The following is a 57,671-nucleotide window of genomic DNA, read 5'->3' on the forward strand; positions in this document are numbered from 1 at the left end:
AAGGAAGGGTTCGCTTTTTGACCCTTCCTTTATGCAGAGGCCTCCAAGCGAAGTGAAACGGAGCGCGGAAGTAAAAAGATACGTCAAAACTTGGCTAATTTTTGTCCATTATATTGACAGAAGTCCACTACTAAACAAAATAATAATTATCTTCCATTCTCATCTGCAAAGATAGCCATCGCATCGCACATAAATTGTGCTAATCCTTCTCCAAATTGATCAATATTTTTCGTAAATCGTTCATCATCAACATACATTTGCCCCAATCCTTTGAACGCTTCAAAAGAATAACTACCCATCGAATTTAAAAACTGAAACCATTCTTCTATTCCTTCTTGTGCTTCTTTCGAATCAGGCGCTGTATGACGTATCTCGGCAAGTTTACGATAAATTTCATTAAATCTTTCCTCAAAATCCTTCTTCTCGCCTTTTGACATATTGCCTACTTTTTGATTGGCTTTATCAACAGCTCCATCTCCCCAACGTTCACGTGCTTCTTGTTCATAAGGGTTATGGCTAAAATCAAAGCCTTCGAACTTTTCATTATTTGACATTTGAATTTCTCCTTTCATATGCTTCATCGTTTTCTCAACCGTCTCAATCATTCGATTCAGCCTACTTCGTTTCTCGAGCAACATCTTTCTGTGCATCGAGAGTGCCTCTTCCCGATTAAAAGTCGGACTACCAATAATCTCTTTAATTTTCTTTAAAGGGAAGCCAAGCTCTTTAAAAAACAGAATTTGCTGCAATGTTTCTAGGTTTTCATCAGAATATATCCGATACCCCGCATCTGTTGTTTCTTCCGGGATTAACAACCCAATTTCATTATAATGATGCAGTGCGCGTACACTAATCCCAACTAAGTCAGCCACTTCTTTTACTTTCAATTTTTGTGCCTCCCTTCATTTCTAACTATAAAGTATCACGTTACGTTGGAGTCAATGCATTTTCAAATGATTTTTTCACATCAAAAAAGCAACGCTGCATCTTGTTGGATGCGGCGTTGCTTTGGGTTATGCTATTGATTTAGGATCTACTACACTATGTTGAGTTGGTAATTGTGGCAATGGTTGCCCTGCTAATTTTAGTCCTATGCTATGTTGCGTCGGTAATTGCGGCAATGGTTGCCCTGCCAATATTAGTCCTATGCTATGTTGCGTCGGTAATTGTGGCAATGGCTGCCCTGCTAATATGGGTGTTACGCTATGTTGAGTTGGTAATTGTGGCAATGGTTGCCCTGCTAATATTGGTGTTACGCTATGTTGAGTTGGTAATTGTGGCAATGGTTGCCCTGCCAATTTTGGTGTTACACTATGTTGCGTTGGTAATTGTGGTAAAGGTTCACCAGCTAGCAGGGTCCCTACTGAACTACCTCCCCCGATTAAACCAATGACAAGAACGGAAGTAAGTATTAATTTCTTCATTATGTGATTCTCCTTGTAAAATTATTTAATTATTGAAATTATATCATTAATTTGTTAATTTTTCCAACTCGGTTTCCACGAAATTACTATATCTACTATTCTCCTGAATATTAAAAAATATGAAGTGCTTTTGTAAGATATTTTATTCCTTCCTTTTTATTATCAAAAGCTAAATAATTAGATGCTGTTTGGTAAAGAAACTCACCCAATAAGTATATAACTTCATCATTTATACATTGACGTATTCCTTTTTCACTATATATTAAAGACTCATTAAAATTATTTATACTTGCTAGTGATTGCGATAATCCATACAATGCTCTTAATCTGATCTGGGGTACTGCCAGTGAAGGAAGCATCTCTATATCCTCTAATATCCCTTTTAGCAGCGAAATGGCCTCTTCAAAATTCAAATCATCTTTTTCTATCAACGCAATAGCCATTTTAATCTCGATTTCTCTTTCAGACAGACCTTTTCTTATTGGATTTGTTAAATCTAAGGCTTCGTTTAACATCCTAACAGAAACCTTTTTATCTCTTTTTTCGGGATCAGCTAAATAATATAAACAAATGGCCTCATGCCAAAGTAGAAATTGTTGACTGGATGGAAAATTGAACAGAGGATTATTTTTTTCTCTTTGTACAATTTCATTGATAGCTTTATAGTTTAATTCTCTTCTATATTTATTGATCAACCCGCTGACTGCTGAAACGTAACTAGCAGAATCCGCCGATGTAAAATCAAAGAAGTCACTTAATTTAACATTTAATTTATTGGCCAATCTAAACAGTTGATCAATTGTCGGCACTTGTTTGTTTTTTTCCATTAAATCAAGTTCCTCAACTGAACAAATATCTTCCGCCAATTCTTCAATGGCCAGTCCTTTATTGATCCTTAACGATTGTAGGATTTCACCAATATTTACGAAATTCTCGTTCATCTATTTTACTCCTTTGTCAAAATAACTTTAACATTGAGTTCTTCAACAACATTATAGCAGTGTTTTCATTACTTTCATACTATATATACTGCATCTTTCATTTTCTTGATCAGATTTTTTTTACTATTCATCCAAGATTAATAAAGAATAATTCGCTTTTTTACAAATATATTTCATTTTTAATGAATTATAGACACGATATATACTTTTTATCATTTCTGAGTCTTAATGCCCAGTCATATATTTGACCTTAGTCCTAAACATGATAACCGAATTATTTTCTATCCCAATAAAAAAAGATGAACACCCACACTCCAGTGTATTCATCCTTTGATTAGTATTATTTATTTACGGTAATTCTTCCATTATGCGTAACAAGTTTAATCAGGTTTTCGCCTTTGCCAAATATAACATTTCGATTGGTTTGACCAAAGACATTTACCTTTCCATTGTGAACAGTTACATCAATGGTTGCATTTGTTGGTTCTTTGTCTGTTATAACTTTGATTTCCCCATTGTCAGATTGAATGTCTAAAGGGCGATCTAAATTGTTTGTTATAAGCGAAACCATTCCATTGTTTACTTTTGCGGAGATTTTCCCATCCACATCATCAAGAAGAACTTTCCCGTTGTCCGCTTTCAGATCAACAGTCGTTGCCGCTACCTTTTTCAAATCAATCATTCCATTATTCGCTTTCATTGTAACTGTTGAACTATTAATATTATTGAGTACAATACGTCCATTATCTGTTTCAATTAATAAATCTTCGGCATTTAGTTTTTCCGCCTTTATATACCCATTATTACTTTTTGCTTGTATGGATTCGTATTGTTTTTCAGGCACATACACTTTTAATGTTAAGGATGTTGCAATAAAATCAAAATTAAATAGCTTTCTTAACTTTTCCTTCAATTCTACGTTGAGAGTATCTCCTTTTACATCAGCAGAAAATGTATATTTTAAATTTTTTGCGACCTTTCCTGAAAGTTCCACAGTTGCTGTAGAATTATTTGTAGGCAAAATTTCTACTTTAGAATTGTTAGTGGTTATTGCAATGTTCGAAAAATCCTTTTCTATCAGTCTTTCATCCGAAATTTGTTCAGAATGAGTCATTGATTTAAATGTCATTACACTTCCAATAATGCCCACTAGTAAAAGAAAAAGAGCAGCAGTTGATATTATTTTAATATTATTCATTTTTTAACCCACCTTTAACAAGTCTTGCATTAAATTTTAAATAACGAACGAAGCCGTTATTAATTGATCGAGTAGCAAAGAACATTCCAATTGAGATAAATAACCCGATTCCACAAAGAAGCATTGAGACAAATAAATCGAAGTATTCAAATGTTCCAGGGAAGATGACTGTATTCACTAAGACCAACAATGGAGAAGCAACAAAAGATACTCCTACTGCCCAGCCTGCAATAATAATCGAAGCAATCGCGATAAAAGGACCGAGCACAATCACTAAATTAAAGAACCCCAAGCCTATAACTGCCCATACCGCACGAACCACATTCCCGGTTGATGCTTTAGTTTGCACTTTTTCAAGATGATGCGTTGCTAAAATTTCTTTGGCAATTTGCTGTGGAGACCCGAGTGATTCTACAATTTGTTCTTCCGTTTTTCCTTCCTCTAGCCCAATCGTAAAATGCTCTTCAAAATCTTGTAAAATATCTAATCGTTCATTTTCCCGAAGCTTTTGTAAAGACGAATCCAATATTCTCATAAATTGATATTTATTCATGATTTACCCCTTCTTTAATAAGTTGATTGACCCCGGAAGTGAATTCATTCCATTCCTGAATCAATGCATATAAATACTTTCTCCCTTTTTCAGTTAGTTTGTAATACTTGCGAGAAGGTCCTTCTGTTGATTCTTGTAAGTACGTTGTAAAAAACTCCTCTTTTGTTAACCGTCTTAAGAGCGGATAAACAGTACCTTCTGAAATGGCAATCTGATCCGAAATTTTCTGGACCAATTCATATCCATATCGATCTTGCTTATCAAGTAATGCCAGGACACAAAGCTCTAAGACACCTTTTTTAAATTGAACGTTCAATGATGAACCGCACCTCATTTCTACTTTTACTACTATATAATGTACACTACTAAACATTAAAAAATACCTTGCAAAAATAATATATCACACAGTACTGTATATTGCAATGTACTAAACAAAATAATTTAGTCTTTTTTTCCATCAAAAAACCCGCTCCTGGGACAAATTGAGCGGGGGTATGATAAAGCTAGGAAGTTGCCTGATTTAGTTCATCTTCAGCTTTAACAATATCAAGTATTTTATAATTAATATTTTCTTTTACCTTTAAGTATTCTCCCGATTCAGTTGCCTTCGTAAAGAAATAAAGGAACACTTCATATCCATCTGCCAAATACTTATCAAATGTGACGTGAATAGTATCCGGATGAATATCGGGACAACTTTTCAATAACTCTTCTATCCGCTGTACAGTTCTTTCTAATTTTTCTTTTGGAGTATCAATGGAAAGCTTTAAGGAAAATGATATTTGCCTTTTCCCCATTTTGCTCCAATTAGTGATCGGCTGATCCGCAAGTGTAGCGTTCGGTACGGTAACGAGCGCCTGCGTAAAAGTACGTACTTTCGTACTGCGGAAACTTATATCCTCCACTATCCCTTCAACACTTGGCGTTGATATCCAATCACCTATTCTAAAAGGTTTTTCGGTAATTATAATGATGCCGCCAAATAAATTGGCAAGGGCATCTTTGGCGGCAAGCGCAAAAGCAAGGCCCCCCAATCCCAGACCTGCTACAAAACCACTCACACTATAATTAAATTCTTCAGCAATAATGCTTATCGCTAAAGCTACAATAATAACTCTAATGGTCTTAGATAAAAAAGGTATTAATATATTGTCTATTTCAATATTGTACCTTTTATTCATTCTTGTAAAAAGGAGGGAGGAAGAGTCAGATAGGTTAAATAGTCCCCAAGCTACAAGCAAGATAATTGCAGATTTAATTAAACTAACAAAAAGAGGATCGCTTTGCCCAAAGTAAGGAAAATAGTAAGCGGCAATATAAATCCCAAGTATGATAAAAAAACACTGCATCGGTTTTTCAAATGCTTTCCAAATGTTTGTAAATAATTTACTTGGAACCTTACTTGTCAATTTTAAAAATAGAGTAAATACGTATTTCGCAAAAATCTTCCTCAAAAACAGGAAGAGAAATAAAATTGCAAGTGAAATTAAGATGCTTTTAAAGTTTTCATATGTATTTAGATATTCCCAAAACATTCCCATGCCCCCTAGAAAACTTTATTGAAGAAATTTTATCATAAAAAGGCCACCCTATGTAGATAGAGCGGCCGCTTTCCCTATTCAAAGATTTAATCAAACGTTTGATTAAGAAGAAAAAGCGAACATATGATCTAATCAAACGTTTGATTAGATCATATTCCTTCCGTTTGTGGCTGAACTTTCATGTTGAAAATCGGCATAATGACTAAAATTCCAAGCACGAAAAGAATTGCCGATATTTCAAATATAAGGACAATAGACGAAACTTGTTTAAGAATACCGGATAGGCTCATTGTTAAAACCATGGATCCCGTGAATAACGGACTTAATGTTCCATTTACCCTGCCAATGAACTCTGCTTTTGTACTTTGGAGGATCATCGTATTGATGCCAATTTGAATACAAGGGAAAAATAATCCTGTAAAGAATTCGGCCCCCATCGTAAGTGGAAGTGAAGATGAAAATCCAACGACGCTCATTCCAATGGCATTTGCGAACATCCCGATGACAAGCAGCCTTTGAGGAGCAACTTTTCTCGTGAACATAACAGATAAGGCTCCTCCGAGAATCATGCCGATCCCATTTGCCATTAAAAGCCATTGTAAGTTTTCCTTCGCCAATTCTAATCTTTCTGTTACGAGAAAAATGGTGAGTGGTTGAATTAAGCCGATCGCAAGCCCTGCAGCCATAAAACATAGACCAAGAAGTTTCAATTCTTTTTTTGCGAGAACATACTTAACGCCAGCTTTCATTTCCTCAAGAACACTTGTCGTACTTTTTTCTTTTTCCATACTGTGATCGGCTGGAATGAATAAAAGCATGACAGCAGAAAGTAGGAATGCCACACCTGTTATAGCAATTGAAACATCAATACCAAACTGTTGGAAAACAAATGTACCAACGACTGGACCCAACACCATAAAAATGGCAAAAATCGTTTGATAAATAGACATTGCGGACTGTATCATTTCCGGTTTTAAATGCATTTTAAATAATTTCATTCCGGATGGCTGGGAAAATTGTGATAAAATTGCAGAAATTAACGTAGCGAAAAAGATAATTTTCCAAGACCCAATCACTAATGTAATCAACACGACGAACACTGAAATGGCACTTAAAACATCACACCAAATCATTGTGAGCTTTGGTTTCCAGCGATCTGCAAAAGTTCCCCCAATAAACGAAAAAATAAAGATTGGCGCAAACTCAGCTACAGAAATCATCGATACCGCAAATGCATTTCCATTCGTTTTTTCCATTACGAATAAAAGGACCGCGAAATTCCGCACCCAAATTCCAACTTGAAGAAACAAAGCTGATAAGAATATTGCTTGAACAAAGCGATTTTTCAATAACTCCGACATATAAACCTCTTTCCAATTTCTATACGAAACTTAAATTTATCTATTATTAGACTATCTTTCCACGAAAAATGTTACAGATATTCCTTAAAAAAAACAAGATGCAATATTTCGCAGGAGGATTGTAAGTCATATCGAATATAATCTAGAGATTAATTTTTCAAAAAGGAATGAATAGATTGGATAGTATAACAAAAACAAAACTCTCTAATGAAGACATAAATCAAATAACATTTGCAGCTTTCAGACACGGCCCGAAATTCATTGAAGAACTTAAGGGCGGCTTTTTTAACTCAGCTTATTTAATCACGTTTGAAGACGATGTGAAATATGTTTTAAAGGTAGCCCATTCAAGTGATATTAAAGTGCTGCGATCCGAAAAAAGCATTATGAAATCAGAGACAAAAGTTCTTGAATTTATTGCAAATAATACTAATATCCTCACTCCAATTGTGCTCCATACTAACTTTAACAAAGATCTAATCAATCATGATTACTTTTTCATGGAGTATGTTCCCGGCAAACCCTTAGATCAACTATATGACCATCTTTCTGAGGATGATTTTTTAAAAATCAGCCATCAAGTTGGGGCATACGCCAAGCAATTTCACAGTATGAAAGGAAATGCATTTGGATACACGTTTTCCGGTCATAAAGGATATAAAAAATGGGCGGATGCATTTATTTCATTTATTGATGACTTAATTCTTGATGCACTGGATGGAGGTATTGAGCTTCCGATAAGTTTTGGAGAGTTGAGACAAGTGTTTTTGGATAAGCGTTCTATCCTAGATACCGTTGCAACTCCTAGGTTTGTGCACCGCGATTTATGGTGGGGGAATATTTTTGTTGATCCTACTACTCTACAAGTCACTGGTATTGCGGATTATGAAAGATCGCTCTACGGTGACCCTCTCCTAGACTTTATTTTCGGATTCGCTGAAGAAAACGAAGGATTCAAGAATGGATATGAAAGGGGAAGCTCGTTTTCCAAGGTTGAGCAATGTTTATTGAATCTGTACCAAATATACAACCTCCTTTTAATTATCATCGAAGCACATTATCGGAAATATCCTAATAACGAGGAAAATGAGCAGAAAGCTAGAACGATATTAATGGATGAGATTGAAAAAGCAAAGGCATGGTCATTGTAAAAAAACGTTTTGGAGATGATGACATGACATCCGCATTATATTTTGTTGCTGGAAGGTCTATCTATGAAGTGAAAAAGATTGATTCTGTTTGGAGTCTAAACGAAATGAAGGTCCCCCATGAATTTTATTGTTTAGCGGTGGATTCCCTTCGACCAGAAAGGATGTATGGCGGAACTTTTAATAATGGTCTTTGGATCAGCAATAATGGTGGGATGAAATGGGAGCCAGCAGGAGCGGGGATATTTCACGATCGAGTATTAAGTGTTGCCGTTAGCCCGACTGAAATAATCAATGGATATAGTGTAGTTTGGACAGGAACGGAACCGAGCGAACTGTTTCGTTCAGAAGATGGTGGAAAAACATGGAGTCATTTTCCCAAACTACTTGATTTGCCATCAAAACCTACTTGGCGCTTTCCGCCTCGCCCACATACCCATCATGTCCGTTTTATTCAACCGGATCTTCATGATGAGCGAAAGATTTACGTCGGAATTGAACTCGGTGGTGTGATGAAAAGTGAAGATAAAGGGATAAGTTGGGAAGACCGTAAACCAGGATCACAATATGACTGTCATACATTGACGATGAATCCACTTGCTAAGGGTCGTATTTATGAGGCAGCAGGTGGTGGATTTGCCGAATCTTTAGATGGCGGCAAAACATGGACAACGTTTAATGAAGGACTTGGTTCGGATACGTATCTTGTTGATATAGCTGTAGACCCTGCTAGTCCAGATACGATGATTGCTTCTGCAGCAAAAGGTGCATACTCTGCTTATGATCCCGAAAGGGCAAGTACCGTAATCGTGCGGCGTGAAAGTGGAAATCCTTGGGAGGTTATTAGTGATGGCTTGCCTGAACGAAATGGATCATCTATCTTTTCACTACTTTCTCACGAATCGGAGCCTGGGGTATTTTATGCTGTGAATAATCTTGGTATTTTTCAATCGACCGACGCGGGAAAGAGTTGGAAGTGCTTGCCCGTTGAATGGCCTAATTCATTAAAAAAAGAGCGAGTTCATTGGTTTGTCGCAGTATAAGTTTACTAATAGGAGATAGTTATGTATAAATGTGAGGATCGAACAAACTTATTAAATGAGATTACTAGATTTTCTAAAACGATAAGTGGTATTCAAGGTCTATTATTAGTGGGTTCCGGTTCTAAAGGTTTCAGGGATGAGTTTTCTGATCTTGATCTGCTAGTAGTTGTTAAAAATAGCGAGGATGTTGTTCATATTCAGGATCTGCTTCGGGAACATATCAAACATCATTTTCTTGTGTTAAAGGAAAAGGTATATAGACATGAAGAAGATATTTTCGTGACCTGTTTCTTTTTCGACCATTTCCTAGAGCTAGATTTAGGTGTATGGTCGAAGTCAAAGCTTAGGGCTACAAAACCACATTGGAAGGTTATTTTCGACAGTGAGAACAACGAGATTCAAAGACTGCTTAAGGAATCATTATCGTCCCGAAGTGTTTCTAATTTTAATGAAACTGTAAAGGATTCCTTAAGTTTTATTTGGCAATTTTTCCGAAGCGCAGCAGTAGCCTTGAAACGCAAGCAATACATCAAGGCATTAAAAGACATTGATTTCATCCGTGACCAAATTATCCATTTTTTATGCCTGCAAAATGGTGTTAACGATGATTTTGAAAAAAGCATAGACAAGATAGATAGTCCATTTTTATCAAAACTAAAAAGAACCTATGAAGTAAAAATGAATGATGAAAGTATCGAAAAGGTTCTTTTAGAAATGATGGATCTATATTTTGATGTAATTAGTGATGTGGGTAATCAAGATAAAAAGATGATTCAACAATTTTTATATGAAATGCTAGAGATGTAAAAGCTTTTCTCGAGCATAATCTCTTAAGGCGAGCAGCTTGGATGGATTCCATTCCCTGCCGCCTGTTTTTTGCTGCTCTTTACTTACCTTTTCTGGTGAACGATACACATTGAGAGCTTCCAGAATAAGCGGCTGAAATTCTTGGGGTAAATGAAGAAGTCCCCACTCTCCACCTTCGTCTTTACTGTGGACAGTCTGGTTGTTTTCGCTAACCAATTGAAACACGCGGCAAATATTTAAAATACTATAATATGGTGATTCTTGAATGTTATCATTTTCAAGAATCCACTCAAGATCGTCAATGACTGAATCCATAAAAGACTGCCATGGATATTGACCAAAGATCTCTTGGATTGGCTGCCCGTACAAACAAACCCCGCGCTGATTTATATATGTCAAATGTGAAGGAAGATCAGAATCCGTAACCTCTTTACTATAGTCCACCTCATTATTTAATATGCTCTCGGCCCATTGGGAGCTATAATGCAGTTCATATGGAGTTGGCACAGGTACTTGTTCTGCCACTTCTTTTGTAATGATACTTAATTCAATATCGCCTAATATCGGTCTTTTTTTTGACTCCAATGCGATAGCAGTTCCTACACGATATGCCATTTCACTTTCCAGCCTATGATCAACGACAACAATGATATCAATATCACTTTTAGGGCGATAAAAGCTCCCCATTGCCAAAGACCCGTGAAGATAAATGCCAACCAGATTATTCCCCAGCTCCTGTTTGATTTTTTCTGTCAATGTTATAACGAACAATTTTATATCTTCGTCACAGTTAGACCAAGATTGTGGACGGTTCATTTGTGTTTCTCCTTTACATATTAAAATATTACTTATCATACGAGAGTTATGAGTCCTTATCCGAGAGTTATGAGCATTATACGGGAGTATTTAAGATTATACGGGAGTATCTGGGTGTTATGCGGGAGTGACATCTCTTTTGTTTATTCAAACGTTTGATTAGGATTGGATTCTCTAAAATATACCTATACGCGAGTTATAAATCTTTATCCGGGAGTTATGCCACATTATACGGGAGTATTTAAGATTATACGAGAGTATCAATGTGTTATGCGGGAGTGACTTCTCTTTTGTTTAATCAAACGTTTGATTAGGATTGGTATTCTCTAAAATATACCTATACGCGAGTTATAAATCTTTATCCGGGAGTTATGCCACATTATACGGGAGTATTTAAGATTATACGAGAGTATCAGGATGTTATACGGGAGTAACATCTCATTTGATAAGATGGTTAAATCGCTTTCCTATAAATCTACCAATTGATCATCTGTTCACAATTTAATCAAACGTTTGATTAATAGAGAGCGCCCGCTATATCGCCTGTCGACCACTGTTTCAGTTTAATCAAACGTTTGATTAGATGTTTGTTCGGTTTAAAAATTACGATATTAATGTTTTTGTTAAATATAATGCTACATCATCATCAATTGTAATTTGGTCCCCGTAAGTCAAGAATTTCCCATTTTGAGAAATGCCTAATCCGTCCGGAATATATCCCCTTTTTACATAAAGTCTTTGGGCGGCTCCGTAATCACGAGTAAGCCCGAAACCGATCCCTATACGATCACACTTTTCACTTACGAGTCTTTCTGCTTCGTCCATAAGGGCTGTGGCAATCCCGTTTTTTTGATATTTCATTAATACATTTAAATCTACTATTTCTGGAATGCCCACAGAAAAGAACGGCTCATAATCAGATTTCCATCTAATTGTTAAGTACCCTGCAAAATGATTGTTGTACTCAGCCACAACAACTTCTCTAGTTCCTTCCTCTTGCTCTAATAAATATCTTTCATATTGCGATACGGGTTTGTTCCAACCTTGTTCTGCAAATGCCTTTGAAATCGTCCCGCAATCATCTTTCATTAAATCTCTAATTTTCACCATTGATCCATGCCCCCATTTCAATATCATTGATAAGCCTTTATATTTAACAGCGTTTCTAAATCCACTATTTCAAAGTTCATTTTTTCCAATGCTTCAATCACTAATGGAAGTGCCTTTTCTGTTTCAATTTTATCTGAGTCTGAATGCATTAATATGATATCGCCATTGCGAACATTTTCCACGACATTTTTGACGATGTTTTCCGCCTCCCTTTGTGACCAGTCGAGAGTGTCGATGGACCAGAGAACAATAGAATATCCCTGTTCTCCTGCAATGGAGACTACTTGATTATTTGTATCTCCATAAGGTGTACGCAATATCGCGGGCTTCCTTCCTACCACGGATTGAATTGCCTTACCAGCCCCTGCTAATTCGTTTTCAACGTCTACTTTTCCTAACTTTGTTAGTTCTACATGGTTATAACTATGGCTTAAAACTAAATGCCCGCTCTCATAAGCTTGCTTTACCACCTCTGGATAACGCATTACATTACTCCCTAAAAAGAAAAAACTCCCTTTTACATTGTAATCATTCAATATATGAATAATCGCAGGGGTAATCGTATCGTCAGGTCCGTCATCGAAAGTCAAAGCGACCCTCTTTTTATTTGGACCATTTAAATAAACACTTTGATGTTCTGTAGAAAAGCTTTTAATTTGAGCACGCCAAGCTTGCATACTTTTCCAAGCTTTGTCGGTTAATTGATTCGAGTTTCCTTTTATATCGAGAACGTATTGCTCAGCTTCGGCGCGAACAGGGTTATAAATTGAAATATGATCGACACTCTTAGTTTTATTGGAGAAAATTAATTTCAGCTCAATCTGCTGCTTCAATTCATACACATAAATACTGTCTTGATCATTTAATCTAATGTCTTTTGGCTGCCCTAGTTTATCTTCAACTTTTTCTATCGTTAATTCATGTAAATTAGGACCATAAGAACGCACATCATAAATTTCACCATCTTGATTAAATCCGATGACAGTCTGTTTTTCACTATAAGTCGCATAAGAACCACCTGCCACTTGGTCAACATGATCAGGCTTTCCCCACTCAGACTTCACCTGCTGGATCGAACTATCAAACACATTGAATGGTGAATGAACCACCATTCCTTTATCAGCCCATTTCATGATTCGATCTAACTCAATGGAAGAAGGGGAATCTTCTTTAGGATATAAATCAATGCTACTCTGCGGTAAATCTTCTGTCGGCAAAGATTTATTCGCATCACAAGCTGATAAAATAGTAAATATGAGTAAAAGCAGTACTAGTATTAAGCTAGCATACATATTACCGCCTCCAGATTTTTTATAGACAATGTATTCGCTATTGATTGTCTATTTCCTGCTTTATGATAGAACCCATAGCTTTTTAATTTAATTTATCCGGGAGGAAAATCATTATGCTTTAAAGAAATATTAAGAAAATAATAAACAAGAGGTGCCAATATGATAGTTAACTTTTTAGGAGCTGTATTTTTAAGAGTTAGTAACTTAGAAGATTCTATACCATTCTATTCAGATGCACTGGGTCTCAAGCTTCGCGATGTCGAACGATGGAAAGACGGCAGAGGCGCAAATTATATTATTAATGAGAATTCACCCATTCTTACGTTAATTGAAACGAAGGATAATTTGCATATATTCCAACAACCTGTATTTAATCTGAATTGCAACGACGTTTTAGGTATTTACGAGCGACTAACGAGTCAAGGATATAAGGTGGGCGAAATTAATAAATGGTCTTCTGAGATGAATGATCATATCGACTTTGATGTTTATGATCCTGATGGGAATCCAATCAATTTAATAGAATGGCGGAAGAAAAGCTACTAAAAATACATTAATGACTATTGAAAAACATTCAGGTAAAATAAGGATAAATAATCCAATAAGGAGTTGGCCCCATCATGATAATCGTCACAACTGAAAATATCTCAAATTATAAAATTAAAGAAGTTAAAGGTCCTGTTTTTGGCTTAACTGTTAGAGCGCGCGGTCTTGGTAAAGATATCGTTGCTGCTTTAAAAGGGTTAGTCGGCGGAGAAATTAATCAATATACGGAAATGTTGGAAGATGCACGAAAACAAGCAATGGATCGGATGGTTGAAAATGCAAAAGTAATGGGTGCAAATGCTATTATTATGATGCGATTTGATTCAGGCGAAATTGGTCAAAACATGAGTGAAATCGTCGCATACGGAACAGCTGTCGTTGCTGAAGAGGAATAAATAGAATGAAATGGTTTCTTGGATTTTACGGTTTGCAGATTATCGCAGCTATTATTTTAATTTTTGGTTCATGGTTTATTTGGGATCGCCGTTTTAAAACAAAGCACGGCCAAAAAGTTCCTGAGGGTTTTGTCCGCACAAAGGAAGTTTCAATTGATCCAACAACCCAAAAAAGACTGGTCGTTTATTTTAATCCCGATACCGGGGAAAGATTTTATAAGGAAGAGTAGCGTTTTTTGCATCAAAGCACATTTTTAAAAACCCTAAAAATGTGCTTTTTAATATTAATTTGGACTTACGGATTCCAAAAACTCATCTATACTCTCGGGAAATGATGGTCCTTCAACAATATCAAAATATATACCGTCTATTTCCATAGGATTATTAAAAGTAATACTCGTCAATTTTTCCCCGCCTTTATATAAATCAGCTCTATGAATCCATCCCTTTGCATCTTCATGAAGCTTTTCTTTTTTTATTATGTAACGATTCAAAAGCTTCTCGAATTCTACTAACTTCTGTTTTTCTTTAATGGTGTAAGGCGGTTTATTCCCTTTGCCATCATAAAATACGATCTTTGTAACCTCACTATACTTCAGATTTGCGACTTCGCTTATCTTTTTTTCTTTATATTGCAATACCTTATATCCGAATAAAAAAGCTCCAAAAAATGTAATGGTAAAGACGATTAATGAAATTTTTTTGACCATCCTAACCCCTCCCCAATTATAAAGACGAAAATTCTTGGGGCTATGTTACACTAACTTACACATATATAAATAACCTTGCCACTTGGACAAGGTAGAGTTTAACGCCACCAAAATTTTAGTGAACCTTTTGCATCCACTGATCGATATAGATAACCTTGCTTTGCCTATGAAAAAGGACTTTTTGCGCCTCCAACTGTCCTAATTCAATGACTTTTGATAAAGACTTTGTTTCAAAGCGGCCAATATCTTGCAAATCGATGTCAATTAATATGTCCGAATGTTCTTCGAGACAGCGATCGGTGTTTTGATCACTCGCAATATCTATATATCTATTTAATACTGAAAATAGATTTGTCGGCTGGTGAACGTGGGAGCTTTGAACCCGGACGGATGTTACCTTTTCTGCCCCCATTTCCCTTACTATATCTGCAGGATTGTTATTCAAAATATACCCGTCCACTAATATTTTGTTTCCTATTTCAACGGGTGAGAATACCCCTGGTATTGCAATACTGGCACGAATCGCAATCGCCACCTCTCCCGCATCGATAACCATCATTTTTCCTGATACTAAGTCAACACAAATAACGGCAAAAGGAATATCCAAATCCGAAAAGTGCTTACCATCAGTGAGTTTTAATAATGTTTGATAAATACGATCCCCCTTAATCCAGCCTTTACGATTAAAACCAATGTCAATATGGCGGCGGATCGACAAATCATGGAGAACACTTTTCATCTGTTCAGGATGCATTCCACTTGCAAAAAGTCCCCCAACTACTGCCCCCGCACTTGTTCCTGCGATATGAGTTATTTCTATACCTTGTTCCTTCAATTCCTTCAATACACCGATATGGGCAACACCCCTAAGAGAGCCACCCCCTAGTGAAAGTCCCGTTCTTTTCAATCGCCCCGTCCTCCCTCTCTTAATCCTGATAATTCCTTTTTTCTCTGTTTTATTTTATATAGTGTAAAAATCGTTAAAATTGCAATGATGACAATTCCGTAACCATATATTCCAAATGAACTGGAGTAATTTTTAAAAGCTTCATAATTTCCTTTTAAATAGTCTCCAAGTAGAATCATGACATATGACCAAGGATAAATACCTAAAAAGGTCAAAATTAAATATTTTACTACGTTTACTTTACTCATCCCGGCAACATATGAGATGTAATTTCCTATGCCAAATGGCCGTGATAGTGCGATGCTCCAGATTCCATATCGTTTAAAGAAGGCAGTTCCTTTCTCAAGTCCCCTTTTAAATCGTATCGGAAAATGTTGTTCAAGCTTCTGTCCAATAAAATATGGGATTAGACTAGAAATACTATAAGAGATTGCCATTCCACCAGCTAAAAAAACCGTTTGTATATAGCCCGGGGACAATACATAGCCATACGAAAGAACAACAATTAATCCTGGAAACGGCAAAGAAGAACCTTCCAAAAACATGACAATGAATAAACCTGGAATTCCTATTGTATTAAGCCATTCTAAAAATTGTTGAATCATTGGGCAGTAATCCTTCTTTCTTCATCAGCTCTCATTAAAGAATGAATAGTATTAGAAATATCATCAGGATTCCCGGTTCTTAATTCCATTAAATATGATTTTAAAGAGTCTTGAAACTCATCAAATGAATGGTTGAAAAAGCCTGTAATTTGTTCAGACAATGATTCGTTTTGTTGTAATTCAAACACGAGTCCTAGCTCTTTTAATTTCGTTAAATTGATTTCTTCTTGACCTGGCAGTGCTGAATGGATAAAGATAGGCAACCTTTTTTTCAGCGCTTCACTAATGGTTACACCGCCTGGCTTCGTCACGATAGCATCGACTTCGTCGTATAAATGATTCATTTCCTCTCTCGAACTGATATATGGGAGTGGATGGATATTACCACTATTTAACTTCTCTATTTTTCTGTATAGATGTTGATTTTTCCCACATAAAACCAAATATTCAACATTTGAATCATTCTTTTGCTGCTTCATTAAGTCCGTAATATTACCCAAACCGACACTGCCGCCTGATACAAGAATTCGGTAATTCGTATTATTCTTCTTCGTTCTTAAACTCTCTTCTATTTGTTCAGCTGTAGGTATCCCGGTTACAAATATGCAATCTTCGGAAACATCATTTTGATCTATTAGATCTTTCTTCACCTTATGATTTGGCACAAAATGATAATCTATCCCTTTTTTCCCCCATACATCATTGATGAAAAAATCTGTATACACATTGATTACAGGGGCTACACTTTCGTTCTTCATTTTTAGTTTGCTAAGTATATAGGATGGAAAACCGTGGGTACAGATGATAAGATCCGGTTTTTCCTCTAATATTATTTGCTTCATCTTTTTCATAAATAAAATTTCATAGTATTTATAAGAACGTTGTGATTTAGATGTATGTGCCATGTGACGGTATACATGAGCATATGATTTAGGAAAATAATGAATCCATTCTAGATAGACCTGTGTTACAACACTCTCTACAAGTGGATTCCACGTACTCAATAAATCTATTTTTTTACATGTAATGCTCGGGCTTCGCTTTTGTATATAGCTTGCAATAGTATCCGCAACTTGATGATGTCCTGATGGCATTCTTAACAGTGGGAAAAATAATATTTTTTTCAATACTGTTCAACCCTTTCATTGATTCCCTCTTAGCATACGAGATTTAGATGGCGGATGAACCCCACCACAGACTAATTATTTACTCAGACTTGAGGCTGATTTTTATTCTTTTTTATATTCCCTATACTTATGTAAATGACACTTATATAGACGAAAGCCTCTAGCTAACCCCTACACATAAAGAAAAACACGTACGAAAATTATGACGTTTTCGTACGTGTCAATATTATGATATGATGATGTCCTGTTCCTGCACATCAAGCCTGATTAGTTCATGATTTAATTCGTCACGTTTTCTTGCCAATCCGTCTAGCACACGCCGCACATCGTGAAGGACTTGATTTAGTTTACTTTTTGCATCAGTTATTCGAGAATGAACCATCCAATCAGAAAAAATATTATCAAAAAATAAATCCGTAAACGTGAAAATATCTTTTTTATTAATAGTGAACGATTCCGCGGCAATATTTTGAACATCCATTAATTCTGTTTCAAAATGCCGCAATGCACGCTGAGCACGATGAATCAAATCTTCAGAACTATTAATTTGCGAGTATTTAATCGCAGAGACGATTAATCCTCCACCTAGAAAGGTATCCCACATCGACATTCCTTCAGCAGAACCTAATTTATCGAGAGCTCCATCCAATGCACGAATAGCTTTACGCCCCGCTTCCTCTGCTTCGCTAATTTCGCGCAGCATTGACCGGAGAGATACACGTTCATCGGCAATTTTTTGTAATGAGCTATTTGCAATAGAATCATTTTGTCTTATCCATATTTCTTTTTCCTTTAAAAAATCGGTCCAGTCCTCATCAATATAAGTAAAATCGGGATTTTGCATCTCTTTTCGCAAATTTTCTGTTTCCATTTTAAGGTCTATCACCGTTTTTTCTGCTTCGTTATACTTTAACTCCGCCTCAGCCGCCTCGGCCATTTCTTTCTCCATCTGTTCATCCCATTTTCCTGTCCAAGCTTTAATTTTATTCGTAAACGAAAATTTCCCAAGCTTGGCAATATCTTGTTGTTCTTTCGTTAATTGCCTATATAATCTATCGCGAATTTCGCTTGCTTCAGTTAATCTTTTTTCAGCTCCATCTAAGCGGCGTTTAATACGATCACGCTCAGATCGTTTCATTGTGAGTTCCATCTGCCGACCATATATATCCTGCCTCATAGAGACACCCCCTTATATATGTTACGGTTAAATAAGATTGGAGGTTTCAAATATTTTCCTGTTATAGTGTTCAACGATTTCAGGATACAATTTCAATTCCGTTTTCCCTTTTTCACTAATAATATAAGTACCTCTCTTAACCCTTTCAAACCAACCATAATAGTTTTTGTGAAGAATTGAGAGGGTTTTATCTCCTGTTCCCAATTCGCGCAATCTCCTTGGAGAAAGTATTCCAAAACATGCAAGGCAGCATGCGATATGAATGCAGTTCTCTTTATAGGCTGTCATAATTTTTGTTTGATTGCTGCCTCCTACATTATAATCGCCATGCCTGCCTTCTATTTCTTTCACGATATTTTCCCTTTTCTTCCTGCTAACCTGCATGCTTTTATTCCGGTCAAAAGGACTTGGATCGATTTTAACCTCTGCATACGCACCTGATTTTTGAAACGACACAATTATAAGTCCTAATTCCAGTCTTCTTATTAAATAGCAAATATCTTTCCACTTTTTCGTTCTTAAGCTGAATTTTGGCCTTGGGATTGCAATATAAACCATGTCTGTAAGACGCTGTCTTTTCGTTGCCTGGATAAGAAGATCGATATTTAAGAATAATTTTAATTCAACAATTATTAAGTTTTCATCCTTTACTGCTGCCACATCGCAATGGTGTACTTCCCCGTGAACCTTATATCCTAATCTCTTAAAATACCGATGTACCGGCTCATACAAGTCTACTTCAAGTATTTTCATCATCACGCCTACTTATTGAATATTTTCTTAAATTTTAGAATTATGAACAATCAAGCAAAATTATTGCAATATAATTACAAAAGAGTTATCATATCAAAAGTGCCTAGTCCAATTATAAACGACTTATTTATAATCGGAAGAAATTACATAAAAAAAACGGAGATGACATCATGAAGAAACTTTTAGCTATCATTTTGGGTACTCTATTGTTAATCGCTGCTTGCGGAACGACCGAACAGACGGAAGATAAAAAGAATGCCGCTGGAGAAAATAACGCATCCGAAGAAGTTAGCGAATTAGCAAAATTCCCTGAGTATTCCATTGTCAAAGAATATATCCCTAACGCTGCATATAAAGAAGGTCTTGAAAACGACGATGAAGATGAGCGTGTGATTTTATTTGAGAACGAGAATGGAAAAAGCTTCAAAAGTTTTTATTTAAAAAAGAGAAATATTTTGCAAATTAGAGATCTTGATGAAGATCGTCTGACTTATAACAAGATATTCCGTCCAGAAAAACAATAACTAATAAGTATGCTCCGATCAAAATTGAGATCGGAGCTTTTTAATTTTTTTGGCAGGAAAAAAAGGTGAGATGCTTGAATGTATTTTGTATCAATCACTTAGGGGTGTTTTATGATGAAGCAACGGCATGAGATATTATTTAAACAAATGGAGACGTATCGAAGTTATGTTATAGGTGTACTGGATGATGTAACGGAGGAAGAGGCGGAGTTTATACCGAAAGGATTCAATAATAATATTCGCTGGAATTTAGGCCATCTATATCTTGATCAGTACTTATGGATACAGGCGGTAACGAAAGAAGAAACAGCAGCTCCGGAAGAATTTAATAGATGGTTTGGATTTGGAACATCGCCGAAGGATTTTACAAACGAAACCCCTTCATTCGATGAACTTAAATTTATACTAGAAAAGCAACCTAAGGAAATAACAAGAGAATACGGCAGTAGAGTAGAAAAGGAATTCTCTCCAACAGAGATGGGGATGCATACGATTGAGCAGGTGTTAGTCCGCACAATCTTTCACGAGGGAATGCATTTACAAACGATTTTAGATATAAAAAAATTAATATAAGTTTGTGATGGCGGAGAAGGTGGGATTCGAACCCACGCGGCAGTTGCCCGCCCTAACGCATTTCGAGTGCGTCCCCTTCAGCCGGACTTGGGTACTTCTCCAAAATTGAAAATGCTGTTGATAGAACTAGAAGCCAAATGCCTAGCATTAAGAGTTACTTTTACTACCAGCTGTCTGCACTAGAATGTATTATAATGATAATACTTTTTTAGGATCATTTCAAATGATTTTTCACATGAGAAAATTGGCAAATATGCTTATATTTTGTTGCATTTACCCAGCTGTTTTATCGGCTCTTTCCCCAAAATCACCGTTTTTCACCCATTTCCGGCGTTACAGGTTTCATCTTTTGCCTGTGGACATAAACTGGATAGAGAAAATGAACAAACGAGGTGATTAAATGGAAAGAAATTTTTACGGATATCCCGGAATGCCTATGAACTATTCTATGGGTAACCCTTGTTGTCCAAAGCAACATTATGTACAGCAATACCCTGTGACTATGCCTGTCCCTGTGTACCAACATCATGGACATCATCACTATGACACCCAGGTCCAGGTTCAAAATCAATCATTCACACCTTATCAAGTGACACAGTTCGACCACCATCCTCACCATAAGCATCATCACAAGAAGAAGTATTATAAGTAAAATTGGAAGAAGATACGGAGTTGCCGTATCTTCTTTTCATTTTGATATTTTCTTTTCTCAGATTTCAGTCTCGATTAAGGACAGATCGGGACCCAAACTATAAATCTTTAGGATTTCAGTCTCGATTGAAGGCGAATCGGGACTCAAACTATACGTCTTTCGGATTTGCGTCCCGATCGAACGCGAATCGAGACTCAAACTATACGTCTTTCGGATTTCAGTCTCGATTGAACGCGAATCGGGACTCAAACTATACGCCTTTCGGATTTGCGTCCCGATCGAACGCGAATCGGGACTCAAACTATACTTCTTTCGGATTTCAGTCTCGATTGAACGCGAATCGGGACTCAAACTATACTTCTTTCGGATTTCAGTCTCGATTGAACGCGAATCGGGACTCAAACTATACTTCTTTCGGATTTCAGTCTCGATTGAACGCGAATCGAGACTAAAACTCTACGTCTTTTGGACTTCAGTCTCGATCGAAGGCGAATCGAGACTAAAACTCTACTTTTCTTAGATTTCAGTCTCAATTGAGTCCTCATTTAGATTTAAGTCCGTACCAGGAGGTTTTTTAACAACATCCCTCCAAGCACGTATTCCTTTTTGTCTCTATTAAAGCGAAGCCAATTTACTTGCGGATTTCAAGCTCTCCCCAATTAGCGTCTTTATTTTCACAACCGCCTCGTCCACATGTTGGACACTCAACGTTACTTTTTGGCCCTCGGGATATTGGTCTGCAGTATATTTGTAACGTGGATCGTAATAATGTTCCAATAATAATCTTACGAACCAATAAAAATCATCAGATTGCAGGCAATTCTCTATTTGGGCTGCTATAGGAGTGTGAATTCGTGATTTTATTTTACGAAATGCTTCGGTGAAATCGCTTTTGTATTCCCAAGGGCGATATTCATTTAAAATATGATTGACCCTTTCTTCCATGGGCATTTCAATAAAAATTTGTGTTCCTTTTTCTTTAAGCTCGTTTAAGCTCGGCGGGATGACCGCCCTTCCAATTCTTTTACTCTCTCCCTCAAACAACAAATATGAGAAATCCTTTAATTTCTCTAGCCGTTCAACCAAAAGGGCATCAAACGTTTTTTGGTTATGGGGATGTAATCCAATTTGTCCAAAAATGGATCCACGATGATTCGCCATTTGCTCCAAATCAATTACAGGGTACCCTTCGTTCTGAAGCTTACGCAAAATAAGTGTTTTTCCTGTTCCAGTGTTGCCATTAAGAACGAATGCTTTTTGAGAAAAGTCCATATTCTCCAATTTATCGACAATCCACTTCCGGTATGCCCGGACTCCCCCCTGTAAACGATTCACTTTTACATTCATCAAATTCAAAAAAGTAGCAGAAGCTTTACTCCTCATACCCCCACGCCAACAAAAAACAGTTATATCACCATTTATATTTTTAAAAGCTTTTACAAAACTTGGAAGCTTTGCTGCAACGATTTCAAGGCCTCGATCTTGAGCAGCATCTGGACTCACCTGCTTGTATAATGTTCCAATCTCAGCCCTTTCTTCATCATCAAATATGGGAATATTTAAGCTGCCTGGGATGGTGGAATTAGCAAATTCAGAAGGTGACCGAACATCCACAAGGACAATCCCGTCTTTTCCTTTTAACTCCATCAAATCTTCAATTACTATATCTTGGAACATAATACCTCTCCTCGCAACCTTTAGATAACAACAATTTTACCTAAATGGTCATCTTTTACCTCTCCAATAATTGCCGCCTCGACTCCAGCTTCAAGCAGTTCGGCTAAAAGCTCTTCCGCATCGTTACCATCAACAGAAATTAAAAGACCACCTGATGTAACGGCATCGCATAAAATCCATTGGTCAATTGTATCCATATTTTCAGGAAAAGATACGGAATCCTGTATATGTGCGTGATTGTTTTTTGTTCCACCCGGGATAACGCCTTGTTTCGCCAATTCTCTTACTCTTTCTAAAATAGGAACCCGCTCCTTCACAATCCGGATTCCCACTCCGCTTCCTTTCGCCATTTCCAGTGAATGGCCAAGCAAACCGAAGCCAGTTACATCTGTACAAGCATGTACATCATAACCCTCCATTGTTTCGGCTGCTTTTTTATTTAAAGTCGTCATTACAGCGGTTACCCGATCAATTTCTGATTGATTCAATAACCCTTTCTTCAGGGAAGAGGTTAATATTCCTACTCCTATCGGTTTTGTTAAAATCAATTTATCCCCTGGCTTAGAACCCGCATTCGTTCTTACTCTTTCAGGGTGTACCAAACCTGTTACAGCTAAACCGAATTTTGGCTCCTTATCATCTATGGAGTGACCTCCCACAAGCGTTGCTCCAGCTTCCTGCAACTTATCTGCTGCCCCTCGTAAAATTTCAGACAAAATCCTCTTTTCTAATGTAGCGATTGGAAAGGCCACAATATTGAGTGCCGTCAATGGCTTTCCGCCCATTGCGTAAATATCACTGATCGCATTTGCAGCCGCAACTTGTCCGAAGGAATAAGGGTCATCGACAATCGGAGTAAAGAAATCAACAGTTTGTACGATTGCCATGTCATCATTCAGTTTATATACTCCTGCATCATCACTCGTATCAAGGCCTACAAGTAGATTAGGATTTTCGGATGGAGGTGGCAGCATCCGTATTACTTCCTCCAAGTCGGCAGGACCGATTTTACAGCCACAACCACCTTTTGAAGATAGTGAAGTAAGTTTAACTAAATCAGAGTTTACCATACAGAACCAACCTTTCTTTGTTGGACATTATATATATAATAATAAAACTTGGAAGATATAATTCCCAGCTATTAGATTCAGTTTTTTAAAAGTATTGAATACTACCATTCTTTTTTAAATACAAAAAAAGTGGGTAGTTCTTAATGAGGCTACCCACTGCCGATTCATTTGATTTCTCTAATGTCTTTGTTTCTTTAATTGTTCGATGCTATCACGTACAATCGTAGCAGCTTGGCTCATGACCGCTCCGCCACCAATGGCGGCTGCAACACCGATACTTTCCATTATCTCTTGTTCTGTGCATCCTTGATCTAGACAACCTTTTGTGTGGTAAATCATACAGTGTTCATTTTGGGAGTAAATACTGATGCATAAACCCATTAACTGCTTATATTTTTGAGGGATTTCTCCTTCACTAAAGGCTACTTCTGTAAAATTATTAAAAGCACTAACAAGCTCAGGCATACTTTTTTGGTAGTTGCCAAGCCCTTCTTTATAATGAACTAAATGTTGTTCAATTGATGCATCTTGTTGGTATTCCATGTTCAAAATCACTCCCTATTTTTTTGTTAGTATGAAGCAAAGGGGTACTCCTTATCCTCTCAAAAAAGCTATTAATAGATGAGCGATATATGAACCAATTGTTTGTACTATTCATACAGTAGGCAACAGGAGGGATGATAATGGGTTCAGCGAATTCTTTTATACAAGAAATGTTAGTTCTTTATGCTATTGCTTTATTGGGATTTGTTGCGCGAAAACGTGGAATTTTGAATGAGCATGCCGATGAAGTTTTAACCCAGCTGGTTCTTTATATCACTCTGCCCTCTCTCATCTTGTTCTCGTTAGACATTCCATTTTCGGTACAGGTTATCCATGAATTACTTTGGCTAGTTTTTATGTCAATTTATATTTTGGCCATTTCGATTTTACTTGCTGCTAAGATGAGAAAAAGTTCCCGTCTTCAAGAGAAACAGCGGAAAGTTTACGAAGGTCTTACTATATTCGGAAACCAAGGTTTTATCGGTTATGCCGTTAGCTTTATCCTTTTAGAAGAACAAGGAATTGTATATTTAACCATGTTTAATATTTGCTATTTGATTCTAATTTGGACATATGGAGTGCATATTTTTACAAAGTCTAAAAATCGAATCCATTGGCGGAAAGTTTTTTGGAACCCAGGAATTATTGCAACTTTTATCGGACTATGCGTCTTATTCCTTCCCTTTAGTTGGCCGGAAATGATTGCTAAGCCACTAGAAAATGTCGGTAAAATGACCATTCCACTTTCCATGATGCTGATTGGGTCTCTATTTGCCAAAGTGCAATTTAAAGAATTGCCCTTATCATTAAAAAATATTTATTTATGGAAGTCTGCATTGACAAAGCTGATCTTAATACCACTTTGTTTGCTTCCCTTTATCGCCTTATCAGCGCCTTTTTCCTTATTGTTGATTGCCATAATTGTTTCCGGAATGCCCTCTGCTCCTACTATTTCGTTATACGCACAAAAATACGGAGCAGATACACTTTTTGCCTCCACAGGGGTGCTATTGACTACATTAATGTGCCTGTTTACAATCCCACTTCTTTACTTTGTATTATCGTTTTTTTATTAGCCATAATTTTTCCTTGTTTAGCAATCCGTTATTTCTCCATACTAAAAACGGAGGTGGAAAAATGACACTTGTGCGTCTTGGCTATGTTGCTTTAAGCATGGAGCTTCAAAATGCTTCACCGTCAAAAACAATGACATATGCAAATTTCCAAAAACTAAAAGATCGCGAGGCAGCAATACGAAAGTTGGAACAAATTGCCTTAACCAATTTACAAAATACATTACGTCTACTAAGACATAACGTTGCATACGACATTCATTTTTACCGAATGACATCTCGACTTATCCCTTTGGCAACCCATGAAGCACTTCAAGATTGGGATTATTTAACTCCTATTCAGGAAAAGCTTCTTGAGATTGGGACCTTCATTAAAGAACATGATTTGAGAGTTGACTTTCATCCCGACCACTTTGTCCTTATTAATTCGTTAAAGCCAGATGTTTTGAAAAACTCCATCCTTACATTAAAACACCATTATTTATTATTAAAGGGGATGGATCTTAATCCAACTCATCGCTGTGTTATGCATGTTGGAGGTAATTATAAGGAAACAGAAAATTCACTTGAACGATTTGTAGAAAATTGGATGGTTGTCCCTCGAGGAATACAAAAAATGATTATGCTCGAAAATGATGATAAATCTTTTACTTTGGAAGATACCTTATACTTGTGTGAAAAGCTAGGCATTCCTCTTGCTTTTGATTATCACCATCATCTTGCCCACCATCAAAATAGTGATTGGCAGTCTAATTGGGAACGAGTAATCCAAACATGGACAACCTCTCCATTCCCCATAAAAATGCATATATCCAGTCCAAAAAGTGAGAAAGCTTTTCGTCATCATTCAGATTATGTCGATGTTGAAATGTTTTTCACTTTTTTAAAAGAAATTAAAGGGACTATCCCGCAAATTGACTGCATGATTGAGGCAAAGAAAAAAGATGAGGCCCTTTTTAAATTAATGGATGACTGTCGAAAAAGGGAAGACGTTGAAATCGTTGATGGTTCATCCTTTTATATAAAATAACGAATTCCGAGCATTGACTAAGATACTCGGAATTCGTTCATTACTATATGGAGGACTTTTCTGCTGAAACGTCTTTCTTTCGCCATAGCTTTCCTGGCCAAAAGGCATATCGGCCAAGGACAGTCGTAATAGCAGGCACAAGGAGCGGTCGAACAATAAATGTATCTAGAAGTACTCCTATAGCAGTGACGATTCCAAATTGCACAAGGACTTGAATTGGAAGTGTAGCCAATACCGCAAACGTTCCTGCCAAAATTAAACCGGCAGATGTAATGACGCTTCCCGTTTGGATGACACCATTGGAGATGGCCTCTTGATGATTTTGAATTCGTTTGTTTTTCCATATTTCTGAAACCATGAAGATATTGTAGTCTTCCCCTAAAGCCACAAGAAAAACAAATGCGTATAATGGAATGGCACCTTGGATAGCCGAATCTCCTAATCCATAATGAAGGACAAGCCATCCTGCCCCAAGAGCCGAGAAGAATGACAGAACAACCGTTGCTACCAGATAAATCATCGCTGTCAGAGAACGTAAGTACAATAAAAGCAATAAAGAGATGATACTAATCATGACTGGAATAATGACGGATTGGTCTCTGTCTGTTGTTACTTTTGTATCATAAAGGGCAGCCGTTTCTCCCCCAATCCAAAAGTGACTTTCTGCATCTTTTATTCCGGATTTATCCATTATCTCCTTCAGATAGTCCCGTAACTCTGGGATTCGATTGATCGCCTCTACTGAATAAGGATTTTCTTTTAACGATACTTCATATAATTGTAGTTGCAAATTGTTTTTGCCTTGTAATGGATTCATAACACTTTCAATAAATGCAATTTGTTCTAGCCGCTCCATCCATTCCTCATGCTTTCCTTCCGTATCAATTACAATTTTGACAGGTGCAAGCTCACCAGCAGAAAAATGATTTGCGATTAAATCAAAACCTTCTCTAGATGGCATATCTTTTGGAAATGATTCCAATAAATTATACGTATAATGGATGCGTGGAACAAATGAAGCTAAGCCTACTAATAGGATCAGCGCAAATATTATTATAGTCCATGGCCGATGAGTGACCATCCGCCCTAAGCCTTTACTGAATTTCCCCTTTTCTTTTCTTTGTTTAATCGTGCTCCCTTTCTTTTTTGATAATGCTTCCGTCATTTTTATTGTTCGAGGTATAAATGGATAAAACGCCGCTCTGCCAAAAATAGCTAGTAAAGCTGGCAAAAGAGTTAATGCAGCTATGCCCATCAATAGTACGGCTAAGCTAAAAGGCACTGCAAACCGATGAAAAGAGCCGTAATGAGCAAGACCCAATGTCGCCAATCCAATTACAACTGTCAAGGCACTCATCGTAACAGCTCCACCAGATTCCTTGATTGCCGTTTGGAGTGCTTTAAATTTGTTTTCTTCATGAAGCAAAGTATCTCGATATCTTGAAATCAAAAACAAGCAATAGTCCGTTCCTGCTCCGAACAATAAGACCGTCATAATAGAAACTCCTTGAGCGTCGGCGGTAATCCAACCGTGATCTGCAAGAAATCCTAAAATGGGGCTTATCAATCCGTATGCAAAGCCGACCACAATTAAAGGTATGATGGCCATAAACGGAGAACGATACAAAAGAATTAATAAAATTAAGACTAATAATACGGTCGCAATTAACAATTTTACATCTGCTTGACTGAATAAGTTGGCTGCATCTGTCTGTATACCTACAGGACCGGATAATCTTACATGCAAGCCCGGTTCAGAAAGTTTTTTTTCAAAAGGATCTTCATTTAACGTTTGGTTTACTCTTTCTACCAATGATTTCATGTTTTCTTGTAAAATTTCCGTCCCAGCGTTCTTATCGAAAAAAATGGGAGTCACAATCGAAGTGCCGTCTTTAGATGAGCTCTGAGCAAGTGCGGGAACAGGTACATTTCCGAGCGGGGGTAAAGTTGTCTGCATGTTTAATGGCTCATCATTTAAAGATGAATACAATTTTTGGATAGCTTCATAATCTTGATCTGTCAGTTTGTCATCCCTATGCCAGACGATTAAAACAGGATTACCTGCATCGTTGGGAAATTCCTTTTTAATCAGGATGTCTGCCTGCCGAGACATCGAAGCAGCAGGCAGATCCTCTACTGAATCATCTTCAACCGTATTTACGGCTGGCCATGAAAAAGATAAAACGAGGGTCAATAACACCCAAATGGCTAAAGTAATCCATCTTGATAACGAGCCACCAACGAATTTTCCCCATGTATTAAAAGGGTGAAATTTCATCTAAAACACTTCCCTCCACATTTTTATTTTAATTATATATACTGGTAAGTTAATTTTTCAAGATATAAATTTTTTATGATATAATATTATATAATTTATGGTTTAAGGAGAGAAAATCGTGGAACAGAAACAGCGTCCGATAGGAAGACCACGGCAGGACGAACAAGCAAAACCAACTAAAAACGTTATATTAGATGTTGCTACTCGTTTGTTTTTGGAGCATGGCTATCAACTTGTTTCAATGGATGATGTTGCCCAAGCATGCGGAGTTACGAAAGCAACCGTTTATTACTATTATTCTAAAAAAGCAGAACTATTTACTGATGCTATGGTTAAAATGATGATGCGGATTAGAAAGCAAATGAATCAAATATTATCGAGCGATCGCCCATTGAAAGAACGTTTATATACATTTGCCGATTCCTTTTTACGAGCAACCATTGCTATTGATGTAAAAAGCTTTTTTAATGAGGCTAATACCTCTTTATCTGTAACACAAATTCAAGAAATTAAAAATGCGGAAAAACAAATGTATAAGGTGCTTGAGGAAGCATTGGAGGAGGCTATGTTGAAGGGTGAAATTTCACAAGGCAACTCCAAACTAGCTGCTCATGCTTTTGTAGCTATATTGACAGTAGGCAACTACAAAGATGCTGATGAGAACCGTCTCTTCCCTATTGATGAAATGGCTAAACAACTTGTAGGATTTTATTGGAACGGATTGGTTAATAAATAATTATAATAAAATACACCGAGGTCGAAATGCACTCAAACTTTTGGCTAAAAGATTCCGCATTGTGTTATTAGGCTGCTTAAGTGGTACAATCAACAAGTCAAAACATATAAGCAACAATGAGGTGTTAACCATTTTAAAGATGCGGAAAGAGCGGCTTTTGAATATATTAAAAATTTTATTCCCGCTCCTCTTATTAATATTGGCGGTCATCGAAATACAAAAGTCAGTTAAAGGCGTCGATATGAATCTACTCCAACAGGAAGTAAGCCAACTCCAAATTTGGGAAGTGGTTTTATTTTTCATTATTGCGCTTTGTGCAGTTTCTCCCATGTTCTTATACGATGTGATGATCGTTAAACTACTAGGGATTAAAATATCTCCAAAAAAGTTAGTAAAACAGTCTTTTATCGTGAATACATTTTCCAATATTATTGGATTTGGCGGCCTTGTCGGCTTAATGTTAAGAAGTTATTTTTATACAAAATACGATGTAGAAAAACAAGGATTATTGAAAACAATTGCTTCTGTCACGCTATTTTATCTTACTGGAATTTCATTAATCGCTTGGGTTATTCCAATTGGATATCGCAATTTCCCTTTGTTTCATGATACGAAGTGGCTCATGCTTGCAGTATTGGCCGTCATTTTATATTTACCATCATTTATTGGCGTTTATATTTTTCAAAATAAGCGAATGAGTAGTTCACCTTTAAAACTCCAGGTGGCGGGTAAGCTTGTAATTGTTTCGGCACTTGAATGGGCAGCTGTATTCTTTGTTATTTGGTATTTAACATATTTATTAAATATTCCCATTCCTTTACCTAGCTTAATTCCTATTTTCATCATTGCTTCCTGCGCCGGGATTGTCAGTATGATTCCCGGTGGAATTGGTTCATTTGACCTCGTTTTCCTTTGGGGGATGCAAAGCTTCGGGATTCTTGATGAAAAGGTACTTTTTCTGCTCATATTATATCGACTAGGCTATTTTATTTTTCCTTTCCTATTAGCCGTCGTCCTTTTCATTAAGGAATATTGGGATAGGTGGAATCATTCATGGAATAACCTGCCGAATATCTTCTTTCAACGGGTTAGTCATATCACTTTAACCGTTCTTATTTTTATATCAGGACTAATTCTTTTGCTTTCAGCTGCCGTACCAGGCGTGTTGTACAGGCTAAAAATCGCAGAAAAGTTTTTATCGCAGCCAATTATGCAAGTTTCACATCAATTGACTGTTGCCGCAGGCTTTATTCTTTTGGGGTTATGCAGAGGGATCGAATATAAGGTAAAAAGAGCTTACTATTTAACGATTTTAGTGCTATCCCTTGCTGCTGTCTTTTCTGTGTTAAAAGGAATTGATTATGAAGAAACTATATTTTTATTAATTGTAGCTTCCCTTTTATTTTTGTCTAAAAAGCGATTTTATCGCGAAAGTTATGTAATAACTTGGGGGAAGGGCCTTGTTGATATTACTGTTGTCATCATCATCACAGCTATGTATATCTTAATTGGATATATGAATTTGCCAACGTCAAAGTTCAATATTCCTGTAAGGCTCCGTCCTCTTGTCATTACTGATTATAATGATTTGTTCTACAGCGGGATCATTGGGGTCGTAATTGCTGGTTTCATTTTAGTTTTGGGTTATTTTATCCGGAAACCGAAGCTAATCGCGAGTGAACCCTCGATCCATCAGGAGCAAAAAATAATGAAACATATTGAGAAATTTAAAGGGACTGTGCTTTCTCATCTTATCTTTCTGCACGATAAATTTGTTTTCTGGAATAAAAGCGAAACCGTTCTATTTAGCTATCAAATATATGCCGATAAGATTATTATACTTGGTGACCCCGTAGGAAATAGAGAAGATTTTCCTTCCGCTATCGAAGAATTTCTAGAAACGGCTGACCGTTTTGGTTATAGGTTAGTTTTCTATGAGGCAAGCAATAAAATCATTCCCCATTTACATGAATATGGTTTTGACTTTTTCAAACTAGGTGAAGAGGCATTCCTTGATATAGATAAATTTGCACTTACCGGAAAGAAAATGAAAGGGAAAAGGGCGATAAAAAATAAATTTGAAAGAGAAGGCTACTTGATTGAGGTTATGGATCCACCTTTTCAAACGGATCTATTACTAGTATTAAAAGAGGTTTCAGACAAATGGCTTGATGGCAGAAATGAAAAAAGCTTTTCACTCGGATATTTCAATGAGCATTACTTGAATATGTCAAAGATCATAGTATTAAGAGGAGAAAATGGAATTATTGGTTTTGCCAGCATTATGCCTATGTATGATGAGGACAAGACGATATCTGTTGATTTAATGCGCTTTATTCCAGGTGCCCCCGCCGGAACAATGGATTTTATTTTTATTTCTCTGTTTGAATGGGCAAAGGAATCAGGCTATCATACATTTAATTTAGGGATGGCCCCCCTTTCTAATGTCGGACAATCAAAGTTTTCTTTTTTAAGCGAAAGAATGGCCGCTCAATTATTTTTACATGGTCATTTTCTTTACCATTTTAAAGGGTTAAGAAATTTCAAGGAAAAATATGCAGATAAATGGGAACCCAAATATTTGGCTTACCGAAAAAAGTCATCCTTAACCTTTACAATGGCGCAGGTCACGCTTTTAATCAGTAAAAAAAGGGATTAAAGCCGATTAGCTTAAGGGGAATCGGCTTATTGCGCCTGCAAAGTTCTTAATCGGTATGCGTTCATTGCTGTTTCACCAAGATGATCTAGCAAATTATAGTTTGCATATGCACCGACGATCGCGCCAAATCCAGGAATCAATTGCAACATTTTAACGAAATCAATATAATCTCGATATTCCTGCTGGAACTTTTGCCAATCCATATCCATTAGAAATTGCTTCTCTTCCTCCCAGTTTTCAATAATATGAAAGGTTTCCTTTCGTTTTTCATCGCTAGAAAAAGCAAGTTGAAAAACGTGAAGTATAAACAAGCGCTCTTCATACTCATTTGTATCAAAACCATAAATGGCAGCCGCTTCAAATAAAAATTTAATCTCAATGGACAATAATAATGGAAAATCAGCTAAACCGAGCAAAATTCCGCCAGCACCCGTACCCGCGCCTTCAATAACAGCTGTTTTTCGATAAGTGGACAGCTTTTCTTTAAGTAGTTCGTCCTTCTCATAAAGATTCATACCAAGGGTTTGATGCTTCTTCGTCGTTACGTTTGATCCGACTAAAGTTGCTTTTACCATGTTTTTAATACTTTCCGTCATAACGGCATGCACTTTTTCAGGAATCAGTTTGTTAACTTTCGTTTGCGCTTTTTTCGATATTCGATTAATGAGGCTTGACTGCTTAAGCATTTTTCCTTTCCAAACCTGCAACTCATCCTGTACCTTTATACTATATTCAGTCATATCCTATCATCCTCTTAAATTTGCTAGTACAAAAGTATACGTAAACTGAACTAAAAAGATTCACTCTATGTGGTGCCGCCGATCTTTTTGCATCAATATTACATCGATTTTTGTTTCAATTCTTTGTAGGGTTTGAAGTATTTTTTCATTATAATGAACATCCGCTTTTACTGTGTCTTTACTGTGCACCAATGTTTCTTGATAACGACGTACAGATTTCAAATCCATTATGTCCCTCCTGATTCACTCGTTTGTTCTCAATAAAGAATATAATTTAATCATATAACGAATCAGGATGGATTACAACATAATCAATGAAAAAGCCCAGATTCTTTTGACTTTTTTAATAGCGCTTGCGTCTTTTTGCTAAGAGGTTCTTTTAAAAATGTACCTAGCAATAAGGCGATTAATCCAAATACGGAAAGAAATAAAATGTCATGCAGCACCCTTTCCAATACAATCCCCCCTACCGATTCTCTCATTAAATCGACAGCATAAGTGAATGGTAAAAACGGACTGATGATCCGAAAGAACTTCGGCAGGAGTACGACGGGATAAGTTCCCCCAGAACCCGCAATTTGTAAGACAAGCATAATGATCGCCAGCGCCTTTCCTACATTTCCAAAGACTGAAACAAGCGAATAGACAATTAACATGAAAACGAGACAAATAAAAAGTCCAAAAATGACGAACCAAAAGGGAGCGCTGACTGATACACGAAGAATAAATACATCTCCCAATGTAACAATAAGTGTTTGTAAAAATCCAATCGTTAAAAAGGTTAAAAACCTACCGAAGTAAATTTGTCTTCCTGTATATAGATCATGTTGATGTAGATCAACAGCTAATAGAGAAATGAGCAAAAGTGCACCTACCCAAATGGAAAGCACTGTATAGAATGGCGTCATGCCTGTGCCATAATTTTTAATCGGGAAAAGTTTATGCTCGTTTAGCTTCACAGGCTCCTCAAAGAAATTACGTTCTGCATTCGGATCATGTCGGAGTAAATTTATGATTTCATTAATATCTGCTTCACTTTTTACTTTTCGAATTTTGTCCGCAAGTTCTTTTACCTTTGAATTCACATACGGAAACTGACCATGTGCGTAATCTAACGCCTTTTTACCTTCTTTTAAATTCCCTTGTGTACTTTTTAAAACTCGTTCAACTTCCGTTAAGGTGGATTGAGCCTCTGTTAAGATCGCTTTCGCATTTGACAAAGTTTTTTTCGCATTCGCTTCATCAGCTAAAATCGTCGGCTCAATCGAATCATTATATTCTTTAATAAAAGCATCCAATTTTGCGGGAACTGTAGATGCCTTATCTTTTATTGATTCGAGTGTATCTTTAATCTCATGCCTTTTCTGGATCAAAAATTGATTAATATCCGTTATTTGGCTTCCGACAGTTTGCAAAGCTGCCTTTAATTCACCCGTTTTTGCGATTGACTCATCCAGTTGTTCACTGCCAGCGCCTCCTCCCTGTTCGGTATTAATCTGTTTAAGCTTTATTAAAGATAATTCAATCGTATCAATTGTTTGCAGTGCATTATTAAACTGATCCTGCAAGTTTTTTTGTAACTGTTCCCCCTTGCTTAAATCTATATTTACGTTTTGGGCATTGTTTAAAAAGTTGTTAATATCAGCGGAGATCTTCTGAACCTTCACCACATCCGTTATAATTGTTGGAGCGATGGCATTCAGCCGGTCTTCAGCTGCTGTTATAAAATCAGTTGTTTTATTAATGGTATCAAGTCCATTATTAGTAAGCTGCCTGACCTCCGGAATTTCCCCTTCTGCTTTGTTCAGAATGTTCTCTGCTGAAGCTGCGTCGGACAGTGATTCATTTAAAACACGATTGATTTCCGGCAAGTTTTTTTCAAGTATAAATATGTAACGCTCGAATCTTTCAATATCCGGTAGATCGCGCTCCAATTCGAGGCCAATCTCATTGAACAAATCAAAAATAACCCCATTTACTGTGGAAATGAACTTGCTGCTCACTTGCTCAACAATAAGAGAGGCTCCTTTTTGGGTAATTTTCGGTGAAACCGAATTGATTTTTTCATTAACGTAATATTCCATTTGCGCTTTTTCTGGTTTAGCAGAAATGACGGTTGCCAATTTTTCAGAGAAATCCTTTGGTATGATAATCACAGCAAAATAATTGCCATAATCGACCTCTTCCATTGCTTTCTTCCGATTCGTGAAATGCCAATCCATGCTTTTATTTGTTTTTAAAGTCTTTACTAGCTATTTCCCTACATCGATATCCTTATCACGAATTTTAGCTCCCTGATCCTCATTTACAACTGCAACAGGAAGGTTGCCTGTTTCTGAATACGGGTCCCACATCGCCGCAATATTAAGCCATGCATATAGGGAAGGAAGTACAATAAGGCCGCCGATCATAATGGCGGCAGCCCAGTTTGTAAAGATGTTTTTTATGTCATTTGTGTATATCTTTTGGATGCTTTTCATGATTTATTTACCCTTTTTAATGAGATATATGTATTAATTTACCCATTAAAAAGCTATATAACCCGACCATTTAGAAAATCTGAAAGTCCCTCCACTCATCCGGCATCATTTTTTTATATTTGGGCTGAAGATAGCGATCATCGAAAAGCATAATGATACCTGTATCCGTTTCTGTTCTAATAAGGCGTCCGCCGGCTTGAAGGATTTTATTCATCCCAGGAAACACATACGCGATATCATAGCCATTTTGTCCATTTCTAGAAAAATAGTCCTTAATTAATTCTCGTTCAAAGCCTATTTGCGGAAGCCCAACTCCAACTAAAAAGACACCATTTAACCGATCACCTTTTAAATCGACACCTTCTGAAAAAATTCCGCCAAGCACCGCAAAAGCTAAAAGTGGTTCCTTTTGATCTGGTTGAAATTTTATTAAAAAATCTTCCCTTTCAAATTCAGACATTCCCGGACCTTGAATAATCGTCCGAATCCCCATATTGCATAACGACCATTCTTCAAAAACGCGATTCATATATTGATAAGAAGGAAAGAAAATAATATAGTTCCCAGGACTTTTTTTGATGACAGCTTCAAGTGATCGAACAATCGGCAATACGGATCCTTCCCTATCACGATATCTTGTAGATAATGGCTGAACCTTTACATCCGTCTGTTCTTTCGCGAAAGGGGATGGAATCGATACAGTATAATCTTCTTCTTTGCCTCCGAGCATCATCATGAAATAATGTAATGGAGACAATGTGGCTGAAAAATAGACCCGCGATTTAAATGACTTCCCTGCTTGATAAACTACAGTGGAAGGATCCAAACAAAACATTTTGATCATCACTTCATTGCGATTTACTTCAATATATGTGACATATTGTTCGTCATACAGCTTAGCGATGCGCGACCAGCTCAAAGCTGCAAAATAAGCATCGAGCAAAGCTTGGGCATCCTCTCTTTCCGACCCCCTCCTTTGTAATACTTGCTCCGCATCTTCAATGAATTTTTCAACAAGCTCATTAAATTCTTCATCTATTTCTTGTAAAACTTGATATTGTTCACCATCCGACTGCTTCCTGAGACGAATGAAAAAATCATTTATTAACTTTGCAGATTCAAAAACCTGACTAGGTTTATACAAACGCTTTAATTCTAAGAACATCCTTTTCTCCAAGCTCGCTGAATACATATCTCTTGCTCGATCAACTAAGTTGTGCGCTTCATCGACTAGAAGGACCGTCTGTTTTTTTGTCTCATCAAACATACGTTTCAATGATACACGTGGATCAAAAATATAATTATAATCGCAAATAACAGCATCCGAGGCGTATGCTAACTCCAACGAATATTCAAATGGGCACACCATGTGCTTTCTTGCGTATGTCTCAATAACTTTTCTAGACATCTCTGTCTCATTTGAAAGAATATCAAGTACAGCATCATTAATCCTGTCGTAAAAGCCATCCGCAAAAGGACAATGTTCTTTTGTACATATTTTATCTTCGGTAAAACAGATTTTATCTTTCGCCGTAATGGTGACTGATTTCACATTCAAACCTTTATTCACCATTAATCGAAATGCTTCCTCCGCTGTTTGACGAGTTGTGGTTCTGGCTGTTAAGTAGAAAATTCTCTTGAGGTCTCCTTCTCCGATTGCTTTTACAGCAGGAAATAAGGTAGAAACCGTTTTTCCAATCCCTGTAGGAGCTGTTGCAAATAATGTTTTTTTCTCTACGATTGTTTTATATACTGAGGCCGCTAATTGCCGTTGACCGTTTCTATATGATTCATATGGGAATTGAAGATTACGAGCGCTTTTTTTCAACTCTCGTTCATGTTCCTTTATCCACTTCGCATAAGGAGCATAGCTCTCTAAAAGTGTAAACATAAAATCTTCTAATTCTTGAAAGCTATAACTTTTTCTAAATTTCTTCGTCTCTTCCGATTCTTTTTGAAAATAAGTGAGCTGGACATTCATTTCTGTGAGGTCATGCTGTTTTATGTACATATAGGCATAACATTTCGCCTGAGCCCAGTGAACAGGATATGTATCTTCTGTAATGTCCCGAAGATTTCCAGATGTCGATTTGATTTCATCAATAGTAAATCCTTCTTTTGTACGAAGTAATCCATCACATCTTCCCTCAATAACAAAAAGGAGATGATCATAAACCATCTCAGTTTGAAGAAACACTTCACTTTCAGCATCTTCATCATAATTTTTTTGAATTTTGCGATGTGCTTTCGTTCCCTCAGTCAATGTACTAGCACTTCTAAAGCCTGATTCAATGCTTCCGCTTCGGTATACATATTCTACAAGGGGACGCACGGCTATTTTTATTTGATCATCCATTTTCTCACCTATTTTAATGGGATATATCTATTGTAGCACATGCGTTCGTTATTTATAATAATCAATTTTTCGTTTGAGAGTGAAAAATACATACAAATAAAGAATAAAAACTAGTCCCACTAAGCTTGCGGCGATTATTTGAAAGACATACCCTTTCCAAGTAGCAATTAAACCGGCTTGACATCCCAACAAGGCAAGAAACATCACTAAATAAAATTGAATCATCCGTTGAAATGTTTCTTTCACTGACTCACGATCGGAATATATTTTTTTAATATTTTCCTGATTAGCGGGCATTCGGAAATAATGAAACTTTTGAATAAATGATTCAACATGGTCCCAGCCTGCATCCTTATATAATTGAAAATAGTCGTCATCCGCATCACGAAAATCAATTTGATAGACATATGAATAGTTAGGTTCTTCCTCGAAATAATACATTCCTAAACGATATTTAGTAAAATGCAGTCCTTTTTGAGACATTTCTGTAAGCCATTGTTCCTCTTTATGAACATTAGAGGGGGTAAATAACTTAAATTTTTTGACTGTCATCATGTTCACCCTCCATTTCTTTAATGATGCCACTCGCATTTCTTACGAGAGATTCAAGGCGCTTGTATTCCATCTGGAGAACTTCTTTACCGAGTGGAGTAAGAAGGTAATACTTGCGTCTATCCTCCTTATCTACATCCGCTTTTGCAATAATCTTTTGTTTCTCGAGCTTTCCTAGCGCCCCGTACAACGTTCCCGGTCCCATCGTGACCTCTCCATGACTTATTTCTTCAACATCCTGCATAATCGCATATCCATGCCGCACTTCCCTTAGCGACAACAATATATAATAAGTCGCTTGTGATAGCGGTAAATAATCTTCAATTTGTTTCATCCAAATTCACCTGCTTTTATATATCGTCTATTGCTATATCGCGTATCAATATATCGTTTAACGATATATTAGCAAATTGTATTTATCTTTGCAATATGTTTTTTAAAAATGGGCATAAAAAAGGACTGAAGCAGCTAGCCCAGTCTTAATGTAATGTTGTTATTTGGTTATTTCACCCACAGCTTCAACATACTTAGGATACCACTTCTCCCACTCCGCTTTACGATTTTGTATAGTTCTTCCGTCTAGTAATGCACTAATCACATCAAGACACACATGCCATCCTGCTAGGTCTCTCGGTGTGTGGTCTGTTATTTTATTAATCTTTTCTTTTAATATGAACTGACATCCTGCTGAGTCTGGATGTAATTCAAATCGCACGACATCATCCGCCCAGGTGAATTCTAATACAGAATGAATTTTTAATTCAAGGATAGGCATTTCTATGAGATTCCCATCTCCCATATTAAAAGTATATGCCCCACCTTCGCGAAGATCCTTTACACGAAGTTCAGAAAACCATTGAGGTAATTTATCGTTGTCCGTCAACATGCCCCATACATTTCCCACTGGATGATTTAAGAAGCGATTAAATTGAGCTAGGTAACCGCGTTCTGTTTTTAGTAGTTTAGCAAGCATTGTGGTTCCTCCATTATTTTGTAAATAATTTTACGTTTATTAGTGTACCCCAGCAAAAAGATATGTACAGGATAAAACAAAGAGAAAGGATAGAAATGAACCAAGTACTGTCTGATTTCTAGGTGGAACCCGTTTATGTGATTGTCACTGCATTATATCCCCAATCGAAAGGCTTTAACTACAATCCCATCATCTGCCGGCACAAAATCATATTGTGGCAAGTGCTCAAAGCCGTGTTTAGTGTAAAGCTGGATCGCCTGTTTCATAAACTCTCCAGTATGTAGTCCAATAAATTTGTGATTTTTGGCTTTAGATCTTCTTATGCATTCAGCAATTAAGGCGGAAGCTATACCTTTGCCACGATTTTCAGGAGTAACGGCAAGCATTCGGATTTCTGGATAATCTAACTCTTCTACTTTACCCTCATATGCATCTGTTTTAGCAGGAAACAAGACGACACTACCGACTATTTTTTCATCCAGTTCACACACTATCAGTTCAACACCATCCTGGCGTTCAGCTTCTGAAGAAATAGCCTGCCTCAGCGCTTGCCAATGCGCAGCTGGAATTGCCGCTGAATGCTCCGCATAAGCAGCCACTCGTTGCTCGCGAATAAAATCTAATTCATCTAGTTTTGCATCACGAATTTTCATGTTTGATTCCCCCTACCCTTTTAGCAAAAACTTTTCTTTTTTATTGCTTAGTTCCGCGCGGTTATGTTCCGTATGCCATAATGATGTGTCTGGTCCTTTTGGAAGAATATTCACTTCTCCTTTTCCGGGATCAATCGTAATCGATAGGTAATAATGTCGCTTTATCGCATCAAAACCAGTTGTCTCACCAAACCCAACAGTCTGGTACAAATCACGCGCATATCCCCATAAGTTCGTAAACTCACGGATTAGATTTCGATTTGTTCGAAAGGCGGAATAGTAAGCGGCATCAAAGCGAACCAATGTCGTATATAAGGCACATCCGAATCGGTAATAAAATCCCCAAATAAGAAACGACTCTTTGATAGGCGTTCCTCTAATTCATCTAATCTAGCAAACAATGTACCGTAGGCTTGTTCATAGGCCTCCTGCGAACGGGCAAATCCACATTTGTACACTCCGTTGTTTACATCATGAAAAATAACCTCATTCAATGCGTCAATCTCTGCGCGCAAATCACTAGGATATAAATCTGGAGCATTTTCCTTATGGAAAGGAGCCCAGACTGTTTCAAAGTAGTTAGTGAGTTTAAAATAATCATTGTTTACTGCTTTTTTCGTTTCAAGATCCACCATCACTGGCACCGTTGGTCTCCCTGAATAATCAGGATCTGCATTCTTATAAACTTCACTAACATACTGAACACCAAGAACAGGATCCACTCCATGATCATCTAAGGAAAATTCCCAATCAACACGCTCTATTCTTGGCCTCATCGGACTTACTTTCCCTAAGCTAATTGCATTTTCCAATCCAAGAATTTTACGAACAATAACAGAGCGGTGTGCCCAAGGACATGCATCTGACCAAAGCAAGCGATAGCGTCCAGCCGCAACAGGCAGCTCATCAAAATTATTACCAAAAGGAGTTGTAAACCGATTCGTTTGCCGGGTGAAAGAACCGTCCGCTTTTATTTCAGCCGGCTTTTTGGATGAATGATTGCTAGATTCATTGGGAATTGCACAACTTATTGTATGATCTTTTTCTGTCATCTATCTCTCTCCCTCAAGACTTTAGTTAATACAAAGTAACTCCATGTGTTTAATGTAATTTAGCCATTCTCTACATCATACGTCAAGGGGAAAAGCTTATGACATTATGGTGCATAGGAGAGAAATCATTTTTTATATAGAACCTTTTTAGGATTCATGATTATAAAAGCCACCGTAACTTTGGATGATCAATTAACCCACCTTGGCCCCTTAATTTTACATTTATACAGGAGCTTTGGAAGCCCCTTCTGATTGCAAAATTGAAGTAGAAAGAGTTCCGAATCCGGAAAGGTCCTTGATGGACAAAAACATACACTTCTTCTAGCATTTGTCCAACATGCGGCTCTTGATGGACAAAATTACACCTTTCTTCCAGCATTTGTCCAACATCCGCTCCTTGGTGGACAAAATCTTGCTTTTCCTCATACAGTTGTCCATCATCCATTCACCGATAGACAAATCAGTGTATTCACCAAACATTTGCAACAGAGGTTAAACAAAATTAGAAAAAACGGTGAGGAAGATCCCCACCGCTTCAAAGGAATATTATTTTAATAATCTCAAACTATTCAATATAACCAGAATTGTACTTCCTTCGTGGCCAATGACTCCATATGGCAAATCCAACAGTTGTAAGAAGTTGGATAATATCAACAAGATGATGACTCCAATCGAAAAGACGATGTTTTGTTTAATGATACGGTTCATTCTTTTCGACAGGTGAACGGCATCGGATATCCTAGATAGGTCGTTTTTCATTAAGATCATATCCGCTGTTTCAAGCGCGACGTCGGTTCCATCTCCAACTGATATTCCTACATTCGCTGTTGCCAGTGCGGGTGCGTCATTGATTCCATCGCCAACCATTGCAACATTCCCATATTTCGCTTTTAATTGCTTAATGTGGTCTACTTTATTTTCGGGCAAACATTCAGCAATATACTCCTGAACGTGACTTTCAGAAGCGATGGCCTGAGCTGTTTGGGTATTGTCGCCCGTCAGCATGATCGTGTAGAGGCCTTGATTTTTTAATCGGTCGATAGCCTCCATCGATTCTGCTCGAACTAAGTCTTTCAAGGCAATCAAACCAACGAGTTCTTCGCCCCTTTGGATAAATACTACTGTTTTTCCTTCCTTGGCCAAATCTTTTGCTTTAAATTGCTTTGTTGCTTCTTCTTCTACAAAACCACTTTTTCCAATTTTCCATTCAGCTTGATTAATACTTGCCTTTACTCCCCAACCAGGTACATCTTCAATGCTATCTGGTTCTATGAATTTTTCCGACAATGTTTCTTGCGTGTATTTCACGATTGCATTCGCCAATGGATGATTCGAATGCCGTTCAATAGAGGCGGCAATTAGTAAAATCTCTCCTGATGAAAATCCGTCTTTAACGATGACATCTGTTACTTCAGGCTTACCGATTGTCAGTGTACCTGTTTTATCAAAAGCAATTGCTTGTAGATCACCCACTTGTTCAAGGTGAACTCCACCTTTAAAAAGGATGCCACGTCTTGCCCCATTGGAAATAGCGGACAAGGTTGCGGGCATAATAGATGCGACTAGAGCACATGGTGAAGCTACTACCAATAAAATCATCGCTCGATAAAAAGTCTCCGTCCAGCTCCACCCAAGGATGAAATGCGGTAGAAACATCATTAACGCGACAACAGCAAGCACGATTTTCACATATTTCCCTTCAAACCTCTCGATAAATAATTGAGATGGTGATTTTTCACTTTGTGCTGACTGTACTAATTCAATGATTTTTTGAAATAATGTTTCATCACTTGGCTTTGTAATCTTCACTGTTATTGAACCATTTAAATTAACCGTTCCTGCATAAACTTCATCATTTAGCCCTTTTGATACAGGAATTGATTCGCCCGTAATTGCAGCTTCATCTAATGTAGAAATGCCTTTAACAATTTCTCCATCAGAAGGAACTCTTTCACCTGGTTTAATCAAAATGAGATCACCAATTACAAGCTCAGAAACGTGTACACGCTCTTCATCGTCTCCCTCTATTCTCAAGGCCTCTTCTGGCTGCAGTTCCATTAAAGAAGAAATCTCTTTATGACTTTTATTCATCGTGTATGTTTCAAGTGCACCACTTACTGCAAAAATAAAAATTAAGATCGCACCTTCTGTCCAATAGCCGATAATAGCAGACCCAATAGCAGCCATTATCATCAACATCTCAACGTTTAGTTCTTTATTTTCAATCGTATCCTCTATACCCTCTTTTGCCTTGGCAAACCCGCCAATGACAAAAGCCAACAAATATAAAATAACCGATGATGCAGCAGAGCCGTTCTTATCCATTAACCAGCCAAGAAAAATGAGGACACCACATGCAATAGCAGCAATCAGTTCTACATTAATTTTAATTTTTTCTAAAAAACTGCTTTGCGTTACTGCCTTTTTGTTCTCTAAAAATTGGACATGTGCACCCACTTCGGCACCTCCCGAGTTTAAGCTCTGAAATTTACGAAAGCTAATTTATAATAATTATTATATGGATATTATAATAAACGGAACCAAGTAAGTCAAATTTAATTGAGAATTTTAATTTATAATTGAGAATGATTATTAATGTTATTTCGCGACGCTTTGCATGACAGTAAAGAGAACTAATCTAATTATTAATGATAATCATTATCAACCAAATTAAATTTGTTATTAAGTGATATTTATTAGCAATGCGATTCGTTCATCTCTTTATTTTAGGATTTATCCTTTTGACAATGAGTGGTATAGTGGTGGAAGAGATAATTTTTACAGTAAAGGGGTAAAGATGAAATGACAGATACAAAACTCGATGTAAGCGCTTATTTAAAACGAATCGGATACACCGGCCCAATAGATGGCAGCGCAAAAACACTTGCTAAAATACAAGAATGCCATCTTCATTCGGTTCCATATGAAAATTTCGATATTCTGAACCACATCCCACTTTCATTAGAAATCCCGGATTTATACGACAAAATCGTTACGCGTCATCGCGGTGGCTACTGCTTTGAGTTGAACGCTCTATTCAGCTGGCTATTAGAGGAATTGGGTTATAAGGTAACAAGCTTGTTCGCACGCTTCTGGCGCGATGAACCGAACGACCCTCCGAAAAGACGTCATCATGTTTTAAAGGTTGAGGCAGAAGGTAAGTTTTTCTTATGTGATGTAGGCGTTGGAGGAATCGTACCTCGCAGGCCTATTGAAATGGAGGAAGGTCTCGTACACGAGCAAGGTGATGAATCTTACAAACTTGAGATTGATCCTTATTTCGGATGGATGTTATTGGAGGAAAAACATGGAGAATGGAGACAACTTTATTCCTTTACGGAAGAACCCCAGCTCCCAAAGGATTTCATTATGGCTTCATTTTGGTGTGAAAATGCGCCAGACTCCATCTTCATCAATGATGCGATGGTTGCAGTCCGTACAGCTAAGGGACGAAATTCAGTAGACGGAAAAGAGTTTCGTATTTTTTCAAGCGATTCCGTACGAACCTTTACACCGGAAACTGAAGAGGAATACAAGAAAGCCTTAAAAACATATTTTGGTATTGTACTAGAATATTAACATGTCATAAACCTGAATAATGGGCGCGTTCCATTTTCAGGTTTTTTTAAAAGGGGGAAATATGAAAAGCGCTTGGATCGTGTCATTTATCCGCTTCCCGATGCTAATTATTTGTTTACTTGTTTTTTCGATTGTATTCATGTTATTAGGCCTAGACTTTCAATTCCCATTCCTAAATGACATTTCGCCTATATATTTTACTATTGTGAACGTCTTATGCTTTGGCCTTTTGTATCACTTATTGAAAAAAGATGGTCGTTCCCTTAAAGAATTGGTAGGCATCAAACGCGAGCGCTTATGGAAGGATATTCTGTTCGGTTTTTTATGGTTGTTTGTTTTGTATATACCTTTTCTACTAGCCGTAATTGTCACTATGGTTATTTTATTCGGTGCAGACTTTCACCTGCACTTTCAAACGGTGTTTACTGGCGATAGCATTTCCGCACGTCCCGATTGGTTATTATGGTTGTCCGCTAGCATTTCTCTTATTTTCCCTTTATTAAATGCGCCGATTGAAGAGTTGATGTATCGAGGATATGCGCAGCCCATTTTTCTTAAATCTTATCAAAAAATTGCACCCGCGATTGTCATCCCTTCTTTAGGGTTTGCCTTGCAGCATATCATGCTCGCACCTAGCTGGGAAGGAGCTGTTGTGTATTTTGTTGCGTTCTTCCTTTGGGGAATCGGCAGCGGCATTATTTATTACAAGCAGAAAAGATTATTCCCACTCATCATTTGTCATTTTATCGTGAACATCGCCTTTTCGGTTGTACCGATTATCTTCCTTATCACGAATTAAAGAGGTGAACGATATTTATAACTTTAGGCTTGATACAAGTAATATTGAAAACGACGACGATAAGCATGTGACTAGACAGAAACTAATTAAAAGTTCTTGGAATAACATTACAAACTACTTTTTAGAAAAAGGGGAAAGAATTAAGATAAAATATTGGCCAGGTGATGTCTCTAACGGTTATTCAGGATATGGGATAAATGAAATATATGAATCTGATAAAAATGCTTTACAAGAAATGGATACACACGATCTTCTTATCGTAAATGCAGAAATAAATATTGGCGTCAAAGAGCTTATCCAAAAAAGCATGCATGAAGATCACGTGTACATATCTCCTTTTTTCCATTTTGATATTATTGACGAAAAGGGTATATCCATTTTTTCATCACAAGATAATGGAGATAATACGTTAATATTTTTATCTAAAAAAGACATTGCAAGTATATACGATCCTTTAATAGTTAGTCTGCCGGAAATATGAAAGCAATACCTAGAATTAGGAGGGTATTCCTCGTTGAATCCAGTTCCATCTACCCAAAAAGTATAAATACCCTTCAGTGCAGGGGTGGTTACAATCCTGATTTTTGCTCCTCCTCCTTATCTATTCTTTATCCAACTCGCCTACAATTTTATGAATTTTATTATCAAATTCTACTTCCTTACTTAGGTCAAGTCCATGCACATAGAACAATAATGCATTCTTGGCTTCATAATAATTATATGAAACAATATTAAGGGTTGCAGTTTTATTGCGAAAATCATTTAAACCCTCTTCTCGTTTTTTAGTTGAATCATAGATAAAAATTAATAGTAGCTTGCCGCCCAATTCATAAGAAAAAGGTCTTATCCCATTAAGCTTCATACCAAAAATGTCGTCATTACTAACTTTAACTTCTTTAAGTGGCAATTTATGTTTTTCGAAAGCAGAAAGCACTTCTTCCAAAGCGATCATATTAGAATCTGTTGTATTGCAAGCAGTCAAAGTGAGAAATATTAACACAAAAATTAAAACTACTTTTTTCATTCATTATTCTCCTTTGAAAAACTTCGAAAAAGTTTTTTTCATTACTATCTGCAATTTATTTTTGCCTCTTGGATTTTACTAAATGATTGGAGTAATTTTTGATTTCTTCCCTCTAGTTTTGTGTTTATGTATTCCTGTTGTCTTAGATAGTTTCAAGAGGTGTCTGACTGAGTTTCTTTTGTTCTTCCAAGTATTTTTGCAGTTCGAGGCTTCATTAGCGTTCCGGTGCATCCATTATAAGTATTAGTTATATTTAGTCATGAATATGTCAGATCCAAGGGCATCTTCAATACCGTCTAATCGTTTGCCTTGTTTATATAAGTCCGTGGCATATAGCTTTCACCTAAGTTCTAATAGATGTTTTGGAAATATAATATTGTAATGTTAACGGAGGTTCTCTCCAATAAAATAAAAAATAATAATATGAATAGGGTAGAAGAAATAAAAGAAGTATTTCAATCCGGTGCCTCTTTTTCCATTGTAAAGTAGCAATAGAGGTAGTGAAGTAATCATTATCCATTGGTAATCAGCAAATGGAAACAATAACCATGAACTTGGATCCATCTTCCCTCCCCATTTAGAGTAAGCCAAATAGATAAATAAGGAAAACATGATAAAAGTTAAGGAAAGCGTCACTTTATTTTTGCTCCAATAAAGCAGGACCCCGAATATGACAAAGAAGATTCCACCTTCAACAAAAAGTAGATTTCCGAAAATAGCACTATAAAATGAATAGTCCCCACGATAAATAATCACTATAATCTCTGAAAAAAGGATACATAGAAAAGTGGAAATTATCTGCCATAAAACGAAGTATACATAAAGTTTCATCTTTCTTTTTTCTAATATGTGAATACAGACTACAGTTAAAAATAATGTTGCAAAGAAATTGTTTGTGATAAAGTTCCCTGAATCACTATAGAAACTGTTAATAATTAGATTAATAAAAGCCATCACAATGGATGCAACATATAAACGTAACATGTATTTCTTTTTATCAGAGGTTTTTCTATATCCAATTCCTACGAAATAAATAAATATGGGTGCAGCCGTCCTACCAATATATCTTAAATATTCCGGGGTGTTGGGGATGAATTGTCCTGTATGGTCTATAAACATTGAAACTACGGCAATAAGTTTAATAAAGGTAGCTGTCACTTGATTTGTCTCCACAATTCTAATAGAAAGATTATGTTTCACGCTTTGGATGTTCTAACGGATTGCTATAATAATAGTGGATACCATCAATGATATTCACATAGTCCATATTAAATAAATTGATATCGGTGATGACCTCAGACGAGTTCGTTGATATCGTATATTTAAAAGTCTTATCAATCTCTTTTAAACCGTTTTTACTTTTACGAAGGGTAGCATAAAAGATAGTATCATCATAGAAAAAAATATCCCTTATAATGAGTTGATCCTCTTCAATTGGAGTCTTCCAATTGTTGCTACGTTGTAACTAACCAACCTATAATTCGGATATGGATCCGTAGGGAAAAGGTAAAACTCACCATTGATAAAAGAACTAATAGGATTGACATCTTTCCCTAGGACGATAGGTTATAAATTTTCTGGAGATCGAAATAAACTGATCTTCAGTATCTACATAATAAATATTCTCATTGTAATAAGCAAAATGGTCTGAATTTACATTAGATGCGACCAACCTCTTATTCGTACCATTTGTTGTGATAGCATATATTTTCCGGGTGCCCACCACCTGGTCTTCCGGGAGCTCAAGTGTATAATAAATTGAATCTTTTACAACAATGAATTATACTTCTCTTCAGTTTTAATATCATTTGTGCATAAACACCCCCCTTGCTAATCTTGAACAAAAACAAAATTCACTCTATTCTAATTTTAAGCTATAACAGGAGAAGGGACTAGCGCATTTATCCGTAATCGAAAATTCATTCCTTAACTGTCGAGCGAGAAGAAATAAAGCTCAAAAAAAAGATCGCAAGGTGCATCCCTCACGATCTTTTCTCTTAAAAATACCGTTCAATATCAAAATCCTTCAAAGTTGAATATACAACATCTGCATTCGTCAAATCTTTTTCTTGACCAACACCTATCGCGAGCATGCCCGCAATCTTAGCAGCTTCCAATCCAGCTTGTGAATCTTCAAAAACGACACACTCATCATAAGAAATGCCCAGCGTTTCAGCTCCAAGTGTAAATACTTCAGGATCCGGCTTCGCTTTCGATACGGAGTTTCCGTCAACAATTACATCAAAATACTCTTCAATCCCAACGTTTTTTAAAATGATTTGTGCATTTTTACTTGCTGAGCCGAGGGCGACTTTGATTCCCTTTTGTTTTAACTCTTGCAATAACGAGAGGGCGCCGTCCAATATTTCCGATTCATCGATATTGGAAATATATTCGACATAACGATTGTTTTTTTCAGTCGCCATTTTCACTTTTTCTTCTTCCGTAAAAGCGTCTTTCAGATTGCCAACTTCTAATAAAATATCTAAAGAAGTCATTCTTGAGACTCCTTTAAGCATTTCATTATGCTCAATGGTAAATTCAAAGCCTAGCTTTTCAGCTAGTTCTTTCCAAGCAAGATAGTGATATCGCGCTGTATCGACAAGCACACCGTCTAAGTCAAAGATTGCACATTTATTAGACATGACTCTTCTCCTCCAACGGAATGACGAGGCTATCTTTTAATTCGTACGCTTTGCCATACACACGAATTGTTTTCTCGCTTCCCTTTTGTAATGAGAATGTACAATTGTCACCTTCGATTTTCACAAAAATCACACTGTCTTCAAAACGGACTTTAAAGTTGTAGCCTGTCCATTTTTTCGGAAGAGCTGGAGCAAAATGCAAGCCATCTTCTTTGATGCGCAAACCACCGAAACCATAGACAATCGCCATATAGTTTCCACCCATATTCGCAGTATGGATGCCGTCTTTCGTATTTTTATGAGTATTAAATAAATCGAGTTTAGCAGATTCACCAAAATACTCATACGCTTTGTCATATTGTTTTAATTTCGACGCCACAATACTGTATATGCAAGTAGATAGCGATGAATCATGCGTCGTGATTTTTTCATAATAAGCAAAGGAATTTTCAATTGTATTTAAACTTTGGGCATCTTCTAAAATAAAGTGCGCCAACACGGTATCAGCCTGCTTACAAACTTGATGGCGATATAAATGAAGCGGATGATAATGTAAAAGCAGTGGGTACTTATCTTTTGGCGTATTTTCGAAATCCCATACTTTCTTGGATAAGAATGAATCATCTTGAGGATTGATATCCAATTCCTCATTGTAAGGCAAGTATATTTGTTCGGCTGCCCGTTTAAACGATTCAATTTCACTGTGTTCCAACCCGATTTTTTCAAACACGGATGTAAGATTTTGCGACTCTAAAAGCTCGAAAAATTTCACAGCCCATTTCAAGTTATGTTGAGCTAATGTATTCGTGTAGTAGTTATTGTTCACAACACACGTATATTCATCAGGACCTGTAACATTGTGAATCATAAATTTGCCGTCATGGAAATGACCAACATCAAGCCAAAGTCTTGCTGTTTCAAATAAAACTTCCGCACCTTTTTCGGCGATAAAATCAAGATCCTTTGTGACTAAATAATAATTAATAATCGAATAAGCGATGTCGCCATTTATATGATATTGAGCGGAGCCAGAAGGATAATAGCCAGAGCATTCTTTCCCCATGATTGTTCTCCACGGATATAATGCACCTTTAGTGTGGCCCATGATTTTCGCATGTTCCCTTGCAAAATCCAAAATATTGTATCGATATTCAATCAAATTTTTCACAATATCAGGCTGCGTCAATAAGAAGAACGGCTGGATATACATTTCTGTATCCCAGAAATAGTGGCCTTCATACCCTTCACCACTAAGCCCTTTTGCCGCGACATTACTGAATCGATCCTTCCCAACAGATTGCAGTAATTGATAGAGATTATAGTAAATGGCCATGCTTAACTCATCGTCGCCTTCTACATCTACACTCGCGTTTTCCCAGTAGTTCGCTAAAAATTCTTCCTGCTCTTCATACAAGCTAGCTAACGTTTTAGCTGTTGCTTCACGCATCAATTTTAATGCCTGCTCATCTCCATTTTCGGAGCGAATGGAGTCAAATAAAATAGTAAATTTAGTAAGCGAAATCGTTTCGACTTGGTCAATCTTTGTTGTGATTTCACACTCTATCGAATGAGGATGTACATGTTGCTGCACGTCCCCCTCTTTAGATAATTCATTTTTCACAGCTGACCAAACACGCAAGTTAGATTTTGATGTTTTTGACGCAATGATAGATACACCATCTTGAACGTCCGCATTTTCTACATGAATGTGTTGAAAGCTTTCCGCAGCTACACGCGGATCATTAGGATTAAAGTAATTTTGCACATTACCAATATGAGTAGAAATGAATTTTACTTCACCTGAAAAATTCTTGGCTGTCACTTGATAATCAATTGTAAACAGGGGTAGCATCGTAAAGGACGCCATTCTTGTAATGACAATTTCCACTTCACGATTATTAGGCGAACGCCAAAGAGTCGTTCTTTTCGTGATCCCTTTTCTCATGTCCAAAGTTCTTGAGCTTTTCAACACAGTCCCTTGAAACAAGCTAAACTCTTCACCATCAATCACCAGCTTGATTCCTTGTGTATCAACGATATTCACCATTGTTTGCTTTTCTTCCACAAAACCATATAGCTTTTCAGCTTGTTTCATTTCTGCAAAATCGTAGAATCCGTTTATATACATACCCCGAATTGAATTGTAATCCTCTGGGTAACCTTCTTCATAATTTGAACGTACACCTAGATACCCATTTGCATTATGAAATAATGTTTCATGAAGCATTAAGTCGTCATTATCAGTACTAAGATCATTTATTTCAAACAAATACTTATTCATGATGACAAACCCTTTCGGCTATATTATTTGACACTTCCGGATGCAACGCCCTTAATAATATGCTTTTGAGCTAATGCATAGAAAATGACAACCGGAATGATTGTTAATGTAAGTCCCGCCATCGCTAGATTCCACTGGATTGTAAACTGTCCAAAGAAGGAGGCAGTAGAAAGCGGGATTGTCCGTAAAGCGCGATCTGAAAGAACGAGAGATGGCAGCAAGTAATCGTTCCAAATCCATATTACGTCTAAAATAATGACTGTAACGGTAATCGGCTTAAGCAGCGGGAACACAATTCTCCAAAAGATTCCAAACTTAGAGGCGCCATCTAAAAGTGCAGCTTCTTCCAACGATATAGGTATCGATTTGATGAAACCGTGGTATAAGAAAACAGCCATGCTCGCACCAAAGCCAATATACATGAAAATAAGTCCACCATGAGTATTCAGCATTGGAATCCCTAATACATCACGGAATTTCCCCATAAATTGCATTAACGGCATCATAAGCGTTTGGAAAGGAATAAGCATTGTAGCTACAAAAGTCATAAAGATAAACTTACTAAGCTTATCGTCTGTCCTTACTAACATCCACGCTGTCATGGACGAGAATAATACAATGAGCAAACAAGATACAACAGTGATGAACAAGGAATTAAAAAACGACTGTAGAAAGTCCATTTTTTCCATTGCGTCAACATAATATTTAAAATCAAATGACGAAGGAAAAGCTAAAGTATTTTGGTATAATTCGGCACGGTTTTTGAAAGAGTTGACCAACATAATATAAATAGGTGACAAGTAGACAAGTCCGAGGGCAATGACGAAGAAATTTAATAAAAACCTCCCTATTTTTTTCATTACATTTCAACCTCTTTCTTTTTCGTAATAGCCACCTGCGTCAAAGTAATGGCTGCGACTAGTATGAAGAAAATAATCGCTTTAGACTGACCATAACCAAAGTTGTTATATCCAAATATTTCATTATATATATTCATAGCTAACAATTCTGTAGAATTATTAGGTCCACCGCCCGTTAATGAGAGGTTTACGTCGAATATTTTAAAAGAATTAGATACAGTCAAAAATAAACAAATCGTAAACGCTGGCATCAACAATGGGAAAGTGATTTTCGTAAGCTTCTGCCAGAAATTAGCTCCATCCACCTTCGCAGCTTCCATAACATCTTCTGGTATAGAACCGATTCCTGCGATATAGATGATCATTACATACCCAGCCATTTGCCATGTAAACACAATTACCATAGCATATAAAGAATATTTAGGATCTATCATCCAGTTGAAGAAAATGGATTTGAATCCTGTTACTTCGCCAATTACTAGGAACGCATCAGAAAATATAAACTTCCAAATATAACCTAGAATCAGACCGCCAATGAGATTTGGCATGAAAAACATCGAACGGGCTACATTTCGCACCCGTAATTTTGTAGTTACGAGTAAAGCAAAACCGAGACCGATAACATTTATTGCGATAAGCGCCATAACTGTAAACTTAGTCGTAACCCAAGCAGATGCGAGAAAACGCTCTTCCCCAAACAACTTGGCGTAATTTTCAAATCCAACAAAGATCTTCGGGTTTGCCGGAATGCCATCCCAACTAAAAAAGGAATAGTAGATTCCAATAAAAAATGGAATAATGACAACAGTCACAAAAACAAACAGTGTCGGAACCGTAAATAAAGCAAACCACGCCTTATCTTTTCTTCGTTTCATATTAACCCTTCTTTCAGTTTTACATAGGAATGAGTCTCGTTCATGTAGGCATTTCTCAAATATTATTGTTACATGACGTACATCTAAATAATGAAAAAATAGATTTTTCGATTTTTCCATAAAAACAAATATTTAATTGAGAAAAGAGCTACAAGCTTCATAAGAATCGCTAAACTTCCATATTAGGCGTAAAAGCCGGCTTTTGGGCTTTTACAAATCAACAAACTTTTAAAATTATAGCCTTCATGTAAAAAGCCTAACATCATTTTTCACTATACTCGATGTTAGGCTTTTTTATTTTTTCTAGGTCAACTCTTACTTCGTAGCGTTAGCCCATGCTTTATCAAGGGACTCTATAAATTGTTGTCCAGTCATATCTTTATTAATAAAGAATTCTTGTGTTGCTGGAGCAAGGTCAGCATCTACAATTCCTGCTGGCCATAGATTAAATGTCCAAGGGATAGATTTCCCAGAGTTAGATGCTTCTAATAGATCTGATGATAGTGGATCTAAATCTTTTGCTTCAATATTTGTCATTGCTGGAATGAATCCAAATTCTTCAACTATATATTTTTGTCCTGTTTCACTAGTTGTCATCCAGTTCAAGAAATCCAATGCTGCGTCGATTTCTTTTTGGTCCGCATCCGCATTCACTGCCCAGTAACTTGGAACACCAACAGCAATCTTATCATTGCCCATTAGCGGTAATGGAAGCATTCCCATTTCAAAACCTAAGTCACCATAATCTTTAAACATTCCGTATGCCCAGTTTCCTTGGTGTATCATAGCTGTTTTTCCTGTTGCAAAATCCCCAATTTGTTTATCGTAATTATACTCAAGTGGGTTATATGATTCTGCTCTGATGGATTCCATGAATTTCGCAAACTCTTGGAATTCTTTTGTATCAGCCATTTTCACTTCGCCATTATTAAGCTTTTCAATAAAAGCTGCTGGGTCATCTAATAGAGCGAAAGGTGTATTTAAAATATGAGCTATTAAGAAATAAGCTTCTTGTGATAATCCAAGTCCGTTAATACCATCAGCTTTAAGATCTGTTAATGTTTTATTGAAGGAATCATAATCTTTTACGTCTTCAGGTTTCACTAAGCTCTTGTTGTAGACAAGTCCGTACCCTTCAATCCCGTATGGAAGTCCAACTTTTTTACCATCAATCACTAATTCTTGATCAGCAGCTACATTTTTCATGAAATCTTGATTGCTTAAATCATATTCGTATGACTTAAGTTGCTCTCCCTCAGTCGCTCCGCCCAATGTAAATATGGATGGACCTTGTTTGCTGGAAAGTTTTGTTTTCAACTGTTGGAAATAATCGTCACCAGTTGTTTCCCAAATCTCAACTTTAACGCCTTTTTCTTTTTCATATTCCTTAGCAAGTGCTTTCATTTGGTCTGTAATTTCAACCTTTGACTGGAAAATAACAATCTTTTCTCCAGCTTTAGAACTTTTTCCACCACAGCCTGCCAATAAGACCATTGACATTAGTAGAAGGATAGAGATTAAACTAAACGCCTTTTTCATTTATGTGTCCTCCTTTTTAATAAAACGTTATACCTATATTTTAAGTCTTGTCATGAAAAAGTCAACAAATTTTATGATTTCATTTTTTTTACTAGGATTTATACGGGTTTTTAATAAAATATATGCCTGAAAATAAAAATATAGGTAAACTTTTATCAAAAAGACGATTTGTTTCTAATTTATTTTACTGAATTTCTCCACTTCATTTTAGCCGATATCTTGAAAATATCTTTATTGGCTGTTCCTCTTATCATTTCCACTAATTCTTTTGCGGCTAAATACCCACTCTCATACCGTGGAATCGATACAGTAGTTATTCCATATGTTTCTGCAATGCTAGAATCATCGAATCCCGTAACAGAAATATCCTCTGGTACTGAATAATTGCTTTCTTTCAAAGCCTTTATAGCACCAACCGCCATATTGTCATTTGCACAAACTAACACTTCTGGAAGTTTATTGCTTAAGGTTAAAATATTGGCAGCGCGGAACCCACTTTCCTCGGTAAAATCACCAAAATAATAGTTGGTCCTCTGAAAGCTAATATTATTTTTTTCCAGCGTATCCTTAAATGCTTGAAAACGCTCTTGATGATCAAGCGAGCTTTCGATTCCTCCAATATAACCAAAATCACGAAACCCTTTATCGATAAGGGATTGGACAAGCTCACACATAACTGTATAGTTTTCAACAATTACACTTTTAATGTAATCATTATCAACAATCCTATCCATTACAACAATTGGAAACTGTTCATCCGCAACAGAGGCAAGGAATTCATTGTCCATTTTTTTGTCCAGCACAATCGCTCCACCAGCAAAATTATTTCGCATGAAATTTTTACTGGAGCTTGTCGTACAAACAATTAAATCAAAGCCATTTTCAGAAAGATAATCATTTATCCCTTTTATAATCTTTAAATAAAACGACCTTTCAAAATCGCTAAAATTGAAGACAATGGTGTTCGTTTTTCCGGACTTTAAACTTTTTCCCATGAGATTAGGCTGGTAACCCATCTCTTCACATATTTGCAATACTCGTTCTCTCGTTTCCTTGCCGACATTTTTCCGACCATTGATCACATTTGAAACGGTAGAAACTGAAACTCCCGCCATTTTAGCAATTTCCTTTATACCAACCACATCCATACCCCTCGCTTTGAGATATTTTCTGTATTCAGTAAAACACAAAACGTTTATTTTGTAAAATTTACTTTTTATTTTAGTAAAATGGACTCGTCCATAAATGGCGAGTCCATTCTCACACTCATTTTCTTAGTTCAAACTCCTCAAATATATCCATATCGCTATTCGACCCAATGTAAATTTTAAATTTGCCATTTTCACTTTCAAATTTCATGTCTGCTGTATAAAATCTTAACATTTCTTCTGTTATGGTAAATTCAATTGTTTTCGATTCACCTGGTTGAAGTTCTACTTTTTTGAGTCCTTTTAATTCTTTTACAGGTCTAACAACACTGCCAGCCAAATCTTGAATATATAATTGCACTGTCTCTTTTCCAGCATATTTACCGGTATTTTTTACCGTAATGGAAGCTGTTAATTTTCCGGTATTCGTTAGCACTTTATTATCAAGGGCAAAGTCAAAGAATTCAAATTCCGTATATGATAAACCATAGCCGAAAGGAAATAATGGCTCATTCGGAATATCAGTATATCTTGATTGGAACCTGTGGCCCGCTTCACCTTTTTTCAGTGGCCGCCCTGTGTTAAAGGAATTATAGTAAACAGGAATTTGACCAACACTATGCGGAAAGCTCATCGATAATTTCCCTGAAGGATTTACATCATTAAAAAGAATATCTGCAACCCCGTTACCGCCCTCTGTTCCAGGGAACCAAGCTTCTACAATCGCATTTGCCTTCTCATTTATTTCTTTTAAATCAAGCGGTCTTCCGTTAAATAGCACAACTACAATATTTGGGTTGACCTCGTACACTTTCCTAAATAAATCAAGTTGAATTTCAGGCAATGTAATCGCAGCCCGGCTTCCACCCTCTCCACTTTGGATAAAATGCTCACCTAGCGCCATTACGACGACATCAGATTTTTTTGCAAGCTCCACCGCTTCTTGTAAATCCGCCTTTGCCGCCTCCGGATTGAATTCCTTTTCTTCCACCTCATGCGCGAATCCACTAATTTTCGTATCAGGGTCTAAAATCTCAGTTCCTTTTGCAAAACCTACTTTAGAACCATCAACTTTTTCTGACACAGCCTGTTTTAGTGTCACTACTTGATCCGAGTCCCCATGGATGGACCATAAGCCGCTGAGCGCTTTACTATCTACATACGGTCCGATAAAGGCGATGCTTTGATTATTTTTACTTAAAGGTAGAGCACCTTCATTTTTTAAAAGGACAAGTGATTCACTCACTATTTTTCTCGCTAAATTGCGGTGTTCATCACTTAGAATGATTTCCTTTTCTTTTTCCTCATCAGCGAAACGATATGGATTTTCAAAAAGCCCTAATTGATTTTTCAGCTGAAGGACGCGCATGACTGATTCATCAATCAATTGCTCCGATACTTTTCTCTCATCGACTAACTTTTTCAAATTATGAACGTATACAGGTGTGACCATATCGATATCCACGCCTGCTTCAATCGCAAGTTTCGCCGCCTCTTCCCCATCTTCCGCAACACCATGTGCCATCAACTCTGCTATTGCTGCATAATCTGAAATGAGCACTCCTTCAAAGCCCCACTCATCCCTTAAAAGATCTTTCATAAGCCACTTATTTCCTGTTGCAGGAATCCCGTCAACTGTATTAAAAGCCGTCATCACCATGGCACATCCTGCATCAAGTGTTGCTTTATATGCCGGTAAATATTGTTCTCTTAATGTTCTTTCGGACATATCAACCGTATTATAATCCCGCCCGCCTTCAGCAGCTCCATATGCCGCGAAGTGTTTTACACAAGCTGCAAGTGTTCCTTCTTCTGATAAAGACTCGCCTTGGTAGCCTTGCACCAT

General features: G+C 36.9%; 56 protein-coding genes, 1 tRNA gene and 1 pseudogene (1 of these 58 running past the window's edge). 15 read left to right on the forward strand and 43 right to left on the reverse strand.

From position 1 onward, the window contains the following. Positions 1-146: 146 nt before the first annotated feature. The 8 genes from NQ185_RS11075 to NQ185_RS11110 all read right to left on the reverse strand — a co-directional run bounded on the left by NQ185_RS11075 (position 147) and on the right by NQ185_RS11110 (position 7,018). Positions 147-887 (reverse strand): MerR family transcriptional regulator, encoded by a 741-nt coding sequence (locus NQ185_RS11075; protein WP_257581842.1) that lies wholly within the window; start codon positions 885-887, stop codon positions 147-149. Between the two features lie 126 nt (positions 888-1,013). Then, on the reverse strand, positions 1,014-1,424 hold the full coding sequence (locus NQ185_RS11080) for a hypothetical protein (RefSeq protein WP_257581843.1): 411 nt from the start codon (positions 1,422-1,424) through the stop codon (positions 1,014-1,016). Between the two features lie 110 nt (positions 1,425-1,534). Beyond that, positions 1,535-2,365 carry a helix-turn-helix domain-containing protein gene (locus NQ185_RS11085; RefSeq protein ID WP_257581844.1) on the reverse strand — a complete coding sequence of 277 codons (831 nt, stop codon included), beginning with the start codon at positions 2,363-2,365 and terminating at the stop codon, positions 1,535-1,537. A gap of 340 nt (positions 2,366-2,705) precedes the next feature. Further along, on the reverse strand, positions 2,706-3,563 hold the full coding sequence (locus NQ185_RS11090) for a DUF4097 family beta strand repeat-containing protein (protein ID WP_257581845.1): 858 nt from the start codon (positions 3,561-3,563) through the stop codon (positions 2,706-2,708). Beyond that, entirely contained in the window at positions 3,556-4,116 is a 561-nt protein-coding gene (locus tag NQ185_RS11095; RefSeq protein ID WP_257581847.1) for a DUF1700 domain-containing protein, read from the reverse strand. The genes NQ185_RS11090 and NQ185_RS11095 overlap by 8 nt, the downstream gene beginning before the upstream one ends. Continuing rightward, complete coding sequence (locus NQ185_RS11100; protein ID WP_257582050.1) at positions 4,109-4,432, reverse strand: PadR family transcriptional regulator; 324 nt, start codon at positions 4,430-4,432, stop codon at positions 4,109-4,111. Before NQ185_RS11100 ends, NQ185_RS11095 begins: the two co-directional genes overlap by 8 nt. A gap of 187 nt (positions 4,433-4,619) precedes the next feature. Continuing rightward, a complete protein-coding gene (locus tag NQ185_RS11105; protein ID WP_257581848.1) occupies positions 4,620-5,651 on the reverse strand; it encodes a mechanosensitive ion channel family protein in 1,032 nt (343 codons plus the stop codon). Positions 5,652-5,806: 155 nt separating this feature from the next. Continuing rightward, on the reverse strand, positions 5,807-7,018 hold the full coding sequence (locus tag NQ185_RS11110; RefSeq protein ID WP_257581850.1) for an MFS transporter: 1,212 nt from the start codon (positions 7,016-7,018) through the stop codon (positions 5,807-5,809). Between the two features lie 176 nt (positions 7,019-7,194). Between NQ185_RS11110 and NQ185_RS11115 the strand changes: the two genes are divergently transcribed. From NQ185_RS11115 to NQ185_RS11125, 3 genes are read left to right on the forward strand one after another with little or no spacing between them, the layout of a single operon-like run. Next, positions 7,195-8,169 carry a phosphotransferase family protein gene (locus NQ185_RS11115; RefSeq protein ID WP_257581851.1) on the forward strand — a complete coding sequence of 325 codons (975 nt, stop codon included), beginning with the start codon at positions 7,195-7,197 and terminating at the stop codon, positions 8,167-8,169. Between the two features lie 23 nt (positions 8,170-8,192). Beyond that, positions 8,193-9,209 carry a WD40/YVTN/BNR-like repeat-containing protein gene (locus tag NQ185_RS11120; RefSeq protein WP_257581852.1) on the forward strand — a complete coding sequence of 339 codons (1,017 nt, stop codon included), beginning with the start codon at positions 8,193-8,195 and terminating at the stop codon, positions 9,207-9,209. Between the two features lie 21 nt (positions 9,210-9,230). Then, complete coding sequence (locus tag NQ185_RS11125) at positions 9,231-10,016, forward strand: nucleotidyltransferase domain-containing protein (protein WP_257581854.1); 786 nt, start codon at positions 9,231-9,233, stop codon at positions 10,014-10,016. Here the strand turns inward: NQ185_RS11125 and NQ185_RS11130 are convergent. The 3 genes from NQ185_RS11130 to NQ185_RS11140 form a co-directional block, all read right to left on the reverse strand. After that, entirely contained in the window at positions 10,005-10,832 is an 828-nt protein-coding gene (locus NQ185_RS11130) for an aminoglycoside adenylyltransferase domain-containing protein (RefSeq protein ID WP_257581856.1), read from the reverse strand. The genes NQ185_RS11125 and NQ185_RS11130 overlap by 12 nt on opposite strands. Positions 10,833-11,435: 603 nt before the next feature. Further along, on the reverse strand, positions 11,436-11,942 hold the full coding sequence (locus NQ185_RS11135) for a GNAT family N-acetyltransferase (RefSeq protein WP_257581858.1): 507 nt from the start codon (positions 11,940-11,942) through the stop codon (positions 11,436-11,438). 23 nt (positions 11,943-11,965) lie between these two features. Then, on the reverse strand, positions 11,966-13,234 hold the full coding sequence (locus NQ185_RS11140; RefSeq protein ID WP_257581859.1) for a polysaccharide deacetylase family protein: 1,269 nt from the start codon (positions 13,232-13,234) through the stop codon (positions 11,966-11,968). Between the two features lie 159 nt (positions 13,235-13,393). Between NQ185_RS11140 and NQ185_RS11145 the strand changes: the two genes are divergently transcribed. The 3 genes from NQ185_RS11145 to NQ185_RS11155 all read left to right on the forward strand — a co-directional run bounded on the left by NQ185_RS11145 (position 13,394) and on the right by NQ185_RS11155 (position 14,405). After that, positions 13,394-13,780 (forward strand): VOC family protein, encoded by a 387-nt coding sequence (locus NQ185_RS11145; protein ID WP_257581860.1) that lies wholly within the window; start codon positions 13,394-13,396, stop codon positions 13,778-13,780. Between the two features lie 74 nt (positions 13,781-13,854). After that, entirely contained in the window at positions 13,855-14,175 is a 321-nt protein-coding gene (locus NQ185_RS11150; protein ID WP_257581861.1) for a YbjQ family protein, read from the forward strand. Positions 14,176-14,180: 5 nt separating this feature from the next. Then, the gene (locus NQ185_RS11155; RefSeq protein WP_257581863.1) at positions 14,181-14,405 is read left to right on the forward strand and encodes a hypothetical protein; all 225 of its coding nucleotides are present in this window, start codon (positions 14,181-14,183) and stop codon (positions 14,403-14,405) included. A 54-nt stretch (positions 14,406-14,459) separates the two neighbouring features. On the opposite strand, the gene NQ185_RS11160 is transcribed toward NQ185_RS11155, so the two are convergent. The 6 genes from NQ185_RS11160 to NQ185_RS11185 form a co-directional block, all read right to left on the reverse strand. Next, on the reverse strand, positions 14,460-14,885 hold the full coding sequence (locus NQ185_RS11160) for a hypothetical protein (protein ID WP_257581864.1): 426 nt from the start codon (positions 14,883-14,885) through the stop codon (positions 14,460-14,462). A gap of 115 nt (positions 14,886-15,000) precedes the next feature. Further along, complete coding sequence (locus NQ185_RS11165) at positions 15,001-15,792, reverse strand: patatin-like phospholipase family protein (RefSeq protein ID WP_257581865.1); 792 nt, start codon at positions 15,790-15,792, stop codon at positions 15,001-15,003. Continuing rightward, positions 15,789-16,397 carry a DedA family protein gene (locus NQ185_RS11170; RefSeq protein WP_257581867.1) on the reverse strand — a complete coding sequence of 203 codons (609 nt, stop codon included), beginning with the start codon at positions 16,395-16,397 and terminating at the stop codon, positions 15,789-15,791. The genes NQ185_RS11165 and NQ185_RS11170 overlap by 4 nt, the downstream gene beginning before the upstream one ends. Next, positions 16,394-17,524, reverse strand: coding sequence for an MGDG synthase family glycosyltransferase (locus tag NQ185_RS11175; protein WP_257581868.1), 1,131 nt, complete (start codon positions 17,522-17,524; stop codon positions 16,394-16,396). The genes NQ185_RS11170 and NQ185_RS11175 overlap by 4 nt, the downstream gene beginning before the upstream one ends. 226 nt (positions 17,525-17,750) lie before the next feature. After that, positions 17,751-18,701, reverse strand: coding sequence for a hypothetical protein (locus NQ185_RS11180; RefSeq protein WP_257581869.1), 951 nt, complete (start codon positions 18,699-18,701; stop codon positions 17,751-17,753). 27 nt (positions 18,702-18,728) lie between these two features. After that, complete coding sequence (locus NQ185_RS11185) at positions 18,729-19,454, reverse strand: DUF2161 domain-containing phosphodiesterase (RefSeq protein WP_257581870.1); 726 nt, start codon at positions 19,452-19,454, stop codon at positions 18,729-18,731. A gap of 170 nt (positions 19,455-19,624) precedes the next feature. Between NQ185_RS11185 and NQ185_RS11190 the strand changes: the two genes are divergently transcribed. Beyond that, positions 19,625-19,978, forward strand: coding sequence for a hypothetical protein (locus NQ185_RS11190; protein WP_257581872.1), 354 nt, complete (start codon positions 19,625-19,627; stop codon positions 19,976-19,978). Positions 19,979-20,092: 114 nt separating this feature from the next. Next, positions 20,093-20,551: a DinB family protein gene (locus NQ185_RS11195; protein WP_257581874.1), complete on the forward strand. Its 459-nt coding sequence runs from the start codon at positions 20,093-20,095 to the stop codon at positions 20,549-20,551. A gap of 8 nt (positions 20,552-20,559) precedes the next feature. On the opposite strand, the gene NQ185_RS11200 is transcribed toward NQ185_RS11195, so the two are convergent. The 4 genes from NQ185_RS11200 to NQ185_RS11215 all read right to left on the reverse strand — a co-directional run bounded on the left by NQ185_RS11200 (position 20,560) and on the right by NQ185_RS11215 (position 24,493). After that, positions 20,560-20,652 (reverse strand) — tRNA-Ser (locus tag NQ185_RS11200). A gap of 1,166 nt (positions 20,653-21,818) precedes the next feature. Further along, entirely contained in the window at positions 21,819-22,880 is a 1,062-nt protein-coding gene (mnmH, locus tag NQ185_RS11205; RefSeq protein WP_257581875.1) for a tRNA 2-selenouridine(34) synthase MnmH, read from the reverse strand. A 20-nt stretch (positions 22,881-22,900) separates the two neighbouring features. After that, positions 22,901-23,950, reverse strand: coding sequence for a selenide, water dikinase SelD (gene selD / locus NQ185_RS11210; protein WP_257581876.1), 1,050 nt, complete (start codon positions 23,948-23,950; stop codon positions 22,901-22,903). Positions 23,951-24,127: 177 nt separating this feature from the next. Then, positions 24,128-24,493 (reverse strand): carboxymuconolactone decarboxylase family protein, encoded by a 366-nt coding sequence (locus NQ185_RS11215; protein ID WP_257581877.1) that lies wholly within the window; start codon positions 24,491-24,493, stop codon positions 24,128-24,130. Between the two features lie 140 nt (positions 24,494-24,633). Here NQ185_RS11215 and NQ185_RS11220 point away from each other — a divergent pair, with 140 nt between their 5' ends. Beyond that, on the forward strand, positions 24,634-25,569 hold the full coding sequence (locus tag NQ185_RS11220) for an AEC family transporter (protein WP_257581878.1): 936 nt from the start codon (positions 24,634-24,636) through the stop codon (positions 25,567-25,569). 61 nt (positions 25,570-25,630) lie between these two features. Then, positions 25,631-26,596, forward strand: a complete 966-nt coding sequence (uvsE, locus tag NQ185_RS11225; protein WP_257581880.1) for a UV DNA damage repair endonuclease UvsE — start codon at positions 25,631-25,633, stop codon at positions 26,594-26,596. Positions 26,597-26,639: 43 nt separating this feature from the next. Here uvsE and NQ185_RS11230 read toward each other — a convergent pair whose 3' ends face one another. After that, on the reverse strand, positions 26,640-28,874 hold the full coding sequence (locus NQ185_RS11230; protein ID WP_257581881.1) for an MMPL family transporter: 2,235 nt from the start codon (positions 28,872-28,874) through the stop codon (positions 26,640-26,642). 118 nt (positions 28,875-28,992) lie between these two features. Between NQ185_RS11230 and NQ185_RS11235 the strand changes: the two genes are divergently transcribed. Together NQ185_RS11235 and mprF are read left to right on the forward strand one after the other, a co-directional pair. Next, the gene (locus NQ185_RS11235; RefSeq protein ID WP_257581882.1) at positions 28,993-29,610 is read left to right on the forward strand and encodes a TetR/AcrR family transcriptional regulator; all 618 of its coding nucleotides are present in this window, start codon (positions 28,993-28,995) and stop codon (positions 29,608-29,610) included. A gap of 157 nt (positions 29,611-29,767) precedes the next feature. Continuing rightward, entirely contained in the window at positions 29,768-32,269 is a 2,502-nt protein-coding gene (gene mprF, locus NQ185_RS11240; protein ID WP_257581883.1) for a bifunctional lysylphosphatidylglycerol flippase/synthetase MprF, read from the forward strand. A 26-nt stretch (positions 32,270-32,295) separates the two neighbouring features. Here mprF and NQ185_RS11245 read toward each other — a convergent pair whose 3' ends face one another. From NQ185_RS11245 to NQ185_RS11295, 12 genes and pseudogenes are all read right to left on the reverse strand, one after another. After that, positions 32,296-33,009, reverse strand: a complete 714-nt coding sequence (locus NQ185_RS11245) for an EcsC family protein (protein ID WP_257581884.1) — start codon at positions 33,007-33,009, stop codon at positions 32,296-32,298. Positions 33,010-33,069: 60 nt separating this feature from the next. Then, a complete protein-coding gene (locus tag NQ185_RS11250) occupies positions 33,070-33,237 on the reverse strand; it encodes a hypothetical protein (RefSeq protein WP_257581885.1) in 168 nt (55 codons plus the stop codon). An 83-nt stretch (positions 33,238-33,320) separates the two neighbouring features. Further along, complete coding sequence (locus tag NQ185_RS11255) at positions 33,321-35,198, reverse strand: YhgE/Pip domain-containing protein (RefSeq protein WP_307000792.1); 1,878 nt, start codon at positions 35,196-35,198, stop codon at positions 33,321-33,323. 63 nt (positions 35,199-35,261) lie between these two features. Next, a complete protein-coding gene (locus NQ185_RS20165; protein WP_307000794.1) occupies positions 35,262-35,489 on the reverse strand; it encodes a YhgE/Pip domain-containing protein in 228 nt (75 codons plus the stop codon). Positions 35,490-35,559: 70 nt separating this feature from the next. Further along, positions 35,560-37,845: an ATP-dependent DNA helicase gene (locus tag NQ185_RS11260; RefSeq protein WP_257581886.1), complete on the reverse strand. Its 2,286-nt coding sequence runs from the start codon at positions 37,843-37,845 to the stop codon at positions 35,560-35,562. Positions 37,846-37,893: 48 nt separating this feature from the next. Next, complete coding sequence (locus NQ185_RS11265) at positions 37,894-38,397, reverse strand: DUF2812 domain-containing protein (protein WP_257581887.1); 504 nt, start codon at positions 38,395-38,397, stop codon at positions 37,894-37,896. Next, positions 38,378-38,731, reverse strand: coding sequence for a PadR family transcriptional regulator (locus NQ185_RS11270; protein WP_257581888.1), 354 nt, complete (start codon positions 38,729-38,731; stop codon positions 38,378-38,380). Before NQ185_RS11270 ends, NQ185_RS11265 begins: the two co-directional genes overlap by 20 nt. 159 nt (positions 38,732-38,890) lie before the next feature. Beyond that, positions 38,891-39,370, reverse strand: coding sequence for an SRPBCC family protein (locus NQ185_RS11275; protein WP_257581889.1), 480 nt, complete (start codon positions 39,368-39,370; stop codon positions 38,891-38,893). A 152-nt stretch (positions 39,371-39,522) separates the two neighbouring features. Beyond that, positions 39,523-40,023, reverse strand: a complete 501-nt coding sequence (locus NQ185_RS11280) for a GNAT family N-acetyltransferase (RefSeq protein ID WP_257581891.1) — start codon at positions 40,021-40,023, stop codon at positions 39,523-39,525. 12 nt (positions 40,024-40,035) lie between these two features. Continuing rightward, a pseudogene (locus tag NQ185_RS11285) lies at positions 40,036-41,075 on the reverse strand (glutathione S-transferase family protein). 160 nt (positions 41,076-41,235) lie between these two features. Beyond that, complete coding sequence (locus tag NQ185_RS11290; RefSeq protein ID WP_257581893.1) at positions 41,236-41,520, reverse strand: hypothetical protein; 285 nt, start codon at positions 41,518-41,520, stop codon at positions 41,236-41,238. A 101-nt stretch (positions 41,521-41,621) separates the two neighbouring features. Beyond that, entirely contained in the window at positions 41,622-43,532 is a 1,911-nt protein-coding gene (locus NQ185_RS11295; RefSeq protein WP_308784495.1) for a heavy metal translocating P-type ATPase, read from the reverse strand. A 345-nt stretch (positions 43,533-43,877) separates the two neighbouring features. Between NQ185_RS11295 and NQ185_RS11300 the strand changes: the two genes are divergently transcribed. The 3 genes from NQ185_RS11300 to NQ185_RS11310 all read left to right on the forward strand — a co-directional run bounded on the left by NQ185_RS11300 (position 43,878) and on the right by NQ185_RS11310 (position 45,934). Then, a complete protein-coding gene (locus tag NQ185_RS11300; protein WP_257581894.1) occupies positions 43,878-44,654 on the forward strand; it encodes an arylamine N-acetyltransferase family protein in 777 nt (258 codons plus the stop codon). Between the two features lie 61 nt (positions 44,655-44,715). After that, positions 44,716-45,453: a CPBP family intramembrane glutamic endopeptidase gene (locus NQ185_RS11305; RefSeq protein WP_257581896.1), complete on the forward strand. Its 738-nt coding sequence runs from the start codon at positions 44,716-44,718 to the stop codon at positions 45,451-45,453. A 4-nt stretch (positions 45,454-45,457) separates the two neighbouring features. Beyond that, positions 45,458-45,934: a hypothetical protein gene (locus tag NQ185_RS11310; RefSeq protein ID WP_257581897.1), complete on the forward strand. Its 477-nt coding sequence runs from the start codon at positions 45,458-45,460 to the stop codon at positions 45,932-45,934. A gap of 120 nt (positions 45,935-46,054) precedes the next feature. On the opposite strand, the gene NQ185_RS11315 is transcribed toward NQ185_RS11310, so the two are convergent. The 9 genes from NQ185_RS11315 to bglX all read right to left on the reverse strand — a co-directional run. Beyond that, positions 46,055-46,477 (reverse strand): hypothetical protein, encoded by a 423-nt coding sequence (locus tag NQ185_RS11315; RefSeq protein WP_257581898.1) that lies wholly within the window; start codon positions 46,475-46,477, stop codon positions 46,055-46,057. 384 nt (positions 46,478-46,861) lie between these two features. Beyond that, positions 46,862-47,635: a TraX family protein gene (locus NQ185_RS11320; protein ID WP_257581900.1), complete on the reverse strand. Its 774-nt coding sequence runs from the start codon at positions 47,633-47,635 to the stop codon at positions 46,862-46,864. An 839-nt stretch (positions 47,636-48,474) separates the two neighbouring features. Then, positions 48,475-49,122, reverse strand: a complete 648-nt coding sequence (pgmB, locus tag NQ185_RS11325) for a beta-phosphoglucomutase (protein WP_257581901.1) — start codon at positions 49,120-49,122, stop codon at positions 48,475-48,477. Next, complete coding sequence (locus NQ185_RS11330; RefSeq protein ID WP_257581902.1) at positions 49,115-51,403, reverse strand: glycoside hydrolase family 65 protein; 2,289 nt, start codon at positions 51,401-51,403, stop codon at positions 49,115-49,117. The genes pgmB and NQ185_RS11330 overlap by 8 nt, the downstream gene beginning before the upstream one ends. Positions 51,404-51,426: 23 nt before the next feature. Further along, positions 51,427-52,263: a carbohydrate ABC transporter permease gene (locus tag NQ185_RS11335; RefSeq protein ID WP_257581904.1), complete on the reverse strand. Its 837-nt coding sequence runs from the start codon at positions 52,261-52,263 to the stop codon at positions 51,427-51,429. Next, positions 52,263-53,138, reverse strand: a complete 876-nt coding sequence (locus tag NQ185_RS11340) for a carbohydrate ABC transporter permease (protein ID WP_257581905.1) — start codon at positions 53,136-53,138, stop codon at positions 52,263-52,265. Before NQ185_RS11340 ends, NQ185_RS11335 begins: the two co-directional genes overlap by 1 nt. A gap of 315 nt (positions 53,139-53,453) precedes the next feature. Beyond that, positions 53,454-54,677: a sugar ABC transporter substrate-binding protein gene (locus NQ185_RS11345; protein WP_257581907.1), complete on the reverse strand. Its 1,224-nt coding sequence runs from the start codon at positions 54,675-54,677 to the stop codon at positions 53,454-53,456. Between the two features lie 179 nt (positions 54,678-54,856). Beyond that, positions 54,857-55,867 carry a LacI family DNA-binding transcriptional regulator gene (locus NQ185_RS11350; protein WP_257581909.1) on the reverse strand — a complete coding sequence of 337 codons (1,011 nt, stop codon included), beginning with the start codon at positions 55,865-55,867 and terminating at the stop codon, positions 54,857-54,859. A gap of 76 nt (positions 55,868-55,943) precedes the next feature. Then, positions 55,944-57,671, reverse strand: partial view of a beta-glucosidase BglX gene (gene bglX, locus NQ185_RS11355; protein WP_257581910.1) — the 3' portion only. Its footprint extends 489 nt past the window's final position; 1,728 of the gene's 2,217 nt are visible here — the last part of the coding sequence; its start codon lies beyond the right edge, outside the window — the gene reads right to left on this strand; the stop codon is at positions 55,944-55,946.

This window comes from Lederbergia panacisoli (assembly GCF_024626525.1).
In the GTDB taxonomy this organism is placed as follows: domain Bacteria; phylum Bacillota; class Bacilli; order Bacillales; family Bacillaceae_C; genus Lederbergia; species Lederbergia panacisoli.

Coding starts and splice junctions, on each gene's coding strand:
- NQ185_RS11080 (WP_257581843.1), bottom strand. CDS start 1,424: ATGAAGAAATTAATACTTACTTCCGTTCTTGTCATTGGTTTAATCGGG.
- NQ185_RS11085 (WP_257581844.1), bottom strand. CDS start 2,365: ATGAACGAGAATTTCGTAAATATTGGTGAAATCCTACAATCGTTAAGG.
- NQ185_RS11090 (WP_257581845.1), bottom strand. CDS start 3,563: ATGAATAATATTAAAATAATATCAACTGCTGCTCTTTTTCTTTTACTA.
- NQ185_RS11095 (WP_257581847.1), bottom strand. CDS start 4,116: ATGAATAAATATCAATTTATGAGAATATTGGATTCGTCTTTACAAAAG.
- NQ185_RS11105 (WP_257581848.1), bottom strand. CDS start 5,651: ATGTTTTGGGAATATCTAAATACATATGAAAACTTTAAAAGCATCTTA.
- NQ185_RS11110 (WP_257581850.1), bottom strand. CDS start 7,018: ATGTCGGAGTTATTGAAAAATCGCTTTGTTCAAGCAATATTCTTATCA.
- NQ185_RS11120 (WP_257581852.1), top strand. CDS start 8,193: ATGACATCCGCATTATATTTTGTTGCTGGAAGGTCTATCTATGAAGTG.
- NQ185_RS11125 (WP_257581854.1), top strand. CDS start 9,231: ATGTATAAATGTGAGGATCGAACAAACTTATTAAATGAGATTACTAGA.
- NQ185_RS11130 (WP_257581856.1), bottom strand. CDS start 10,832: ATGAACCGTCCACAATCTTGGTCTAACTGTGACGAAGATATAAAATTG.
- NQ185_RS11135 (WP_257581858.1), bottom strand. CDS start 11,942: ATGGTGAAAATTAGAGATTTAATGAAAGATGATTGCGGGACGATTTCA.
- NQ185_RS11140 (WP_257581859.1), bottom strand. CDS start 13,234: ATGTATGCTAGCTTAATACTAGTACTGCTTTTACTCATATTTACTATT.
- NQ185_RS11145 (WP_257581860.1), top strand. CDS start 13,394: ATGATAGTTAACTTTTTAGGAGCTGTATTTTTAAGAGTTAGTAACTTA.
- NQ185_RS11150 (WP_257581861.1), top strand. CDS start 13,855: ATGATAATCGTCACAACTGAAAATATCTCAAATTATAAAATTAAAGAA.
- NQ185_RS11155 (WP_257581863.1), top strand. CDS start 14,181: ATGAAATGGTTTCTTGGATTTTACGGTTTGCAGATTATCGCAGCTATT.
- NQ185_RS11160 (WP_257581864.1), bottom strand. CDS start 14,885: ATGGTCAAAAAAATTTCATTAATCGTCTTTACCATTACATTTTTTGGA.
- NQ185_RS11170 (WP_257581867.1), bottom strand. CDS start 16,397: ATGATTCAACAATTTTTAGAATGGCTTAATACAATAGGAATTCCAGGT.
- NQ185_RS11180 (WP_257581869.1), bottom strand. CDS start 18,701: ATGAGGCAGGATATATATGGTCGGCAGATGGAACTCACAATGAAACGA.
- NQ185_RS11185 (WP_257581870.1), bottom strand. CDS start 19,454: ATGAAAATACTTGAAGTAGACTTGTATGAGCCGGTACATCGGTATTTT.
- NQ185_RS11190 (WP_257581872.1), top strand. CDS start 19,625: ATGAAGAAACTTTTAGCTATCATTTTGGGTACTCTATTGTTAATCGCT.
- NQ185_RS11195 (WP_257581874.1), top strand. CDS start 20,093: ATGAAGCAACGGCATGAGATATTATTTAAACAAATGGAGACGTATCGA.
- mnmH (WP_257581875.1), bottom strand. CDS start 22,880: ATGTTCCAAGATATAGTAATTGAAGATTTGATGGAGTTAAAAGGAAAA.
- selD (WP_257581876.1), bottom strand. CDS start 23,950: ATGGTAAACTCTGATTTAGTTAAACTTACTTCACTATCTTCAAAAGGT.
- NQ185_RS11215 (WP_257581877.1), bottom strand. CDS start 24,493: ATGGAATACCAACAAGATGCATCAATTGAACAACATTTAGTTCATTAT.
- NQ185_RS11220 (WP_257581878.1), top strand. CDS start 24,634: ATGGGTTCAGCGAATTCTTTTATACAAGAAATGTTAGTTCTTTATGCT.
- uvsE (WP_257581880.1), top strand. CDS start 25,631: ATGACACTTGTGCGTCTTGGCTATGTTGCTTTAAGCATGGAGCTTCAA.
- NQ185_RS11230 (WP_257581881.1), bottom strand. CDS start 28,874: ATGAAATTTCACCCTTTTAATACATGGGGAAAATTCGTTGGTGGCTCG.
- NQ185_RS11245 (WP_257581884.1), bottom strand. CDS start 33,009: ATGACTGAATATAGTATAAAGGTACAGGATGAGTTGCAGGTTTGGAAA.
- NQ185_RS11250 (WP_257581885.1), bottom strand. CDS start 33,237: ATGGATTTGAAATCTGTACGTCGTTATCAAGAAACATTGGTGCACAGT.
- NQ185_RS11255 (WP_307000792.1), bottom strand. CDS start 35,198: ATGGAAGAGGTCGATTATGGCAATTATTTTGCTGTGATTATCATACCA.
- NQ185_RS20165 (WP_307000794.1), bottom strand. CDS start 35,489: ATGAAAAGCATCCAAAAGATATACACAAATGACATAAAAAACATCTTT.
- NQ185_RS11260 (WP_257581886.1), bottom strand. CDS start 37,845: ATGGATGATCAAATAAAAATAGCCGTGCGTCCCCTTGTAGAATATGTA.
- NQ185_RS11265 (WP_257581887.1), bottom strand. CDS start 38,397: ATGACAGTCAAAAAATTTAAGTTATTTACCCCCTCTAATGTTCATAAA.
- NQ185_RS11270 (WP_257581888.1), bottom strand. CDS start 38,731: ATGAAACAAATTGAAGATTATTTACCGCTATCACAAGCGACTTATTAT.
- NQ185_RS11275 (WP_257581889.1), bottom strand. CDS start 39,370: ATGCTTGCTAAACTACTAAAAACAGAACGCGGTTACCTAGCTCAATTT.
- NQ185_RS11280 (WP_257581891.1), bottom strand. CDS start 40,023: ATGAAAATTCGTGATGCAAAACTAGATGAATTAGATTTTATTCGCGAG.
- NQ185_RS11290 (WP_257581893.1), bottom strand. CDS start 41,520: ATGGATGATGGACAACTGTATGAGGAAAAGCAAGATTTTGTCCACCAA.
- NQ185_RS11300 (WP_257581894.1), top strand. CDS start 43,878: ATGACAGATACAAAACTCGATGTAAGCGCTTATTTAAAACGAATCGGA.
- NQ185_RS11305 (WP_257581896.1), top strand. CDS start 44,716: ATGAAAAGCGCTTGGATCGTGTCATTTATCCGCTTCCCGATGCTAATT.
- NQ185_RS11315 (WP_257581898.1), bottom strand. CDS start 46,477: ATGAAAAAAGTAGTTTTAATTTTTGTGTTAATATTTCTCACTTTGACT.
- pgmB (WP_257581901.1), bottom strand. CDS start 49,122: ATGTCTAATAAATGTGCAATCTTTGACTTAGACGGTGTGCTTGTCGAT.
- NQ185_RS11330 (WP_257581902.1), bottom strand. CDS start 51,403: ATGAATAAGTATTTGTTTGAAATAAATGATCTTAGTACTGATAATGAC.
- NQ185_RS11335 (WP_257581904.1), bottom strand. CDS start 52,263: ATGAAAAAAATAGGGAGGTTTTTATTAAATTTCTTCGTCATTGCCCTC.
- NQ185_RS11340 (WP_257581905.1), bottom strand. CDS start 53,138: ATGAAACGAAGAAAAGATAAGGCGTGGTTTGCTTTATTTACGGTTCCG.
- NQ185_RS11345 (WP_257581907.1), bottom strand. CDS start 54,677: ATGAAAAAGGCGTTTAGTTTAATCTCTATCCTTCTACTAATGTCAATG.